A 41,353-nucleotide genomic window follows, 5' to 3' on the forward strand; every position below is an offset into this window, starting at 1 on the left:
GACGCACGCGGCGTCACCGCAGTAGCCATCAACGCGCACGGAGATTTTTCAGGCGCCATGCCGACCAGCCTCGCCGCAGCGCTCGAGCAGCGCTTTCCCCTCCACGAGCAGATCGGCCGCTTCACCCTGCGGTGGCGCGAATGAACGTCGCGGCGAGAATCATGGAACACACGGCGGCCTACCGCCTCTGGCAAGCGCCCTTCGCCGAGTCGAAGCTGGCGCCCGTCTTTCGCCACACCGATCGCCAATCCATTCGCCGAGTGCTCGACGTGGGCTGCGGTCCCGGCACCAACACCCGCCACTTCTCGCACTGCGACTACCTTGGCATCGATGTGAACCCGGACTATATCGCGTACGCGCGCGAACGACACGCACGCCGCTTCGTGGTCGCCGATGCGACCACGTACACCGTGCCCGCCGGCGAACGCTTCGACTTCGTGCTCGTCAACAGCTTCCTGCACCACGTCGACACGGCCAGCGCCCGCCGCATCCTCGAGCACCTGCGCACCCTGCTCACCAGCGATGGCTATCTCCACGTGCTGGACCTGGTGCTGCCGGCGCACGCTTCAGTTGGGCGAATGCTCGCCCGCTGGGATCGCGGCGACTATCCGCGGCCGCTCGAGGAATGGCGCGATCTCCTTGGGCTATGGTTCGAGACGGTAGTCTTCGAGCCGTATCCACTCGGCGCCGCCGGCCTAACGCTCTGGAACATGCTCTACTTCAAGGGCCGGGCACGGACATGATCGCGCCGCCGCTCCGCGTGTCCGTCGCCATTCCCGTGTACAACGAAGAGGATGGCATCGCCGAATTGCTGCGTCGCGTCGGCGATGCACTCCGCGCCGTACCCGGCGGACCGCACGAAATCGTGATCGTGAACGACGGCAGCCGCGACGACACCTTGGCGAGACTCGCCCAACACGCCATGACCGATGACCGAGTGGTCATCGTGTCGCTGTCACGCAACTTCGGCCACCAAGCCGCCCTCACCGCGGCGCTCGATCATGTGACGGGGGATGTCGCCATCGTCATGGACGGAGATCTCCAGGACCCGCCGGAGTTGATCCCCGCCCTGCTCGCACTCCACGCAACCGGACACGATGTCGTGTACGCGCGTCGCAGCAGCCGCAAGGAACCGTGGTGGCTGCGCGCCTCGTACTTTCTGTTCTATCGACTGCTCGATCGATTGTCCACGGTGCGCGTCCCGCTCGACGCGGGCGATTTTGGCCTGCTGTCGCGCCGTGTGGTCGACGAGCTCCGGCGGATGCCCGAGCACCACCGCTTTCTGCGCGGCATGCGGACCTGGGTCGGGTTCCGGCAGACGTCGATCGCCGTCGACCGCGGCGAGCGCCATGCCGGCGCGAGCAAGTACACGGTTCGCAAGCTGCTCACGCTCGCCTTCGACGGAATCTTCGCGTTCTCGGTCGTCCCGATTCGCGCGGCCGCGCTGTTAGGCGCGCTCGTCATCTCGTTGACCGGCGTGTTCGGCGCGTACTCGGTGTGGGCCAAGCTCTTCATGCACCAGAGCCCGCGCGGATTCACCGCGCTGACGCTGCTCATCAGCTTTCTCTCCGGCGTGCAATTGTTTTTCCTGGGCGTGATCGGCGAATACGTCGGGCGCGTGTACGAGCAGAGCAAGGGACGCCCGATTTACATCGTCGATCAGATCATCGGCCGCGAGACGGCCATCGACGCCAGCCGTCGATCGCGTGTCGCCGCCGCACGCCGGCAGCGAGCCTAACGCGTGCAATCGGAGTACGCCGCCGTGTACCGGGAGCTCTACGACCACCACTGGTGGTGGCGCGCCCGCGAGGACCGCATCGTCTCGGTGCTTCGCCGCCTCGGCTTGTCGGGCAAGAACGCCGCGATTCTCGATGTGGGCTGCGGCGACGGCTTGTTCTTCGACCGGCTGCGCGAGTTCGGCGTCGCCGAAGGCGTCGAACCCGACGCATCGCTCCTCCAGCCGGACGGTCCCCACCGCAGCAGCATCTACGCGCGCGCATTCGATGACACCTTCCAGCCGGCCGGCGAACGCCGCCGGTACGACGTCATCCTCATGCTCGACGTGCTCGAGCACATGCCGAACGCTGAAGCGGCGCTCCGGCACGCGCTGTCGTTGCTCGCGCCGGACGGCGTCATCGTCGCGACGGTCCCTGCGTTTCAAGCGCTATGGACCGGCCACGACGTCATCAACCAGCACGTGATGCGGTATGACCGGGCGGCATTCCGCCGCCTCGCCGACGCCGCCGGCATGCGCATCGACATGGCGCGATACCTGTTCCATTGGGTCGCGCCCCTCAAGCTCGCGACGCATCTGGCGGAGCGGTGCGATCCGCGCAACGACGGCGTGCGTCAGCCGCGCCCACCGCGCGTTCCACCGCGGCCGGTGAACCGCACGCTCTATTGGTTCACGCGCCTCGAGCAGCAGCTGTTCGACCGCGTCCCGCTGCCATTCGGGAGCTCCCTGCTGGTGATCGGCGGCCCGTTAGGCGGGGCGGTCGCCGATCAGCGCGCGACGCCCCCCGTGCCACACCGCGATCGACGCTCCGAGTAGCCCTCGCCTTGAGACGCGATGACGGCGATCTACCTCACCGAGCAAACACCGAACTACTATATTATGATCGTATAGTATGATCGTATCACGGACCCGCCGGTCGTCGTCGGCCAGCCGGCGGGGAGTGGTGGATTTCTCGGTTCGTCATAACGTTATCCCATGCCCGAGCCCCCCCACCTCACCACCGCCCTCAGCGACCGCTACGTCATCCAGCGTGAGTTGGGATCCGGCGGCATGGCCGTGGTCTACCTGGCGCACGACCGCAAGCTCGACCGCGACGTCGCCCTCAAAGTCCTCCGCCCGGAGTTAGGCGCGGTCCTCGGCGCCGAACGATTCCTAACGGAGATCAAGATCTCGGCGCAGCTCGACCACCCGCACATCCTCACGCTCATCGACTCGGGCGACGCCGACGGCATGCTCTACTACGTGCTGCCGTACGTCCGCGGGGAAACGCTGCGCCACAAGCTGAATCGCGAACGCCAGTTGGGCATCGAGGAAGCGTTCGCCATCACCAAACAGGTCGCGAGCGCGCTCGATTACGCGCACCGCCGCGACCTCGTCCACCGCGACATCAAGCCCGAGAACATCCTGCTGCAGGAAGGCGAAGCGATGCTCACCGACTTCGGCATCGCGCTCGCCGTCAAGGAAGCCGGCGGCAATCGCCTCACGCAGACCGGCCTCTCGCTCGGCACCCCGCAGTACATGAGCCCCGAGCAAGCCACCGGCGATCGCACCGTCGACGGACGCAGCGACATCTATTCGCTCGCCTCCGTGCTCTACGAAATGCTCGTCGGCGAACCGCCGGTGACCGGCTCCAATGCCCAGGTCATGATCGCCAAGCTCATGACCGAGAAGCCCACGCACGTCCGCGTGCTGCGCGACACGGTCCCGCAAGCCGTGGATGACGCGATCTCCAAGGCCCTGGCCAAGACGGCCGCCGACCGGTTCGCAACCGCCGGCGACTTCGTTCGCGCGCTCGAAGCCGGCTTGAAACCCGCCGCGGCGACAGTCGCGCTCCCGGCCGCTGCCCGACCGCGGCGCACCGGCGTCGCGTTAGGCATCGCGGCCGCCGCGGTCGCTGCCGTCGTCATCGGCGCGCTCGCCATCCGCGGGCGCTCCACGCCGATCGCCGGCAGCCAGGCCTCGCTCAGCAGCAAAACGCAGCTCACCGTCTCGGGCGGCATCTACTATCCGGCCATTTCCCCGGATGGCAAGCAGCTCGCGTTCATCGCGCGCCACTGCACCGGCGCCGACTGCACGTATTCCGTCGTCGTGCAGGACGTCGGCGGCACCACCACGCGCTCGATCCTCGACGGCGCCACCGCCGTATACGACCTTCGCTGGAGCCCGGATCGCCGCAATCTCATGATGAACGGCACGATTGGAGGGCGTTTCGGATCGTATCTGCTCTCCGCGCTTGGCGGACCACCCAAGTTTCTTACGTTAGGACCCGCCGCGTTCTACGCCGATGGCGATTCGCTGCTCATCGGCTCCGGCAATTCGCAGGACTCCGTCTATTGGGTCGGCGTCGCGGGCCTCGACGGCGTCGCCCGCGACAGCGTGCGCGTGCGCGGGAACGGCCAGTACCTCGCCAGTCTCTCCGCCATCCCGGGAACGCGCTGGATTCTCGCGCTCATCGTCCAGGCACCGCACGGTCTCTGGCAGATCATCGGCCGCGACGGCAAGGTGGCGGACCACGTCGTGAACCAATGCACGTGCGGCGGCATCGGTACGGTAGACGCCGTGTGGCTCGACCGCGCCGGAGACGCCGAAGGAGAATCGGTCGTCCGCATCGCGATCGACCCCAAGACCGGCCGCCTCTCCGCCAAGCAGGACACGATGGTCACCGGCATGTTCACCAACGTGTCCGTTACAGCTGACGGCGCCAGGATGGTGATGGACCAGGGCACGCTGGACTTCAGCGTCTGGACCGCCACGCTCCCGCACCTCATCGCCGGACAGCTCGGCCCGACCCCGATCGCGCGCGCCTCGAGCAGCGTCCTGGCCGCCATCTCGCCTAACGGTCAGCGCCTGCTCGTACAGCGCGTCGTGCCCACCAGCGGCGAGCACACGGAAGCGCGCTTCAGCATCCGCACCTACGATGGAGGCGTCGAGTCGCCGCTCAGGACGAGCGGCACGATCCGCGATGCATCGTGGGTCGACTCGACGTCGGTGTCCACCATCCAGACCGGAGCGCAAGGCAGGGTGCACCTGGGCCTGGTCGACGTCACGAGCGGCGCTGAACGCGACCCGTTAGACCTGAGCGACTCATCGATCGCCGACGCGACGCCGATCCCCGGCGGTTGGGCCTACATCCCGGTGGCGGGCGATGGCCTGGTGCTGCACACGGGCGGCACGCAGCGCACGGTGCCGCTCCCGGGCTGGTTCAGCCGCTTCATGCAGGTCATCGCCGATCCCGCGCACGGACGGCTCTTTGTCACGGGCTTCAACCGCACCACAAACGACACGGTCGGCGTAGCCGCCCTCGACGTATCGACCGGAGCGGTTACCAAGTGGGGTGAGGTGTTCGGCGAATTCGGATGGATTTCGCTGCTCGATGGCGGCGCCGTTCTGCTGGCCGTGCACCGCACCGGGGATCGGCTCGACCTGCACAAGCTCACCGGCCCCGGCGCGATGCAATCGTTAGGCAGTCCGGCAGTGCCGCTGTTGTGGGCCAGCGTATCGGCCGATCTCAAGCGCGCCACAGCGATCCAGCGCGACTACAACGCCGACGCCTGGATGTACACCGTGGTCAAGCGCTGAAACCAACCGCTGCCCCTGCGGCTCACTCCACCAGAATGGGCACTCTGACCATGAGCTGCCCCGACCTGGTTCGAACTTCCAGCAGGAGGTGCCCCGGCTCGACCGGACGGTAGTCGAAGTCGTAGGTCTCGCCTATGCCGACGATCTGTCGCGCGCGCCGGACGCGCTGCGCCACACCAGGCAGATCGAACCCGTCCTTGGCGACCTCGCGCCACTCGGCCACCATGGTATCGCGCGCCAGGTTGAACGCGCTGTCGGGACGCGTCGTGAGCGAAAAAACGGGCGCCACGTTGAATGTCGACAGGTTGATCAGCCGCACTCGTGCCGGCCGACCGACGTGCAGGATGACCGTGTCCGGGTTCACTTGCCCGTTGATCTCGAGCGGGAATCCCTCGTCGTTGATTGCGCCCTTGAGGAAGAAGGCGTGGTCATCGGCCGATGGCGCTGTGCCGGAATCGCGCACGACCAACGTTCCCTCGAGGCCGGCAACCTGCTCGCGCAGCTCATCGAAGTGCGCGTGATACATGAACGTTCCGGAACGCGGCGGCGTGAACTGCACGGTGAACGAATCGCCCGGCGCGATGCTCGGCGCGAGATGATTGCCGGCGCCGCTGAAGCCCGGCACTCCATCCACGTAGCTGTCCTCCACTTCGATGCCGTGCCAGTGGACACTGGTGGGCTGCGCGAGGTGGTTCACGATCGTGATCGACACCGGCTCATTGCGCGTGAGATCCAGCTCGGGACTCATCTGCGGCCTTCCTTCGACCCGACGACCCTGTTCCTCGAGCACGAAGTGCATCGTCGGCAACGTGTCCTGCCCGCCGCCTGCTACCAGGACCTGACCGGCTTCCGCAATGAGTCGCAGCCGGCGAAGCGGCGCCGGCGCGGCAGCAACATGAGCGCCGGGTCGATCGGCGACCACCACGCCCAATGCCATACCCGACATGTCTCGCATCCGCGCCGTTCCGCGGTTCTGCCGAACTTGAGGCGGATCGAGAAAGGGGTCGCTCTCCAGGTGAAACGCGATGTGGCAGTGGAAGAACCAGTTCCCCGGCCGATCCGGTGACCAGGTCATGGACATGGAGGAAAGGGGCGGCAGGATTTGGGTCACGACCAACTCGCCTGGCCCCGGCCGTGGGAAACGCGCCGACAGTCCTCCCGTGAGCGTGTCGACGCGAAAATAGAAGCCGTGCATGTGCATGGCATGCAGCTGCTCCGACGCGTTGATCACGCGCCAATGCAGGCTGTCGCCGGCGGTAGCGCGGATCCGTTCTGTGTTAGGCCACGTGAGGCCGTTGATCGTGTAGGTGAACCGGCCGCCGACGCCGCGTCGCAGCGCCGCCAGCTCGGACGGCGAAGGGGTGTGGCCGAGGGAGTTGACGCCGTCCACCCACTGCGTGTCGGGCAGCGCCATGATCACGAGCACGCGATCGCGCACCGGAGCGCCTACGCCAGCGGTGTCGATCACGATGGCGCCCGCCAGCGCCCCGGTCACCTCGGCCAGTCGACTCGCGTAATCGGGAGCGGTGGCGCGGTACACGTAGTTGCCGGCCACCGAGGCAGTGGTCGTGAACTGCCTATCCGCGCCCGCAGGCACGACCACGGAATCCATCACATCGGGTTCCGAGCTGCCGTGGATCGCCGCCGGCACGATGAAGGTGAGTGGCGCCGACAGCGTGTTGCGCAGCGACAGACGGAGCTCCGTGCCCTGCGGCGCTCGAATCAGCGGCCCGGGCACCAGCGGGGCCTTACCGGCCTCCGAGAACGCGGCGAGCGGCAGCGGGACCTGATGCGAACCGACTGCGATCCACTGGGTCTGCTTGGCTTCGAGGGCGACAGTGAGGACGCCACGCTCCAGGCGGCCGGCTCGGTCGACGTTGCGATTTGGCTCTGCGGTCGGTAGCGCACGCCGGGGCAGTGAGCCCAAGACGGTTGTCACGATACCCGCGATCGCGACGAAGCGGCTAACGCTCATGAAGACACCTCAATTATGGGTGCGCACACGAGTTCCATCACGCGTTCGACATTCCGAGGCGAGCGCCCGTGGACCGGTGCTGGTAATGGCGGGGTGACGTGGTCCTGCACGGCCACTACGCTGGGAAACACTCGTAACTCAGCCGTTTGCATGCCGTCACTCGTCGGGTGACGGCCGCCGAGCGAGAAGAACTCGCGCGCGCGAACGAAGCGCCGCGGCACCGCGATCGGGGCGCATCAGAGAGTTTTTGCCTACTAAGTAGGCAAAAACTCTCTGATGATCGACGCGCGGATCCTGTCGCGCCCGTTCGATGGCGGTCGCGCCCGTTGCGCCCGCGACCCGTCGGCGCCCCGCGCCATCACGCCGCGTCGCAACGGCTATCTTTAGCGCCCATGAACGTCGACGACCGTTGGAAAGGCGGACCGCCCGGCGCGAGCGCCGATGCGCTCGACCAACTGGTCTACCTCTCCAACCTCATCGGTCTCGAAACCCGGCTCGTGCAGCCGGGCGGCGGCAACACATCCATCAAGATCGGGGATGAGTTGTTCGTCAAAGGAAGCGGCACCGACCTGCGCACGATCGGCCGGTCGGGATTCACACGCCTGTCGCTGCCGGCACTGGCGTCGCTCGGAACCGTCGAGTCGATGCGCGACGACGAGATGATGCGGTTGATGGCGCGGTGCATGACGGATCCCGGCGGCCCGACTCCGAGCGTCGAGACTCCGTTGCACTCGCTCATGCCCAACCGGGTGATCGCGCACACGCACGACGTCGCGACGATGAGCCTCACCGACATCGACGACGCCACGGCGGCGCGGCTGGTACGCGACGTGTTAGGCGGCGAAATCACCTATGTGCCGTACGTGCGCCCCGGCTTCCCGTTGGCCAAAGCGGTGGCGCGCATGGCCGGCCGCCTGCCGCCGGGCACGATCGGGCTTGCACTGGCGCATCACGGCCTGATGGTGTGGGCAGACGATGCGCGCGAGTGTTACGCACGCTTGCTCCGCACCGTAAACCGCATCGAGGACTTCCTGGCCGCGAAGCGGCGCGCGCGGCCGGCGCCCCCGGTGATCGCGGATCGCATACCGCCGGCCGATGTGCGTCGTCGTTGTGCCGAAGGGCTGCTGCCGGTCCTTCGCGGCCACCTCGGCGCGGCGAGCCGGGTCATTCTGCACTACGACGACGGCGACGACGTCCTGCACGCGATCGCCGACACACGCATGCAGGAGCTGACGCGCCGCGGGATGGCCACGCCCGAGCACATCCTGCGCGCCGGCCGGCTCCCCCTCTGGTTGAGCATCGACCCGTCGATTGCGCCGGAGGAGTTGGCCACAGCCGCACGCGCGCAGCTGTCGAGCCAGCACGCGGAGTACGAGGCGAATCACGCCCGACATGCGGCGCCGGGCGAGCGCCCCCTCGACGATTGGGCCAAGGTGCTGCTCGTGCCCGGACTCGGAATGATCACCGCGTCGCGGGACAAGCGCGGCGCGATCACGGCGAACACGTGCTATCGCGCTGTGCTCGAGACGATCGCGAACGCCGCAGCAATCGACGCGTTCAATTTCATCGCCGAGTCAGAGGTGTTCGAGTTCGAGCACTGGCCGCTCGAGCGCCGCAAGATCGACGAGCAGGATGCGCGCGAACGCGCCACCCTGCTCTTGCCGCGCCACGTGGCCGTGATCGTCGGCGGCGCGAGCGGAATCGGCAAAGCCGCCGCGCACCGCTTCGCGAACGAAGGCGCGCACGTCGTCGTGGCCGACCTCGATGGGCCGGCCGCCGAAGCGGTCGCGTCGGACATATGCCTAACGCACAAGGGCCGCGCCATCGCCGTCACGCTCGACGTGCGCGACGACGCGAGTCTTGGCGCGCTCGTGCAGCAGACCGTGTTGGCGTTCGGCGGCATCGATTCGTTGTTCTACACCGCCGGCCAGGCGCCGCGATTCGCCCGCGTGACGGCGCTGCGGCGCGACGAGCTCCAGCGGCAGGTGGACGTGCACTACATGGGTGCCGTGCTCGCCATGGGCGCCGCTGCCACGGTAATGCAACGGCAGCGGCTCGGTGGGTCGATCGTCGCGTCGGTGTCCAAGGCGGCGGTCGCGCCCGGCCGCGATGCCGCCGCGTACGGGGGAAGCAAGGCCGCGCTGCTCCAGGCGATGCGCGTCGCCGCCGTCGAGTTAGGCGGCGACGGCATTCGCGTCAACGCCATCAACGCCGATCAGGTGGAGACGCCGCTCTTCCTGCGCTTCGTCCAGGAACGCGCCGCGATGCGGGGCGTGACGCCGGAGCAGCAATTGGAGACGTATCGCAGCCGGAATGCCATGGGCGTGTCGCTCATTCCGGCCGAGTCGGTGGCCGGCGTCGCCGCGCTGCTGGCGAGCGAGCGCTTCCGCTACACCACGGGCGACATCATCACGATCGACGGCGGCCTGTCCGACGCGTTTCCGCGATAGACAGCGTGCGCGAACGGCCGGGAGCACGCCGACGGATTGACTCGCGGCGGATGGCCAACGCCTGAGTAACGGCCGGGCAACGGATGTCGGCCAGAATCGAAGTTCGTCGATCGAACCGATTCCCGCGATCCGAGGAGCACCACCCATGACATTCTCCCGCCCCTGCATCGTGCCCATCGCCGTTGTTCTGATGTTAGGCCTGTCGATCGCCGGCTGCTCCGGCGCGCCGCGCGCCGATACCGCGAGCGCCGCCACGGCGACCAGCGACACAACCGACTCGATTGGCGGCACGAAGGTTCGGTGCAATCAGCTGACGAAGGCGCAGGTCCAGCCGCTTTTGGCGAACACGATCACCGACGTCAAGGTGACCGCGGCCGGCACCGACGCCGAGGGACAGCAGTGCGTGTTTTCCGCCCCGGACGGCACCGGCGCGATCGACGTGCTGGTGTTGAGCGGAACCGACGCACAACAGGCCTACGCGGGCGCGATCAAAGCCGAGACGCACGGTCCGGTGCCCGTGCCGGGCGTCGGCGACAAGGCGAGCCGCGATACCGGCGACGGCCAGATCGACTCGATGAAGGGCGATCTCTACTGCGCTGTGTCACTCGGCTCCAGCGGCGACATGCCGGGCATCGGCAAGCTCGAGCAGGCGGCGGGAGGCACGACCCACATCGCCGAAAGCGCGTACGCGGCAATGGCCGTGGCGCTGGGGACGCTCTGCAACCGCATCTACGGCAGCGGCAATACGACGCCCGACCTGACCATGCTAACGGGAGCGGCCTCGCGCGCCCATTAGACCTCCGCACGCGTTAGGCGCGGTGCCGTCATGACCGACAACCATACTTTGATGGAATACGAAGCGTCCCGCTGCGGTGGGCGTTAGCCTATGGCCTGCACGTACCAACGCCGGGCCAATGGCGCGCGACCAGGCTTCTCTCTCCATGAGGTTGGACTCGTTCATGACCCGGTTCTCCGTGGCGCGATCCGCTGGCATGGTCGCGTGTCTGGCCTGCCCCGGCCTGACCGCGGCAGCGCAGTCGACCACGCCGGTCGCCGTCATCCACTTCGATCCATATCCGTTAGGCGACCACCTGACGACGGTACACGGCTCGATCCGAGGCCACGCCGGGACGTTTCTCTTCGATACGGGCGAAGGCGTGACGCTGATCAGCACGAAGTTGGCGCAGGCGATCGGCTGCACGCCGTGGGGCCAGGTCACCGCCATTCGCATGCGAGGCGATCGGATCGATGCGCCGCATTGCGACCATATTCCGTTCGACATCGACGGCCAACATCTCAGTGCACCGAGCGTGATGGTGTTCGACATCATGAAGTTCTTCCCGCCTGACGCGCCGAGCCTCGACGGATCGATCGGTCTGGACCTCTTCGCGGGTCGCGCGGTCACCTTCGAGCTGGCGCGGAATGAACTGATCGTCGAAAGCCCGCAGAGCCTCGCATCGCGTGTCGGCCACGCGACCCCGGTGCCGCTCCGGATCGTTCGCGACGTCCAGGGCCTCGCACTCACCGCCGACATCGGCGTGGACACGCCCGATGGCACGGCGTGGATGGAGCTCGACTCGGGAAGCGGCGGCATCATCGTGTCGAAAGTCATCGCGCCGCTCTTGAAGCTCGATCCGGACTCCACCGCGGGTCAGGCGGTGAAACTCACGATCGGCGACACAGTCGCAGTCGAAGGACGCGCACGCGTGATGGATCGGATGATCATGGATGGCAACATCGGCGTATCATTCCTGACGAAGTGGAACGTCACGCTGGACCTGGCGGATGGCCGCGCGTGGATCGCGCCAGTGGAGACATCCCCGTCTCGTTAGGCATCAGCGGCGCGCCGCATCGAGCTTGTCGAGCACCTGGCGCGCGAGGCGGCTCTGGATGACGAGCGGCGCATCAGCGTCACGTGCCACATCGGCCCGCAGCTGTTCCAGAGCGAACGCGCCCGTCAGATCCTCGCCGGCGAGGCGCAGCGTTAGGACAGGGCTCTCGAGCGCCGCGCGGGCCGCCGCCAGTACGCGCGCCGAGTCGCCGGCGGGCACCGAGTCTCTCATCGCCGCGAGGTCGCCGAGCGCGCTCGAGCGGATGTCCTCTCGTACGCCGGGTTGCGACGCATCGAGCAACACGGACGCCGCGCGTGGATCCTGCGTTGCGGCCAGCGCCGCGAGCACGGCCTTGAACACATGGACCTCGGGTCCCGATCGCACCTCCGCCGCGAGCACCGCTTCGGCGTTCGGGTTCCGCGATCGGCCGATGCCGCGAGCAGCCGCGGCCGCGACGGCATAGCTGGAATCTCCGTGCATCGCGTTCGCGAGCGCCGCGTAGACATCGCTGTCGCCGCTCGAGCGGCCCAAGCCCGACGCGGCGGCGGCGCGCACGCGGCTGTCGGGCTGCGTCCGCAGGGCGTCGACGAGGGCAGCCCGCGCGTCCCTCGATCCGATGCGGCCGAGCGACGCCGCGGCCGCGGCACGGACCCCGTAGAAGGCATCGGTGCCGAGCACCTGCGCCAGCGCGCGAACGCGCCCGCCTAACGCAGAATCTCCCATGGCGCCGAGCTGCTCGGCTGCGCCTAACCGGCTCATCATGTGCCGGTCGCGCTCCGCTTTGGCCGCGAGCGCCGCGACCGGCTGCGGAAAGTCCAGCGTCTTGTCGATGAAGCCGTCGGGATCGAAGTCCACCCAGGCGGGCGCGAACGCGAGCGGAATCTCGAAGTCCTGCGACGCCAGCGAATCTTCCACCTGCACCGTCCGGGACTCCGCGCCCGCGCCGTGGAAGGCGAGCTCGACCGGCATCCGGAACAGCGGCGTCAGCGAATCGACGCGCTGCACCTGTTCCACGTGGACCAGCTCGACGCGTCGCGTCGAATCGTGCCGCGCCGACACCCGGTAGCTCGGCGTGCCCGCCATGAAGACCCACTGGTGAAAGAACCAGCCTAACTCCAGCCCCGTGGATTCCCGCAACGCATCGATGAGCGTGCTCGTCGTCGCCGTATGCGTGTGGTGGAGCGCCAGGTAGTGGTGGAGGGCGCGAAAGAACGGCTCGCGCTGCGACGCCGGGTGGCTGGCCGCCGAAGACCCATCGACGACGTAGCGCAGCATGTCGAGCACGGCGGCGCCCTTCTCGTGCGTGATCGCGTCGAACATGTCTAACGGATCGTCGTAGTGGCGGTCGACGATCGGGCGGAGATAGTCGCGGCGGTCCTGCGCCCGGGCCAGCTCTTCGTCCTGCAGCATCTCGTAGCGGAAGGCATCGTTGCCCTCGTGGTGCTGCGTGTACAGCGCTTCCATGTACGTCGCGAATCCCTCGTTGAGCCAGATGTCGGCCCAGTCGCGGCCCTGTACGTCGTCGCCGAACCATTCCTGCCCCAGCTCGTGCGCCACGAGCGCGGTGCTGGGGTAGTCGGCGTCCGCGCGCGCGTCGTGCAGCGTGTTGTCGGTGAGCGTCGTCGCGCTCACGTTCTCCTGTCCGCCGAACAGATAGTCGTGGACCGTGGTTTGCGCGTACTGTTCGTACGGATACGGCACACCCGTCGCCCGGCCGAAGAACGCGATCATGTCGGGCGTTAGGCGGAAGGACCGGCGGATGGTGGCCGTGTCGACGGTCCGCGGCGCGTAGTACGCCACCGGCGTCGCTCCAGCGTGGTCGGAGATCTTGCGCCACGGCCCAACGGCGAGCGAGATCAGATACGAGCTGTGCGGTACGCGCTCGACCCAGTCGTACGTGGTCGTGTGCGCGCCATGCGTCACCCGCACCAGGCGGCCGTTGGACACCACGACCTGTCCCGCGGGGACGGTGGTGATGGTCTCGCTGGTCGCCATGTCGTTCGGGTAGTCCCAGCACGGGAACCAGTAGTGGTTGAGCTCGGGCTCGCCCTGCGAGAACACCTCGTGCGGCGCGTTCGGGTACGCGTCGGTGGGGTTCACGAAAAAAAGGCCGGTGCGCGGTGCGCCGTGGTAGATGACGCGCACGCGCAGCGTCGCGCCGGCATCGTACGCATGGTCGAGCGTGATCCAGAGGCGCGACGGGTCCGTCGTGAACGCCAGCGGCGCGTCGGCCGCGGCCGCCCGCTCGAGGCGCACGGAATCTATCGTTAGGCCGGAGCTGTTGAAATAGAACGTGCGGAACGCGTCGCCGAATGGGCGGAGTGTGACCACTTCGTCGCCGAACACGACGCCGTGCGGCTCGTCGAAACGCAGCGCCAGCCGGTAGTCGAGCACGTGGTAGGTGCGGCTGGGCGCCCAGTGCCACACCGCCGGATTGCCGAATGGCGGCGGCGCATGCTGGGCCGGCGCCGAGGCGGTCAGGCAGCCGGCCGTGAGCCACAGGCCGATGCTGCACGTGCGTACCACGGGTGTCATCGATGCAGGCAGTCGCTCATGTGAGGTCGAGGAGTCGGCCAGACGTGGCCGTTAGGCGGGGCGCAGCACGAACCGCGCCTCGCTCATCGTGGCCGAGCCAGTTTTGATTTCCATGCTCTCGTTCTCCGATGGAGTCAGACGCTAGTGCGCGACACTCGACAACGCTTCGTCGGCGGTCAAACCGTGGCCGCCGCACGGCATCCGGCTCCGCCCGGAACGAGGATGGCAGGCGTCTTGTAGGATGTCAACAACGCTGCCGGGCACGCGTGCGCTGCCGCGTGCGCGCATCATGGAGTTGCTGCCTGCCAAGTAGGCAAAAACTCCATGATGCGCCGAACACAGCGGTGAGCTACGCAGCCAGCGCGGCCGTCGACACGGCCCGCGGCGCGCGGAGCTTGCGCAGAATCAGGAGATGCATGAGGAAGTACGCCGGCACCAACAACGTCGGAATCAGCACCCACGGCAGCGTCGTCACCTGCTCGGCCGACCCGCTGAATACGCGGAACGGTGCCCCGGGCTGCGAGGTGACGCCTAACGCAACCGCGGTGATCAGGTCGAGCATGCCGAGCGCGTTCCACAGCCAGATCCAGATCGGACGCACGGATCCCGACGCGGCCATCGCGGCCAGCGGCAACGCGATCACTCCGACCGCGACGTCGCCCCAGCCCGCTGACGGCGCGAACGGGGCCGGTAGCCGGCCCACGCCGTAGAGGATGAGAAAGAAGACGCCCAACACGCGCCCGATGTTCGCGGCGATGAGTACGGGCATCGGAATCCGGAGTACGCGCTCCCGGAACCGCGGCACGCGGAAGTACGCGATCAGTCCGGCTGCCAGCGCCGCGAACAGCGCGATGCCCACGGCGGGAACGGGACCGGTGGCACCCGGTCCAAACCCTCCAACGGCGCCGATGGCCACGAGCGCGGCCAACCAGAGCCCGACGCCGACGAACGCCGCGATGCGCGCCCGCAACGTGAGCGATGTCGCGCCGACGAAGAGGCCGGCCAGGATGGCGACGAGTGCAACTTCGGCGATAGTGCCAATGAGATCGAGCATGGAAGCCTCCAGTTAAGTGTATATGCACCTATTTGACGCGCGCCGCACAGGCAGCGGGCGCAGGTCGCGTTAGGCCGTCGGAGCCGTGATCCGTGTCCTGTTCGCGATGGGGTTCTTCTTGTCGATCAGCCGCTGAGCCCGCTGCCAGGCCGGATACGCCTCGTGCAGCTTCCGGCGGCCGGCGGCACTGAGCTTCACGCGGTGTTCGCGGCCGTCCTCCGACCGTGCCGAGACGATCCAGCCCTTTCGCCGCATGAGGGCCGCGCTACGCGTGAACGTCGTCCGATCGAGGCCCAGTGAATCGGCGAGCATGGCCAAGGGCGCCCCCGGGCCGACCTCGAGCGCCACGAGCACGGAGAACTGCGTCGCCCGCAGTCCGTACGGGCGCAGCTGCTCGTCGTACAGACGCGAAATCGCGCGCGCCTGCCGCCGCGCGTCCAGGCAGTGGCAGTCGGTCGCGCAGACAGCGAAATCGATTCTACGGGTCATGGCTCGAAATCCTGTGTATATGCACGCATCTAACGGTGCAACCGGGGTGGCGCCGGCGTTGTTCCCGCGGTCGAGCCCGTCACGCCACGCTGAAATACACCGCCCCGCCGAGAATCAGGACACCGCCCGCGATCGCCAGGCTGCCCAATACATCGTGCAGCACGATCACGCCTAAAATAGCGCCGACGAGCGGCTCCAGATTGACGAATATGCCCGCGCGCGACGCCGGCACGCGTTTGAGACCCCAGTTCCAGAGCAGCGTCGTGGCGGCGGTCACCAACAATCCCTGCGCCACGACCGCCAGCCACGCGCGACGCGAATAATGCACAGGCGGGATACCATGGATGGCGACGACCGCTACTGCCAGCATTGCCGTGCCGATCCAATACACGACTACCGTCACCATTACTGCTGCATGGTGTCGCATGAGCCGCTTCGAAATCAGGATCCATCCGATGGCGGCAACCATCGACGCGACCACCAGCAGGTCGCCCAGCGCGCTCGCCTGCGTCGCGCCCGAGCGCGTCGTACTCGAAAACGCAATCAAGGCCGCGCCGACACTCGACGCCAGGAGCGCGAACCACCCTTGCCTTCGCAACCGCTCGCCCGAGAAGATCGCGGCCGCGACCGCGAGCAGCATCGGCAACGACGCGACCATGAGCGAGGCGTGCGACACGCTGGTGAGCGCCAGCCCCTCGAACTGGACGAGATACTGGATCGGTACGCCCAACACCGCGGCGCCTAACACCCACCCCCACTCGGTCCGGTCGAAGCGCGATCGAAAGAAGAAAGCGCACGGCACCAACACGGCGCAGCCGACCACGAAGCGAAACAGGACCATGTCGGCGACGGGCATCTCGGTCAAGGCGATTTTGCCGAGCAGGAAGCCCGTGCCCCAAACGGAGCCGGCCGTGGCCAACGCAATCGTCGGCAGGAAGCGGTGCGCCCGCATGTCGTTAGCCATTGGCGCGCGTCGGACCCCTCCCGGATCCCACCGCCCGCCCGAACAACGGATGCGCTATTCTTGATTCATCCGAACCCTTGCCTGACGGGCGCATGACATCGCTGACGCTGCGTGTGAAAGTGAAACCGAGGTCCAACACCACGTCGCTCACCCAGTCGCCGGATGGAACGTGGGTGGCGCGCCTCAGGTCGCCCCCGGTGGATGGGAAGGCCAACGACGAACTCATTGCGTTGGTCGCCGAGCAGTTTCGGTGCCGTAAGGCGGACGTCCGCATCGCCGCCGGCGCGACCGCTCGCATGAAACGGCTCACGATCGACCTGTCCTGAACTCGGTGCGATGTCGCGCTCGCACCGGCAGGCCGCATCCCGCGCGACGCGCGGTCACGCCGGCGACGACGCCAACTGTCCGAGCAAGCTGTGCGCCGCAGTCAGATACTCGTCGATGTCGAACCGCGGATCGATGATCGATTGGATCGCGCACCCCTTGATGAAGCTCACCGCGAGGCCCGCGAGTCCCGCGGGCTGGACGCTCCCGAACCGCCCGGGCTCGGCCCGGAGGATCTCGTCGGCCATTGGCCGGAACGCCTCGCGATAGCGGCCGAGCTCGGCGCGCATCTTCCGCCGGATCTCGGGATGGCGCGTGCCTAACAACCAGTACTCGAAGAAGAGCCGGATGCGCCTGGGCTCGCTGGACAGGCGATGCATCTCGCGCTCGAGAAGCGCCAGGAGCCGCTCGAGCGGGCTCGGAAGGGCGGCGATGTCGTCGGTCACGTGCAGCACCGTGGTCGTGGACAGAAGCCAGTCCAGGAGTGCGACGAGGAGGTGCTCCCTGGTCTTGAAGTGGAACAGCACCAGGCCCGCGCTCAGATGCGCGCGCTCCGCCACCAGGCGGGTGGTCAGCCCGTCGAGTCCGCGGCGAGCCGCCACGTCGAACGCCGCGGCGATGATCTGCGCACGTCGTTCCTCTTCGGGCGCCTTGGTTCCCGGCATGTCGCTGCTCCTCTGCAAGACCGTGATCGTTCCACGCGATCCCGACGGCTCGACCGCTCGCCCCATATTGACTCCCCGTTCAATGATTCGTCAATATCATTAAACAGCCGCTCAATGCAGGCCGCGCGACCGCGCGGCCGCGTGCGCGGCATTCTTCGTTTGCCCCCCGAGGTATCGGCGTGCTGCTGCCCAAAAGTGTGACGACCCTCAAGACGTACACGAGGGAGCAGTTTCTGGCCGACACCGCCGCCGGCGTCATCGTCGGCATCGTCGCGCTGCCGCTCGCGATCGCCTTCGCCATCGCCAGCGGCGTCACACCCGACCGCGGCCTCTACACCGCCATCGTCGCCGGCTTCCTCATCTCCGCGTTAGGCGGGAGCCGGGTGCAGATCGGCGGGCCGACGGGCGCGTTCATCGTCATCGTGTACGGGATCGTGCAGCAGTACGGCGTCGACGGACTCCTGGTCGCCACGATGATCGCGGGCGTGCTGTTGATTGCGTTGGGCGTGGCCAAGTTAGGAGGCGCGATCAAGTTCATCCCCTTCCCGGTCACGATCGGCTTCACGAGCGGCATCGCCCTCATCATCTTCTCGAGCCAGGTCAAGGACTTCCTCGGCCTCCGCATGGGCGCCGTCCCGGCGGACTTCTTTCCCAAGTGGAGCGCGTTCCTCCATCACCTGGCGAGCGCCAACCCGTGGGCCGTCGGGTTGTCGATGGGCTCGATGCTGATCATGGTGTTCTGGCCGCGCGTGAGTCGCCGCATCCCGGGGCCATTCGTGGCGCTCATCGTCACCACCGTCGCCGCGCACGTGCTGCGCATGCCTGTCGACACCATCGGCAGCCGCTTCGGCGCGCTCGACATCGGCCTGCCCCACCCCGTGCTCCCCCACATCGCGTGGACCACGATGCGGGGTCTCGTGCAGCCGGCGGTCGCGATCGCGCTGCTGGCAGCGATCGAGTCGCTGCTCTCCGCCGTCGTCGCCGACGGCATGATCGGCGGACGGCATCGCTCCAACATGGAGCTGGTGGCGCAGGGCATCGCGAACATTGCCTCGCCGATCTTTGGCGGCATTCCGGCGACGGGCGCGATCGCGCGCACGGCGACCAACGTGAAGAACGGCGGCCGGACGCCCGTCGCCGGGATGGTGCATGCCGTGACGCTGCTGCTCATCACGGTGGCCTTCGGCCGGTGGGCCGAGTTGATTCCGTTAGCCACGCTCGCGGCGATTCTCGTCGTCGTTGCCTACCACATGAGCGAGTGGCGCACCTTCAAAGCCGAGCTCCGCGCGCCCAAGAGCGACGTGGTCGTGATGCTGCTCACCTTTGGCCTAACGGTGGCCGTCGACCTGACGGTCGCGATCGAGGTCGGCATCGTCACCGCGGTGTTCCTGTTCATGCGGCGCATGTCCGAGGTGACCAACGTGGGCGCGGTGACGCGCGAGTTCGGCGAGCCGCGGGAGGAGGATGAGACCGACGCCGACCGGGCGCGCCGTCGCCGGCTGCCCCCCGGTGTCGAGATCTACGAGATCAACGGGCCATTTTTCTTCGGCGCCGCCGAAAAATTCAAGGACACGCTCGCCGCCGTGGCGCGCAATCCCAAGGTGCTCATCATCCGGCTGCGCAACGTGCCGGCGATCGATTCGACGGGACTCAACGCATTCAAGGATCTGGTGCGCCGCACGCGGCACGAGGGCACGCTCGTCCTGCTCTCCGATGTGCATGCCCAACCGATGGTCGCACTCGGCCGCTCAGCGCTGCTCGACGAGTTAGGCGAGGAGAACGTATTCGGCGACATCGACGCGGCGCTCGATCGCGCGGCGGCGTACGTCACGGATTAGTCCGCGCCGCGGAGCATCATGACGCCATAACGTTGCGTGGCTGGCCACGATTCACGTTTCCCGAAGGCTCGCTAGGGTTCGCGATTCGGGGCTCGCGCCGTCGCGCTTTCGCACGACGATTCCGTGCCGACGATGCATGATTCCCGGCCACAACCGGCGGCGGGTTCCGAATCAGCATAACCAACTGGGAGCAGACGGGGGACGGCTCGGTCCAACTGTCGGTGGACGACGCACTCGACGCGGCCCTGGATTGCGCCGCCGCCTACGTCGCCGCGCGGGCCGGCCGGTCATCTTGAGTGCTTGCGAATCCGCGCCAAACGCGGGACAATTATCGGGCCGCGTCCTGGGCGCCATCCGATACAGGCGTCGCCCAAGCACGTCACAACGGGCGCCATGAATTCCACTTAGGAGTTGCCGCACATGCGCTCAATCACGCTTCTGGCCCTCGCCGCTGCCGCCGTCACATTCCCTTTCCTCGGCGTGCGCGCGCAGAATGCCTGCGGCCTGGTCACTGTCGCTCAGGTCAGCGCGGTCGCGGGAGGATCGATGCATCAAGCGCCGGGCCTCGTTAGCACTACCGGCTGTGCGTGGGGCGGCGACGCCGAGACGCCCAAGCGCAGCGTGTCCATCTCGATTCGGCCCTCGTCCGAGTACAACACCGTCAAGTCCCGACTCGGCTCCATGCTCGTCGCGGTCTCCAGCCTGGGCGACAGTGCGTTCTTCTTCCCCACCAAACACAACAACGTCATGCTGTATGTTCTCAAGGGAACGCACGTATACGTCGTGACGGTCAGCGTCGCCAATAATACGCTCGAGCAGAATGAGTCCGCCGAAAAGACGCTCGCCGGAGAGATCCTCACCCATCTCTGATTCACATCGACGACACGCCGTTCAGCTGGCGGACGTCCTGGGCTTGTGAGCAGCCCGCACACCGGACCCGGCCACAACAGGGCGTGGCGCGAGCATCATGGAGTTTCTGCCTACTTTGTAGGCAAAAACTCCATGATGGTACGCTGAGACCACCCCGGCCCACGCTGGATGGCTGCCGCCGACAGCGAAGCGCCTGCGACGCGGAGTGATGCCGATAAGGGCGTATGTCTTCTGGATTTCTCTGGACGGAGCCGATCCGCTGCCGCATGTTACCCGCGTGCCCAGATCGTTCCTCGTCGCGCTCATTCTGTTAGGCGCCGCAGGCGGCGCGGGCGCTCAATCCCCGCGAACCGGGGCGATGCGCACCGCGAGCCCCGCGCCGGTGTTGGACCAAGCCCAACGCAGGGCAATCGACGCGATCTTCAAGCCATACGACAAGCCGGCCGTCCCGGGCTGCGCGCTCGGCGTCTTCCGCGATGGGCGCATGGCGTACGCGCGCGGCTACGGTTGGGCCGACCTCGAGCGCCGCGTACCCATCACGCCTGCCACGCTGTTCGATATCGGCTCCACGTCAAAGCAGTTCGCCGCCGCCAGCGTCGCGCTGCTGGCGGAAGAGCACAAACTGCGTTTCGACGACGAAGTCCGTAAATACATCCCCGAGCTCCCGGACTACGGCGCGCCGCTCACTATCGACAACCTGATGCGGCACACCAGCGGACTGCGTGACTACGCCGGGTTGCTCGTGCTCGCCGGCCACAGCCTGGAGGAAGTCACCACCGATTCCCAGGCGCTCCACCTGATCGTGCACCAACGCCACCTCAATTTCCCCAGCGGAACACGATTCTCGTACTCCAACACCGGATACTTCCTGCTCTCGGTAATCGTGCAGCGCGTCAGCGGCATGTCCCTCTCCGACTTCGCGCGCACGCACATTTTTCTGCCGCTCGGCATGACGCACACCGTGTATCGCAACCACTTCGACATGCTGATCCCGAACCGCGCGTTAGGCTACGCGCCAGCCCCGACCGGCGGCGGATTCCGGATCAGTATGTCCAACTGGGAGCAGACGGGAGACGGCTCGGTCCAACTGTCGGTGGACGACGCACTCAAGTGGGACGAGAACTTCTATCATCCGCGCCTCGGCGGCCAGACCATGGTGGACGAGCTCCAGCAGCGCGGGACGTTGTCGAACGGCGATTCGATCGGCTACGGCCGCGGATTGTTCCTCGACACGTATCGCGGACTTCGCCGCGTGCAGCATGGCGGCGATTGGATCGGCTATCACGCCGCATACGCGCGGTTCCCGGCGCAGCACACGTCGGTCATCGTGCTCTGCAACTCCGACGGCATCTCGCCGGAGCCGTTGGGCGATCGCGTCGCCGACGTCGTGCTGGCGAAAGCGTTCTCGTCGTCAAAGCCTAACGCAACGGTCGCCGTACGCCCTCGAGCAACGCAGAGTGGCGGGAACCCATCGGTGACGCTGGCCGGCGGCTATTTCGCGTCAGCCACCGGCGAAGTGTACCGGATCGTGACCCATGACAGTGGCATGGTTGTCGAGTTCGCCGGTCAGTCGTTCCGGCTGCACCGGCAGGGCCCGCTCGAGTACCGCGTCGCCGCGTTCCCGATTTCCATCACGTTCGTCGCCGACAGCGGCAACGCCGCGACCGCGCTCTGGCTGCGCACTGGACCGAGCGACAGCCTCGAGGCCCAACGATTTGTTCCCGCCACACCGGATGCGGCCGAGCTCGCGAGTTACGCGGGTCGGTACTACAGCCCGGAGCTCGGAGTCACCTGGCCCATCACGTTCGATCACGGCGCACTTACGTTAGGCACGACATCCTCTGAGCTGATGGACATTTCCGGCAAGCTTGTGCCGGCGATGCAGGGAACGTTCACGGCGGGAAGTGGAACGCTCCAGTTTGTGCGCGATGCGTCCGGGCGCGTAACCGGGATGACCTTGAGTGCGAGTCGCATGCGCGGCATCGAATTCGACCGGCTCCCCGACTAGGGAACGCCGCTCCAGGTCCCGATTGACCGCTGTTCGCGACCCATTGGAAAGATGAGAATTCACAGTCCGGTCAAACCCTCCTGACGTTCGCGGTGTCCAGCATCCCTAGCTCAACCTCGTCGCGCTAGCCCCTGTCAAACGACCATGAGTGATTTGCTGCAGCTGCTCCGCACAGCGCATCGCCGTCTGGCCCAGAGCCCCGCGTTGGCAACTCACGAGCCCGAACCGGGCTGTGTTCGCGGCTCCAAGTCCTGATTGCCGGTGTTCAGGGCTCCTGGACGTCGTCGCTGAATGTGCAACTTGACGTTCGACAGTCGTCTCTGATGCACAGCACGTGGCGCCGACCGCCACTTGGGAGCCGCCTCACTGGCACCGATTTGGAGACCCTATGAAGACCCGTCTGATCGCGATCCTCCTGCTCGCACTCGTCTCGAGCCGGGTCGCCGCTGCGCAAACCAGCCACGCCGCACCCGCCACGACCACGGCGCAGGTGCCCGTGACGAAAGTCGTGCTCTTCTCGTCCGGCGTCGGCTATTTCGAGCATGCCGGCACGGTGCACGGCACCAGCGCGACCGAGCTTCGCTTCAAGACGAGCCAGATCAACGACATCCTCAAGTCGCTCGTGCTCCAGGACGAGGACGGCGGGCGCGTGGGCGCGATCACGTATCCATCGCAGGATCCGTTAGCCAAGACGCTCAAGAGCTTTCAGGTCGACATCACACAGAATCCGAGCCTCGCCGACCTGCTCAATCAGCTGCGCGGCGCGCGCGTCACCATCCAACGGCAGGCCGAAACGCTCTCCGGCACGATCCTCGGCGTCGAGACACGCGTCAAGGGTGGGGACAAGAGCGATTCCTTCGAGGTGCCAGTGCTCAATCTCCTAACCGGCGCCACGATTCACGCGGTCGAGCTGCCCTCGATCACCAACCTGACGTTGGACGATCTGCAACTCGAGGAGGAGCTGACGCGTGCGCTCGGCGCCTTGGTGCAGGCGCGCGATCAAGACCAGAAGCCCGTGACGATCAACTTCACCGGCACGGGCGAGCGGCGCGTTCGCATCGGGTATGTGGTCGAAACGCCGGTCTGGAAGACCAGCTACCGCTTGCTCCTCGACGACCACGGAAAGTTAGGCAAGCTGCAAGGATGGGCCATCGTCGAGAATCAGACGGAGAGCGACTGGAACCACGTCGCGCTCTCGCTCGTGAGCGGCCGGCCGATCTCGTTCACGATGGATCTCTATCAGCCGCTGTACGCAAGTCGGCCTAACGTGGTTCCGGAGATGTACACCGGGTTGCGCCCGCAGCTGTACGAGGGCGCGACCGCGACCGACAGCGCTCGCGTGCAAATGGGGGGCGCTGCCGGAGGTGCCGGGCTCCAGCGCCGGATCGGCTACGACCAATACGGTCGGCCGTCGAAGCTGGCGCTCAGCGAGCTCGTGGTCACCCCGGCCAGCGGTGGCTCGCGCGACACGCCCATCGACGCCGCCGCATCGGTCGCGGCAGTCGCGTCGGCCGCGCGGCTCGGCGCACTGTTCCAGTACACGGTGCCGGATGTCACGCTCGCACGACAGAAATCCGCCATGCTCCCGATCATCACCGACAGCATCGAGGCCGAGCCCGTCTCGATCTACAACGCGTCCGTGCTGCGGTCGAATCCCTTGAACGGCGTGCTGCTCAAGAACACCACGGGCAAGCACCTGCTGCAAGGTCCGGTCACGGTGCTCGACAAGGGCGTCTACGCCGGCGATGCGCGCATCGACAACGTGCCGCCGGGCCAGGAACGGCTGCTGAGCTACGGCATCGACCTCGACATGGTGGTCGACGACACGAAGAACACGCAGAACACCACACTCCTAACGGCGAAGATCGACAAGGGCGTGCTCACCCTGAGCCGCAAGCTCGTCGCGTCGCAGGAGTACGCGGCCGACAACAAGACCAACAAGGACAAGACCCTCATCATCGAGCGGCCGATCCGCTCCGGCTGGAAGCTCGTCGACACGCCGAAGCCGTTCGAGACGACGCCGGACCTGTACCGCTTCAAGGGGACCGCCGTCGCCAACAAGGTGACCGTTCTCACGGTGAACGAAGAGGTCGTGACTAACGAAACGGTCATGCTCGCGTCGACGGGCCTGGACCAACTGCTATTCTACAGCCGCACGGGGACCGGAGCCGGCGACATGCCGGCAGACGTGCGCGCCGCGCTCGCCAAGGCGATTCAGCTCGAGCAATCCATCGCCGCTGTCGAGGCCGACATCAACGCGCACACCCAGCGGGTGGGCGAGATCACCGCCGAGCAGAACAGGATTCGCGAGAACATGAAGACGGTGGCGCAGTCGACCCAGTATTACAGTCGGCTGCTCGAGAAGCTCAACGAGCAGGAGACATCCATCGAGGGCCTGCAGAAGGAGCGGGATGCGCTCACGGCGAAGCGGGACTCGTTGCGTAAGGAATTGGATGACTATCTCAACGGGCTGACGGTGGATTGAGCCATGCGCGAGGTGAACGCCTTCGCGGTCAGTGGTAGCAGGACTTCTTCTCCGCCGCGAACGACGGATATCGGTTCCCCGTCTCCGTTAGCATTCGATCGTCGAACGCAGATCCGAGAGCGCGCATGGCATCGTCCGGCAGTCGAGCCATGACGGCCGCGTCCACCAGACACCGGCAATAAATCTCCATCGCTGTCGCTTCGCCGGAGGCGGCCGCACCCGCCGTGTGCTCGCTGCATCCCTTCTTCATCGCCCGGGGCGGTGTGATCGCTCTCGGCGCGCGCGGATCGAATCCGATCTGCTTCTGTGCATCGGCCCTCAGCTGCGCATAGAAACCGGCGTCATCCTCGACATCCGGCGGCAGTTTGCGCCGCTGCTCCGCAAGCAGCGCGATGTTGTCGTACAGGTGCTTCATCTGCGGGCTCATGCAGTCATTCGGATCGATTTCGAAGTCGTCCGGTATCTCATCCTGCTGAAAGATCACGAATGTCTTGGCATCCTCGTGCGCGATTTCCATCATGTGGGGCCGCGTGCGCTTGAACAGATTGACGACATCGTGAAACATCTTCGGCGCGTCACCGGCGAACGCCGATTTGAACATGTCTTTCTGGCCGTTGTATTCGTTGTAGTATCCGAACTCGAGGAGTGCGAGCGGATCGGGCACGCTCGGGCAGATTGAATTGAACGACTGCCCCAGCGACAGCACGTAGCTGCGCGTGAGCGGATCGTCCGCGAGCTGACTGAAGGTGCCGAGATAGAGCGAGCTCAGGATGCGCGGCGCGTAGTACTCCTTGAAGGTGATCGGCATCTGCTTCCAGGCGTAGGCGAAGTTGGTCTTGCCTGCGCCGCCGAGTGCGCGAATCGCGAACCGCTTCGCCGCGGCGAGCGCCGCGTCCTGTTTCGCCCCGCTGATCTTGACCGCGACTTCGGTGGTGCCCCCGCGAAACGCGTAGAGCGCGCCTAACCGATTGCCGGCCCACACCCAGATGGCGGCATCGCCCGGTCCGCCCAACTCTCTGATCGTGAGCGGCAGGAGCGAGCTGTCTCTCATCACCGCGAGCCGGCGCGTGTTGACGGCTTCGGGATCGGGCTGGTCGACCCACACGCCAATGGTGACGAGCCGTATCGCCGACGGCGTCTCACCGTAGCCCTGCTCGTAATACTTGCAGAGCGTCCCCTGCGGACTCCGCGAAGGGCCGATCAGCTGACCGCCGACGATTGCCTCGGCTTCCGCCTTGGTGATGACGTTGCACGGGTTCCGGATCTGCGCATTGAGCGACACCGCGCAGAGCAGCGCAGAGCACAGGGCGCACAGCACACGCGTGCGCACGACGTGACCAGAGCACCTCATGCAGCCACCTCCTCGTCCTGATCCGGTGAACAACGACTCGGTTAGGCGTTCCGCACTGTGCGAACAGACGTCCGAATATAGCAGAGGCCGTCAGGGCGCGACATGGGCGTCGTGCGACGTCAGACCATGGCTCGGCGTGCTGGTTTAGTCCGAGTCGACCACGTGAGGTAAACGCGGGAGGCCGCTCCCGGGAATAGAGGGTGCGGCCAGGCGCCATCCGCCGAACGAGCCGCCAAACCCAACCCGGAACTGTCACGTGCCCGAGCCTCGCCGAGCGTTAGTTGCGCCCCTGCTCCGCCGCCGCGCGGCGCGCTGGGTCGATGCCCTGCGCGCAGCCCTGAGCGCCTTACGCGCATCTCCAGGATTCAGCATTGCCGCCCTGGCCACGCTCGCCATCGGAATCGGCCCGACCACGGCCATCTTCAGCGTCGTCGATGGCGTGCTCCTCAAGCCCTTGCCGTTCTCACAGCCGGACCGCGTGGTCGCGCTGTTCCAGAACAACCGCAAGAGCGGCAACGACCACGACGATGTTGCTCCCGCCAACTTCACCGACTGGCAAGCGCGGACGACGTCGTTCGCGGCAATGGCCGCCGCCGAGCCGTTCGCGCTCAGGTACACCGGTCCTGATGGCGTCGAGCAAATCTATGACTGGAACGTCACGCGAGACTTCTTCTCCGTCCTCGACGCGCGACCGGCACTCGGGCGCCTCTTCGTGGCCGGCGATTTCGCGCCGGGGCCGCCCCACGCCCTCGTCCTAACGTACGCCTCCTGGCAAAACCGCTTCGGCGGCGATCCCGACATCATCGGCAAGCAGTTGCGCATCGGCAGCGGCTCGGCAACAGTGGTCGGCGTGCTGCCGCGGAACTTCGATTACCTCGAGAGCGCGAAGATGGAGGTCTATGCGCCAACGATGTTCAGTTCGTCGGAGAAACAGATCCGCAACACAGCCTGGATCCACGTCGTGGGCCGGCTCAAACCCGGCGCATCGCTCGATGCGGCGCGCGCCGATGCGTCGCGCATCGCCGCCGAGCTCTCCCGGGAATATGCGGCGACTAACGCAAACACCGGCGTCACGGTCGAGCGGCTCGATCAGGCCATCGTCGGCGATGCGCGGCGCGCCGTACTGCTGCTCTTGGGAGCGGTGTCGTTGGTGCTGCTCATCGCCTGCGTCAACGTCGCAAGCCTCGTCCTCACGCGTACGGCGCGCCGCAGTAAGGAGCTCGCGATCCGAAGCGCGCTCGGCGCATCGCGGGGTCGCCTGGCAAGCGAGATGCTCATCGAGCACGTGCTCGTCGCGCTTGGAGGCGGTGCCCTCGGAGCCGGTGTGGCCGCGTGGAGTGTCGCCATCATTCGCCGCGTGAGTCCGGTGTCCGTCCCCCGCGTGGCCGACATGCGAATGGACGCGCGTGCGCTCGCCTTCACACTCGCCGTGGTCGCCCTGGCCACCGTCGTGTTCGGCCTGCTGCCGGCGCTGCGCGGCGCCCAACCGAATGCGGTAACCGAGCTGCGCTCGGGCGACCGATCGGCCGGCAGCGCGTCGCGCCGCAGACCGCGCCAGTTGCTCGTGGTCGCCGAGATCACGTTCGCCGTGATTCTGTTAGTCGGATCCGGTCTGCTCATGCGAAGCTTCGTGTCTGTCGTTCACGCCGACCGTGGCTACGAGTCGGACCACGTGCTCGCTGCCACCGTATTCATCTACCAGTGGGAGCCGACGCCGGCCTCGCAGGTGAACTTCATGTCGCAGCTCGTCGCGCGCGCCGGTACGATTCCGGGTGTGGTGGCCGCAGGCGCGACCTCGTCGCTGCCGTTAGACATCGCCATTGGCGCGGACCGGGGAACGTTCACCATCGATGGCCAGCCGGTTCCCGTGGGCAGCGAGCCATCGGCGCACATGACGGCCATCACGCCCGGCACATTGCAAACGCTCCGCATTCCGGTGCATCGTGGACGAACGTTCTCGTCCCGGGACGACTCGGCGAGCGCACCGGTGGTGATCATCAATGATGCCATGGCCCGCCGATACTGGCCCGGTGCGGATCCGATTGGCCGCCGCATTCGATTCGCATTCTACAGCAAGCCGCTCGAGCGGGAGGTGGTAGGCGTGGTCGCGGACAGCAAGCAGACGGCACTCGACAGGCCCGGCGAACCGATCATCTACATGCCGCTCGCACAGGCGCCGACCGGCGCCATGGCGGTCGTGCTGCGAACCGCGAGCCAGGACCCGCGCTCGGTGTTGGGCGCGTTCAAGCGGACGGTTGCGCAGTTGAATCCCGCCCTGCCGCTGGCCGGCATCGAGACGCTCGACGAGCTGGCCGACGCGTCGGTGCGATTTCGCCGATTCACGCTCTCCCTCTTCGCCGCGTTCGCCGCCTGCGCGCTGCTGTTAGGCTTGGTCGGCACCTACGCGGTCGTCGGCCAGGGGGTCGCGGAACGCCGCCGGGAGCTCGGCGTCCGGCTTGCGTTAGGCGCACAAGCGGGCGACGTCATCCGGCTCGTGATGCGGGATGGCCTCGGGCCGGCCGCCGCCGGGGTAGCGTTAGGCCTGACCGGCGGCGCGGCCGCGACGGGGTTATTGCGTCGGATGCTGGTCGGCGTGCAGCCATTCGACGCCGCGACCTTCGCGGGTGTCGCGGCCCTCATGCTCGCCGCGGCCACCGTGGCCTGCTTCCTTCCGGCCCGGCGCGCAACCATGGCGTCGCCGGTCGATACACTGCGCGCGCCGAGTGGCTGACGAACAGGACGACGCTACACTGCTGGCGGCGATCGCCGCCGGCGACGAAACCGCCTGCCGGTCGCTCGTTGAGCGGTACCTGCGGAGCGCGACGCTGTTCGCCGCCCAGCTCACCGGCGACCGTGATGATGCGGAGGATGTCGTGCAGTCCGCGTTCCTTGTCGCCATCGAGCGGGCGGCAACCCTGGATCCTGGGCGTCCGTTTGCGCCCTGGTTGTTCGGCGTGGTGAGGCGGCTGGCGCTGAAGGTGCACACCCGCCGAACGCGGCGCCGAGCACTGTGGGATCGCTGGATGGCTCACAATGCCGCGAGTCGCGACGCGAGCGATGCGGGAATCGAAGCGGCGAGCGATCTCGCGGTGGTGCGCCGGCACCTCGCCGCGCTGCCCGAGATGCAGCGCGCATGTTTCGAGCTGGTCGTGCTGCGGGACGTGGCCATCGACCATGTGGCTGCGATGTACGAGATCAGCCCGTCGACAGTGCGACAGCACGTCTTTCGCGCGCGGCGGGCCCTGCGGCTGTCACTCGAGCCGCTCTTCGGAGCGCGCACGAAACGGTGGACCGGCGACGAGCCCACAGACGAATCGACCGAATGCTGCTCATCCTGAGGGAGGCCATCATGCCCAACGTGTTCGATACCTCGTCGATTCGGGACGACGCCGAATACTGGCGCTCGCTTTCGGCGCGCGTGATGCGCGCCGTTAGGCGGCGGCGGTCTGGTGCGGCGTGGGTGGGAAGCCGGCCGCGCGGGTGGATGCTGACTGCGTACGCCGCCGCTGCCGCCGTCGTCATCGCCGCGCTGCTGTTGGCCGGGCGCCCGCGGCGCGCCGACGCACCCGCCCAACTCGGCCTCGTGCTCGCGCCTAACGGAGCGCTCGGCGAAGCATTGTCGCGCGCGCCCGTACCACCCCCGCTCGCCGAATTGGAATGGGCGCCTTCTTCTCGCGCTGCGGAGGAACGATGATCTCGACATCCGTACGGGGATGGCTGCTGCTCGTCACCTTTTTCGCGGCGGGCCTCGTGGCAGGATACGCCATCGGCCGCCCCCACGGTGGTCGCCCGTCTCGCGCGGACAATCCGATGGAGCCGCACGTGTTCGTCGAGCGCTTGAGCAGCGATCTCCATCTCGACGCGCCGCAGCGGGACTCGATCACGGAGATTCTCACGCGGCGTCAACGCGTGATCGATTCCGCATGGCGCGCGCTCGCGCCAAGTGTTCGTGCGACGATCGACTCCGCGCAGCGGGAAATCATCGCCGTGTTGCGGCCGGATCAGCGAACAAAGTACATGGAACTGTTCCGCGCAGCGCACGGCAGCATGAGCGGCCCGTGAGTGCGCGCACCAGCACTCTGCCCGTCCGGCCGGTCCATTCAGGAACCGCCATGCTTGCCAGCTGCTGCCGCCACGAAATCGTGTGCTTCACGCGCCAGCTCGGCCCACGACAGCTTCGAGCCCGTCACGACAAACCATTCCTTCATGATCCGTCCGTGACCGGGGTCGAACCGCTTCCCGTGTCCGGCCTGCACGAGTTCATCCACCCGCGGCTTCGGCAACTTGACGACCAGTGTGTCCTGCGCCGACATTGCGAAGATCTTTCCGTTAGCACGCAACCCGTTCGACCCGAATTTGCGCGGTGACCCTGACGCGGCATTCGCCACGAACTCGGCCACTGATTGCCGATACCGCGCATCCGCGGCAAGCGCGTCGCACAGTCGCGCGAACCGCGGATCCTGGCGTCGGTTGGCGATGCTGCGTGATCGCTTCGTCGGGACCTTCCTTTTGCGAGGTTGCATGTCTCCTCCCATAGCGTATTGGATCGCGCCGGCAGCGGGTCGGACGTAGTGCAGTATACACGTCGTCTCCACTGTTTCCTCCTATTGACGAGGCTGTTTGCGTTCTGCCGGGTCGCGTGCCTGGCGGGAGTATGGTTAGGCGTCGCTCCTGCGATTGCGGCGCAAGCTTCGCAGGCGGCCCGTCCGCCGGTGCTGGCAGTCCGTCGCCTCGAGGAAGCTGGTACGCACTTCAGGCTCGTCCCGGATGGGCGGCGTACGCGCGACACCACCAGCTGGACCGTCGCACGCCACGTGGTCGATCGCTCGCACGGGCTCGCCGTGCAGGTGATGACATCGGTGAGTGGTGGTGACACGGCTGTCGACTCGGTTTTGTTCAACGTGCGCACACTGGTCCCGATGTGGGAACACGCCCACGGACGGCAATCGTGGGACGTGGCGTTCGACACCGCGCGGGTCACCGGACATGTGTCGAGCTTCGGCGCCGCCGACACACCGATCGACGTCAAAATCCCAGGCTTCGCCTACAGCTCGACCATGGACAACACCGTGGTGTGCGCCTTGCCCCTCAGAGCGGGTTATACGGTCGTACTGCCGTTCTGGGATGGCGGCCATCTGGAGATGGATACCGTTCGCGTGCCTGCGTTAGGCAACAATTCGACGGGGCCGTGGATTGTCCAGTTCGTCGAGCCGTTCGCGACGGAAACGCTGTGGATCGATCGTGCCTCACGCCGCCTCGTACGCCACATGTACGTCCATCCGAGAACAGGCTCTCGCGAACACGTCGACTGGTCCGGCCCATGAGTACGTCCTGTGCACCTGTAGCCGTACCTGCGCGACCGGGCAGGTCATGGCAAGTCCACGCGACGGTCGCCGCCTGGCCACGGGCGAGGTGTTCGGGATCGCGGCACAGGAGACCGGGCTCGTCTTCGAGTACGCCGGGCAGTCGTTCCCGCTCGAAGCCGAAACCCCGCTCGAGTACCGCGTCGCGGCGCTGCCCATTTCGATCACGTTCGTCTCCGGCAGCGTCCAGCATGATCTCGAGTGCGAACCGCGTACGCGGCATTGAATTCAACCGAATCCCCGACTAGCCAACTCGGAGACATCCGCTCGATCACCTTCGCGCGGCATGGCTAACGGCAGGATAACGGCGAGGCAACGGCTGCCGGCCAGAATCGAGTGCGGACACCCCGGGCCCTCTCGCCCGGGCCGACTCACTTCTCGCTGGAGCCCGCCGTCATGAACCGCACATCTCGAGTCACGCAACGCTGTCTCCTCCTCGCTGGCGCCGTGCTGCTCGCGTCACCCCAGATCCGCGCTCAAGCGTCCAATTGTGCGGCCGTGCGTGCGGCATCGCTCAAGATGGATGCCACGCCCTACCACCTGTACTTCGTCGACAGCGCAAACGCCGTGGAGGCCGAAAACGGCGGCAAACCGAAGACTGGCGAGTCGATCTCCGTTGGAGGAACGATGTACTTCCTCAGCCATGGAAAGTGGGTCAGGAGTCCGGTGAGTTTGGCCGAGATGAAGGCGGAACGCGATAAACACGATTGGACGAAGGACACGTGCACGCACCTGCGCGACGAAAGCGTGAACGGGGAGGCCGCATCGGTCTGGCGGACGCACGTCGTGACGGAGATGTCGGCGGTCGACACCGACATGTGGATCTCGAAGAGTCGCGGCCTGGTGCTCAAGGCGAACAGTGTCATGGACCTCGGCGCCGGGCAAAAGAACCACAGCAGCGCTCGCTATGACTATAGCGACGTCAAGGCGCCTGCCGGTGTCAGGTGAGCGGAATCGGCGGTCGCGTTAGGCGGTCGCAGCGCCGACGGGCATCACCGGAGGATGACCGGGCGTACCGGGACCCAGCGCGCCCGCGTCACGTGTGTGGCTTGCCCGCCGGCGGTGAATAGCATATACTGGCGCGCCTCTTAGTATACAAAACTGCCCGGCGTCACTCAGCTCCCCGAAGTCGACCGCGAGTGCACGCCCGGGCAGTCACACCGGCGCTCACTCCATGACTAACCCGCTCCGCACCGCCCGCAACGAGCTCGCGTCGCTCCTCGTGTGCGGCGTCGGCCTCGCCATCACTGGGGCTCTCGCACCAAGCCGGGCCCACGCTCAAACGTCCGCCGCGCCGCTCGCGCCGCAAAATGCGCTCGCTTCGCGAATCGACTCCATCGTCGACCGCCCTGAATACCGACACGCATTCTTCGGCATCGAGATCATGTCGCTCGATACGCACCAACCGATCTACCAACTGAACGCCGAGAAATTCTTCGTCCCGGGCTCGACCACCAAGCTCCTAACGGAAGGCACCGTTCTCGAGCTGCTCGGCGCCGACCACCGCTTCCACACCCGCGTCTATCGCACCGGGCCTGTCCAACGGGACGGGACGCTCGACGGGAATCTCGTGCTCGTCGCCGGCGGCGACCCCGATCTCTCGAATCGCGTGCAGCCCGATGGCAGTCTCGCGTTTGAGAACGAAGATCACTCCTATGGCGGCAGCCCCGATACGCGGGCCGTACCCGGCGATCCCCTGCAGGTGTTGCGCGAGCTCGCGCATCAAGTTAGGCAGCAGGGGATCAGCGCCGTGCGCGGCAGCGTGATCGTCGACGCGTCGCTCTTTCCCGAGGGCGATCGCGAGCTCGGCACGGGCGTCGTGATATCGCCCATCGTCGTCAACGACAACGTGGTGGACCTCACCGTGGCGCCGGGGACGACGCCGGGTGACTCGGTCGCGCTGCACGTCTCGCCGGCAACGCCGTACGTGCGGTTCGTGAACCGCGCGACGACGAGCGTCCCGGATTCGGCTCCCAGCATCAACTGGGCATCGGACAGCACCGCCCCCGACGGTTCGCACATCGTGGTCGTCACCGGCACCGTACCGGCCGGCAAACCGGGCGTCCTGTTCAGTTGGCCCGTGGACGAGCCGACGCGGTTCGCCGAGGTGTCGTTCGCTCAAGCGTTAGGCGCGGAGGGGGTGCGGGCGAACGCGATCGCGCCCGGTCGCCGTCTCGACCTCGCGAGCCTGGCGCGGGGATACGCCGATTCGATGGTGGTCGCCGAGCACGTGTCCCCGCCCCTCGCGCAGGAGGTGAAGGTGACGCTGAAGGTGAGCCAGAACCTGCACGCGAGCATGGGACCTTTTCTGTTAGGCGCGCTCGTGGCGCACGAAGGAACTGCGAAAGCCGGGTTCGCCCAGGAGCGCCGGTTTCTGACGCAGGCCGGGTTGGACCTCACCGGCGCGTCGCAGAGCGACGGCGCCGGGGGCTCGGCTCACTTCACGCCCGACTTCATGGTGCACTTCCTGGCATACATGTCGGCACGGAAGGATTTCCCCGTGTACTACGCGGCGCTGCCGGTGCTGGGCCGCGACGGCACGTTGTGGAACATTCAAGTGAATTCGCCGGCGGCGGGGCACGTGCATGCCAAGACCGGGACGTACGAACGGGACGATCTGCTCAACGACATGATGATGGTGGACGGGAAGGGATTGGCGGGATACATGACGACAGCGGACGGGCGTCACCTGGCGTTCGCCATCTACGCCAACAATGTTGCGGCGGGGACGGATCCCGACGCGATCACGCGCGGCGTGGGGCAAGCGTTAGGCGAGATTGCGGCAGCGGCATACGGCGTGGCGCCGTAAGGCGAAGCCGGGATTTCGTGGCGGCGCAGCTACCGCCTGCATGAATCGCATCGCGGGTCGAGTCTGGGCCACAACGCTTGCAGCGTGGTCTTGGGCTCGGTGGACACGAACAACGGGACGTCCTGCTCTTCCGGCACGGCGAGGGTGTCGACCAGGCGGCCGGCCGGGGTCACGTCGCCGTAGAACCCGCGCAATGCCGCCTCCGCGACGCCGATGGTGACGAGGACCGTGCCCGGTTTGGTGCCGGGCCCGAAGAACCAATACGTGCCGCACCCACAAAGAGCGTTAGGCAGGCCTAACGATGGGCCGTAGTAGTCGATCGCCCCTGCCTCGCCGTAGTTGGTGGCGCCGATGACCGCGTTCGCGCGCTCGGCCGGGGGCAGCGAGTCGTACACGTGCGCGACGGCGGCCACGCGCCGGCGCCAATGGAGCATGTCGGCGTAGTCCTGCGGCAAGCGCAGGACGCGATCGGTGTTCGTCGTCACGCCCCCGGTTGGCCCGTGCTCGGCGTAGCGCACCATCGTTTCCGGCGCGAGCACGGGCAGTCCGAACGGAAGCGCCAGTGCCCCGTATGCGGCGACGATGGCGAGCGCGGTCGCGCGCGCCGTCGTTCCGAGTCCGCTGCGCGCCCCCGTGGCGGTGTAGCGCTCGAGCCACGCCGCGCCGCCGCCGACCAGCGCCGGATACACCGGCAGCAGGTAGTACGACTTGCCGTGGAACCAGAGAATGATGCCTAACGCAACCAGGCACGACACGGCGACCACGCGCACCTGCGGCTCGCGCCAGTATGCCCACAGGCCCGCCAGCGCGAGCGCCGCCCCCAGGCCGAGCATCTGGACCTGGCTCACGAAAAAGCCCGCAACCGTGACGTGCACGAGTTGTTGCGCCGAGAGCTCGCGCTCGTAGAGCACCGCCGTCCAGCCCGTGTGCATCTGGCCGGCGATGCTCGGACTTCCCAGGGCAAACGCCAGCACCGCCGCGGCATACGGCCACGGTGTGGCCAGCCAGCGCCGCTCCGGCAAGGCGAGGACCGCGACCAGCACCCCGGCGCCGATGATCGCGATGCTGAACTTGACGAGCAGCCCGAGACCTGCCGCCGCGCCTAACGCGAGCCACCACCGGCCGTCACCCGTTCTCGCAAGGCGCAGGAGCGCGAACAACACCAGTGCCCACGCGAGTTGGTCGAACACCACCGGTTGGAAGAGCGTCCCGCTTCTCAGCAGCGCCGGACTCGCCACGATCGTGAGCGCGGCCAGCGCCTGCGCGTACGCGCGCCCGCCAAACTCGCATGCAAAGTACGCCGCGAAGACCACCAGGCCGGCGGACGCAAGGCCAGGCAGGATGCGCACCGGCACCAGCCCCAGTCCCGTCGTCGCGCGCATGAGTTGGGACAGGATTGCCATCGCCGGCGGGAAGTCCATCGACCAGAGATGGAGATGCGCGCCCATCGCGAAGTAGAGGAACTCGTCGCGCTGGAAACCGTAGGGCGTGATGAGCGCCGTCATCACGTGGAGCGCGAGATCGAGAACAACCGCGGCAGCGAGAACTCGCGCGGCGATGGCGGGACGGGAATCGGAGGTCATATCGGTCCACCGAAAATACCGTCCGCAAAGGCCGCATACCACCGGGTTCGTGCGCCAACTCGAACGTCCGGTGCGCAATTAGTGATGCAGAACGCTTCGAAAGATCGCGGCCAGCCGATCGAATGCCGTCGTACGCAACGATTGAATCGGCGGTTGATGCAAGAGGCGCAGCGTCCCATCGAGCTCGACGATCTCCGATCGCGCCCGGCCCGCGTCGCCGCGAGTGAAGCGAATCGTCGCCGTCGCGTCTGCCACGCGAATATTGCGAACCACGATTTCAGGCAGCCACGATGGAAGTACCGGATCCACGACGAGCGTTCGCAATGGCGACAGCGGCTGCAAGCCTAACAGAACATGGATGAGCAGCACATACGCCGTCTGATTCCATAGCTGCAGGGGGTTTGCGCGCGGGTAGGCCCCAGGCTGCGGGAATTCGGTGCGCGCATAGCCGCCCACGCACTCCGGGATGCGACCGTAATCGTAGAGCTGGCCCAGATCGAAGAGGCCGCCGGCTAACGAGACCGCGCGCTCATCGAAGCCGTAGCGCCTGAGTCCGAACGCGATCGTCGCGTTCTCGACGGGCCACACGCTGCCCAGGTGGTAGGCGAGCGGGCTGTACGAAGGATGCTCCGCCGAGAGCGTGCGAATCCCCCAGCCGCTGAACATGTCCGGCGCAAACAGGCGCTCGACGACGCGCGGCACGTACGCATCATCGATGATGCCGCACGCGAGGCAATGCCCAACGTTGGAGGTGATACTGCGCGCCAATCGCTTCTTGGCGTCGAACGCGAGCGCGAAGAAGCTCTCGTCTTCCATCCACCAACCGCGGTTGAATCGTTCTTTCAGGGCAAGCGACGAATCCCACAACGCGCGCGCGTCATCGTGTTGGCCCTGAACCCAACTGAGCACCGCCATGAATTGCTGCGCCGCGAACCAGTAGCCCTGCAATTCACACGTGCCGAGCGGCGACGGCACCGCCCTGCCGTCTTCGTATACGATGGCATTGCCGCTGTCCTTCCATCCCTGATTCTTGGTGCCGACGGTCGACCGAGTGTGATACTCGAGATAGCCGTCGCCGTCCATGTCGCCGTAGTCGCGAGCCCAATCGAGAATGCGGCGCGCGGTATCCCAGTGCCGCGCGACCACTGCCCTGTTCCCCGACCACGCGAACGCGTGGCCGAGCGCGATGATGTACATGAACGGGCTGGCGAAGTCCGCGTAGTATTCGCCGAACGGATTCAGGTTGAGGCGGGCGAGCGGACCGCGTCGCATCTGGAACGGGATGCGGCCCGGTTGGGCATCGGTCCAGTCATCGACGCGACTGGACTGGCGACGGCCGAGTTTCGCCAGCGCGGATTCGGTCATGGCGCCGGCGTCGAGCATGGCGGTCTGCCATCCCGCCGTTAACGCATCGCGGCCAAAGAGCGCCGGGTAGAACGGCAAGCCGGCTTGCGGCATCAACCACTCATCCTCGGCGCCCTCGAGCACGGCGAGTGACGTCACATCGGAAACGGCGTTTTGGATGATGCGCTCGAGCACTCCGTTGGACGGTATCTCGATGGTCGCGAGCGAGGAGCGCCACGCCTGGAGTCTGCGCGTACGGCGCGCATCGCGTTGGTCATCGTTGGGCGAAGTCTCATCGAGCGCCGTTATTTCGAGTCCCGTCTCGACTGCCGTGCGCGGCTCCAAGCGCACATGCGTGACGAGGCGATCGCGCGATGCGGTCCACGTTAGGCCGCCCGTCGCGACGACCCTCGTTGCCAGCGGCAATTGCGGATGGCCGTATCGCAGGCGAACGCCGTGCTCGAGCGGTTCTCGTTCGACCGGCGCCTCCTGGTGGCGTGAGCCGGAGAGCGCTTCCTGCAGGTCGGCGAAATCGGCAGCGAACGTCCACGCGATCTCGAGATCGGCCGCCAGCGCCGTCCGATTCGCGAGGGTGAGCGCGATGTCGAGCCCATCGAACCGCACGCGCTCGCGCACGCGAACGTCGATGCCGCGCTGGATCACGCCGTGCGAATCCCGCGACGTCGTGTCATCGGAGACATCGGTGCCGCCGCCGCCAAAGTGCGTGAGCTCCGGATACACGTACACGAAATCGAGCTCGTGTTGCGACCCGACAGCATCGGCGCAGAGCCACGGCGCGGCGCCGTTCACCTCGAGGCGCATCACCGACAGATGACGCGCTTCGTGAAAATAGAAACCAGTGAGGAAGTCCTGTTCAGAGCATTCGCCGCGAGCCGTCGTGATCAGCAACGACGGACCGTTCCAGGCATATCGTGCGTCGCCCAAGACGTGGCAGAGCGGAGTCGTCATCGTCCGATGGCGGATGGGCAGCCATACAGCGAGCGGCGTGCCGGGCTGCCGTGGCCAGGCGGAGAAACGGGCCGGCGGCGCGTCTTATGCACTGGACCGCCGGGGTCGCCGCCCGGCGGGACGCGCCGGGGAGGGGCCATTGTTAGGCATCCGCCGGCGCTCACAGGGAGGGACCAATGCCAAAGCTCGTTGGGCACTACATCCATCCGATGCTCATCGTGTTTCCGCTCGGACTCTTCGTGACCGCGCTCATCTTCGACATCATCCACTTCATCTGGGGCGCGCCGTCGCTGCCGATCGCGAGCTTCTGGATGATTGGCGCCGGCGTGATCGGCGGGTTGCTGGCCGCCGTGTTTGGGTTGGCGGATTGGCTGTCGGTGACACCCGGCACGCGTGCGCGCCGCGTGGGAATGTGGCACGGCCTGGGCAACGTGGTCGTCGTCGTACTGTTCGCCATCAGCTGGTTTCTTCGTCGCGGCGATCCGGCCTCGCCAACGGTCGCCGCGTTCGTCCTGGTGATCATCGGCGGGGCCCTGGGACTGGTTACGAGCTGGCTTGGCGGCGAGCTGGTCGAACGGTTAGGCGTGGGGATCGACAAGGGCGCAAACCCCAACGCGCCGACCTCGCTGGCCACGAAACGGGTCGACGGTGCGTGATCGCTTGCCGACCCCACGACGCCTGGCAACGCGCAGGCCGGCACTTCGTCGGCGAGCTCCGTGATCGTCGCGCCTCACCGGTGACGGAGCAAGCCGACGAGGGTCCAGCTGGACCTTCACGCAAGCAGGGGGCTGACGGAACCTGACGACCTGCCGTAACGTAGTGCGCAGAGTCGGCAGGCTCGTCCAGAAGGGAAAGTCCCATTCGCCTCCCCGCACGCACTAAATGCGCGTCATCGAGACCCAACAGCTGACGAAGCGCTTCGGTGCCACGCTGGCTGTGGACGACCTGAGCTTCTCGGTCGACTCCGGCCAGGTGTTCGGGTTTCTCGGGCCTAACGGCAGCGGGAAGACCACCACCATCGGCATGCTCCTCGGTATCATCACGCCGACCAGCGGCGCGTTTCGACTGCTCGGCGAGCAGGATGCGCGCGGGTTGCGGCGCGCGCGTCTCAACATCGGGGCGACCCTCGAGACAGCGAACTTCTATCCGTATCTGAGCGGCTGGGACAACCTGCGGCTGGTGGCGAACATCAAGGGTGCAAGTCATGCCCGGATCGAAGCGGCGCTCCATCACGTTGGGCTCTTCGATCGCCGCGCGGATCGCTTTCGCGGGTATTCCCTCGGGATGAAGCAGCGGCTGGCGATCGCGGCCACTCTGTTAGGCGACCCCGAGCTCATCATCCTCGACGAGCCGATGAACGGGCTCGATCCCGAAGGCATGCGCGAGATTCGCGACCTCATCGCGCAGCTCGCGTCCGAGGGGAAGACGATCTTTCTGTCGAGCCATCTGCTCAACGAGGTGGAACGGAGCTGCACACACGTCGCCATCCTCAAACGCGGCCGGATCATCCGGCAGGCGAGTGTGAGCGAGCTCATCGCGGGCGGCAGTGCTCTCTGCATCGGCACTGACGGAGATGTCGAGCAACTGCTGCGCTTGGCGCTCCAGTATCCCGGCGCGCACAGCGCGGAGCGCGACGGGAACGACGTGGTGGTGCGCCTCGCCGACGGCGACGCTGGATCGCTCAACCGCTTTCTCGCCGAACGGGGGTGCTACGTGTCGAAGCTCGTGCCGGTCGAGACGACGCTCGAGGACGCGTTCATGGATTTGACTGGAGCCGAGTCGGGAGATCCAGTGCAGCAGCAGCCGTGAACGCGTCGCCTAACGCATCGAGGGTGTGATGAGACTTGCCGTCCTGGTCCGATCCGAGAGCATCAAGACGTTTCGGCGCCCCGCGTTCGCCGTGACGGTCGCCGCGCTGGCGGCATTGCTGCTGCTGGTCTTCGGTGCCATGCATGTTCGCTCTGTCATCGGCAGCGGCGGTGGATCCCCCGGCCTGCCTAACGCCTGGGCGAACATTCTGGACCTCGCCGACCTGCCGGGCGTCTTCGCGGCGATCCTCATCATCCTGCTCGTGGCCAGCGAATTCTCGTGGCGCACCGCGCGGCAGAATGTGATCGACGGCCTCACGAAGGGCGAGTTCTTTGCCGCCAAGCTGTGCCTCGTGCCCGCCGTCGGGATCGGGCTCTATCTCGCGCTGGTCGCCATTGGTGTGATGTTCGCTCTGCCCGGGATGGGCGGCCACCACGTGAACGCACTCGTCCGGCCGATAGATGCGGTGCACATGGGTGGCGCGGCGCTCGAGTGCCTGGGCATGGCGACGATCGGGTTCTTCTGTGGGATGGTCATTCAGAGTCCGGGGCCGGCCACCGGGGTATTCTTTTTGTACGTCGTCGTCGACCAGCTCTTGGAAGCCGTACTCCAAGGCGCTGGCGGCGCAGCACGTACGGTGGGCGCATCGCTGCCGTGGGGGACGTTCACGCGGTTAGGCAAGCGCGCCCAGTACGATCCCGGCGCGCTTGCTCAGGCGGTAGGGCACGCGGAGTCAGCCAGACCTGCTCACGTGACCATGAGCAGCACCACGGAGGTGGTCGCGCTGGCAGCGCTGTACATCGTGGCAATCGTTAGTCTTTCCTATTTGATCTTTCGCAAGCGCGATCTGTAGTGCGTGCGTTGTCGCTCACAGCGCGCCATCGAGCTCCGCAAACTGGCTGATCCGCACAGAGCCATCTGGGAACTCGGCGACGATCACCAGCTGGCCACCCATCGCTACGACGAAGCGACGCAAGGTGCTCAAGTACATATCAGTGCGACTCGCGATGCGAGAAACCTCTGGCTGCGTGGTGCCGAGGCGTTCTGCTAGGGCCTGCTGTGAGAGCTCCGAGGCGCGGGGGCCGTGACCGCGTGGCGAGTCTCCAACCGAAAAGCCACAGGGAGAGATCTACGACAAACGCTCAAAAGGAAAGCAAAAATGATGCAGGTGATGGAGAAGATCGCTGCCACGCGAGGGAGGGTGCGTTGTTCGCGCGCGTGACCTACCCCAGATACGTGAACGATGATGTTTGGACGTCCATGGCTGCGATCTTCCCCATCCCTTACATCCTTTTCGTTTTCCTTTGAACCCTTTGTCGTGG

Annotated in this window: 34 protein-coding genes; 23 read left to right on the forward strand and 11 right to left on the reverse strand. The window is 66.5% G+C overall.

Features of this window, described 5'->3' with window-relative positions; genetic code table 11:
* Positions 1 to 161 precede the first annotated feature (161 nt).
* The 4 genes from VFW04_12070 to VFW04_12085 all read left to right on the forward strand — a co-directional run bounded on the left by VFW04_12070 (position 162) and on the right by VFW04_12085 (position 5,314).
* The gene (locus VFW04_12070) at positions 162 to 743 is read left to right on the forward strand and encodes a class I SAM-dependent methyltransferase (protein HEX5180060.1); all 582 of its coding nucleotides are present in this window, start codon (positions 162 to 164) and stop codon (positions 741 to 743) included.
* Complete coding sequence (locus VFW04_12075) at positions 740 to 1,738, forward strand: glycosyltransferase family 2 protein (GenBank protein HEX5180061.1); 999 nt, start codon at positions 740 to 742, stop codon at positions 1,736 to 1,738. Before VFW04_12070 ends, VFW04_12075 begins: the two co-directional genes overlap by 4 nt.
* 3 nt (positions 1,739 to 1,741) lie before the next feature.
* Positions 1,742 to 2,551: a class I SAM-dependent methyltransferase gene (locus VFW04_12080; GenBank protein ID HEX5180062.1), complete on the forward strand. Its 810-nt coding sequence runs from the start codon at positions 1,742 to 1,744 to the stop codon at positions 2,549 to 2,551.
* 159 nt (positions 2,552 to 2,710) lie between these two features.
* Positions 2,711 to 5,314, forward strand: coding sequence for a protein kinase (locus VFW04_12085; GenBank protein HEX5180063.1), 2,604 nt, complete (start codon positions 2,711 to 2,713; stop codon positions 5,312 to 5,314).
* 22 nt (positions 5,315 to 5,336) lie between these two features.
* On the opposite strand, the gene VFW04_12090 is transcribed toward VFW04_12085, so the two are convergent.
* On the reverse strand, positions 5,337 to 7,289 hold the full coding sequence (locus VFW04_12090; GenBank protein ID HEX5180064.1) for a multicopper oxidase domain-containing protein: 1,953 nt from the start codon (positions 7,287 to 7,289) through the stop codon (positions 5,337 to 5,339).
* A gap of 392 nt (positions 7,290 to 7,681) precedes the next feature.
* On the opposite strand from VFW04_12090, the gene VFW04_12095 reads away from it, so the two are divergent.
* The 3 genes from VFW04_12095 to VFW04_12105 all read left to right on the forward strand — a co-directional run bounded on the left by VFW04_12095 (position 7,682) and on the right by VFW04_12105 (position 11,571).
* Positions 7,682 to 9,739, forward strand: a complete 2,058-nt coding sequence (locus tag VFW04_12095) for an SDR family oxidoreductase (GenBank protein HEX5180065.1) — start codon at positions 7,682 to 7,684, stop codon at positions 9,737 to 9,739.
* 145 nt (positions 9,740 to 9,884) lie between these two features.
* Complete coding sequence (locus VFW04_12100) at positions 9,885 to 10,535, forward strand: hypothetical protein (GenBank protein ID HEX5180066.1); 651 nt, start codon at positions 9,885 to 9,887, stop codon at positions 10,533 to 10,535.
* Between the two features lie 163 nt (positions 10,536 to 10,698).
* Positions 10,699 to 11,571, forward strand: coding sequence for an aspartyl protease family protein (locus VFW04_12105; GenBank protein HEX5180067.1), 873 nt, complete (start codon positions 10,699 to 10,701; stop codon positions 11,569 to 11,571).
* Positions 11,572 to 11,574: 3 nt separating this feature from the next.
* On the opposite strand, the gene VFW04_12110 is transcribed toward VFW04_12105, so the two are convergent.
* The 4 genes from VFW04_12110 to VFW04_12125 form a co-directional block, all read right to left on the reverse strand.
* Positions 11,575 to 14,106, reverse strand: coding sequence for a M1 family metallopeptidase (locus tag VFW04_12110; protein HEX5180068.1), 2,532 nt, complete (start codon positions 14,104 to 14,106; stop codon positions 11,575 to 11,577).
* Positions 14,107 to 14,455: 349 nt separating this feature from the next.
* Positions 14,456 to 15,160 carry a hypothetical protein gene (locus VFW04_12115; protein HEX5180069.1) on the reverse strand — a complete coding sequence of 235 codons (705 nt, stop codon included), beginning with the start codon at positions 15,158 to 15,160 and terminating at the stop codon, positions 14,456 to 14,458.
* A 69-nt stretch (positions 15,161 to 15,229) separates the two neighbouring features.
* Positions 15,230 to 15,649 (reverse strand): MarR family winged helix-turn-helix transcriptional regulator, encoded by a 420-nt coding sequence (locus VFW04_12120; protein ID HEX5180070.1) that lies wholly within the window; start codon positions 15,647 to 15,649, stop codon positions 15,230 to 15,232.
* A 79-nt stretch (positions 15,650 to 15,728) separates the two neighbouring features.
* A complete protein-coding gene (locus VFW04_12125) occupies positions 15,729 to 16,613 on the reverse strand; it encodes a DMT family transporter (protein ID HEX5180071.1) in 885 nt (294 codons plus the stop codon).
* A gap of 92 nt (positions 16,614 to 16,705) precedes the next feature.
* Here VFW04_12125 and VFW04_12130 point away from each other — a divergent pair, with 92 nt between their 5' ends.
* Positions 16,706 to 16,939, forward strand: coding sequence for a DUF167 domain-containing protein (locus VFW04_12130; protein ID HEX5180072.1), 234 nt, complete (start codon positions 16,706 to 16,708; stop codon positions 16,937 to 16,939).
* Between the two features lie 54 nt (positions 16,940 to 16,993).
* On the opposite strand, the gene VFW04_12135 is transcribed toward VFW04_12130, so the two are convergent.
* On the reverse strand, positions 16,994 to 17,602 hold the full coding sequence (locus VFW04_12135; protein HEX5180073.1) for a TetR/AcrR family transcriptional regulator: 609 nt from the start codon (positions 17,600 to 17,602) through the stop codon (positions 16,994 to 16,996).
* 179 nt (positions 17,603 to 17,781) lie between these two features.
* On the opposite strand from VFW04_12135, the gene VFW04_12140 reads away from it, so the two are divergent.
* The 4 genes from VFW04_12140 to VFW04_12155 all read left to right on the forward strand — a co-directional run bounded on the left by VFW04_12140 (position 17,782) and on the right by VFW04_12155 (position 24,803).
* Positions 17,782 to 19,440, forward strand: a complete 1,659-nt coding sequence (locus VFW04_12140; protein ID HEX5180074.1) for a SulP family inorganic anion transporter — start codon at positions 17,782 to 17,784, stop codon at positions 19,438 to 19,440.
* Positions 19,441 to 19,860: 420 nt separating this feature from the next.
* Positions 19,861 to 20,310 carry a hypothetical protein gene (locus VFW04_12145; GenBank protein HEX5180075.1) on the forward strand — a complete coding sequence of 150 codons (450 nt, stop codon included), beginning with the start codon at positions 19,861 to 19,863 and terminating at the stop codon, positions 20,308 to 20,310.
* A 277-nt stretch (positions 20,311 to 20,587) separates the two neighbouring features.
* Positions 20,588 to 22,318 (forward strand): serine hydrolase, encoded by a 1,731-nt coding sequence (locus VFW04_12150; GenBank protein HEX5180076.1) that lies wholly within the window; start codon positions 20,588 to 20,590, stop codon positions 22,316 to 22,318.
* 388 nt (positions 22,319 to 22,706) lie between these two features.
* A complete protein-coding gene (locus tag VFW04_12155; GenBank protein ID HEX5180077.1) occupies positions 22,707 to 24,803 on the forward strand; it encodes a hypothetical protein in 2,097 nt (698 codons plus the stop codon).
* 28 nt (positions 24,804 to 24,831) lie between these two features.
* On the opposite strand, the gene VFW04_12160 is transcribed toward VFW04_12155, so the two are convergent.
* A complete protein-coding gene (locus tag VFW04_12160; protein ID HEX5180078.1) occupies positions 24,832 to 26,154 on the reverse strand; it encodes a hypothetical protein in 1,323 nt (440 codons plus the stop codon).
* Between the two features lie 256 nt (positions 26,155 to 26,410).
* Here VFW04_12160 and VFW04_12165 point away from each other — a divergent pair, with 256 nt between their 5' ends.
* Genes VFW04_12165 through VFW04_12180 form a run of 4 tightly spaced genes read left to right on the forward strand, consistent with a single transcriptional unit; the run spans position 26,411 to position 30,216 of the window.
* On the forward strand, positions 26,411 to 28,885 hold the full coding sequence (locus VFW04_12165; GenBank protein HEX5180079.1) for an ABC transporter permease: 2,475 nt from the start codon (positions 26,411 to 26,413) through the stop codon (positions 28,883 to 28,885).
* The gene (locus tag VFW04_12170; protein ID HEX5180080.1) at positions 28,878 to 29,492 is read left to right on the forward strand and encodes an RNA polymerase sigma factor; all 615 of its coding nucleotides are present in this window, start codon (positions 28,878 to 28,880) and stop codon (positions 29,490 to 29,492) included. Before VFW04_12165 ends, VFW04_12170 begins: the two co-directional genes overlap by 8 nt.
* A gap of 11 nt (positions 29,493 to 29,503) precedes the next feature.
* Entirely contained in the window at positions 29,504 to 29,848 is a 345-nt protein-coding gene (locus VFW04_12175; GenBank protein HEX5180081.1) for a hypothetical protein, read from the forward strand.
* Positions 29,845 to 30,216: a hypothetical protein gene (locus VFW04_12180; protein HEX5180082.1), complete on the forward strand. Its 372-nt coding sequence runs from the start codon at positions 29,845 to 29,847 to the stop codon at positions 30,214 to 30,216. Before VFW04_12175 ends, VFW04_12180 begins: the two co-directional genes overlap by 4 nt.
* 38 nt (positions 30,217 to 30,254) lie before the next feature.
* Here VFW04_12180 and VFW04_12185 read toward each other — a convergent pair whose 3' ends face one another.
* Positions 30,255 to 30,677, reverse strand: a complete 423-nt coding sequence (locus VFW04_12185; protein HEX5180083.1) for a hypothetical protein — start codon at positions 30,675 to 30,677, stop codon at positions 30,255 to 30,257.
* A gap of 189 nt (positions 30,678 to 30,866) precedes the next feature.
* Here VFW04_12185 and VFW04_12190 point away from each other — a divergent pair, with 189 nt between their 5' ends.
* The 4 genes from VFW04_12190 (at position 30,867) to dacB (ending at position 34,326) form a co-directional block, all read left to right on the forward strand.
* The gene (locus VFW04_12190) at positions 30,867 to 31,478 is read left to right on the forward strand and encodes a hypothetical protein (GenBank protein ID HEX5180084.1); all 612 of its coding nucleotides are present in this window, start codon (positions 30,867 to 30,869) and stop codon (positions 31,476 to 31,478) included.
* A 46-nt stretch (positions 31,479 to 31,524) separates the two neighbouring features.
* Positions 31,525 to 31,743, forward strand: a complete 219-nt coding sequence (locus tag VFW04_12195; protein ID HEX5180085.1) for a hypothetical protein — start codon at positions 31,525 to 31,527, stop codon at positions 31,741 to 31,743.
* 170 nt (positions 31,744 to 31,913) lie between these two features.
* Entirely contained in the window at positions 31,914 to 32,465 is a 552-nt protein-coding gene (locus VFW04_12200) for a hypothetical protein (protein HEX5180086.1), read from the forward strand.
* Positions 32,466 to 32,691: 226 nt separating this feature from the next.
* Positions 32,692 to 34,326, forward strand: a complete 1,635-nt coding sequence (gene dacB / locus VFW04_12205; GenBank protein ID HEX5180087.1) for a D-alanyl-D-alanine carboxypeptidase/D-alanyl-D-alanine-endopeptidase — start codon at positions 32,692 to 32,694, stop codon at positions 34,324 to 34,326.
* A gap of 29 nt (positions 34,327 to 34,355) precedes the next feature.
* Here the strand turns inward: dacB and VFW04_12210 are convergent, their stop codons facing one another.
* Positions 34,356 to 35,909, reverse strand: a complete 1,554-nt coding sequence (locus VFW04_12210; protein HEX5180088.1) for a glycosyltransferase family 39 protein — start codon at positions 35,907 to 35,909, stop codon at positions 34,356 to 34,358.
* 78 nt (positions 35,910 to 35,987) lie between these two features.
* Positions 35,988 to 38,222, reverse strand: a complete 2,235-nt coding sequence (locus VFW04_12215; protein ID HEX5180089.1) for a glycogen debranching N-terminal domain-containing protein — start codon at positions 38,220 to 38,222, stop codon at positions 35,988 to 35,990.
* A 176-nt stretch (positions 38,223 to 38,398) separates the two neighbouring features.
* On the opposite strand from VFW04_12215, the gene VFW04_12220 reads away from it, so the two are divergent.
* The 3 genes from VFW04_12220 (at position 38,399) to VFW04_12230 (ending at position 40,884) form a co-directional block, all read left to right on the forward strand.
* Positions 38,399 to 38,878, forward strand: a complete 480-nt coding sequence (locus VFW04_12220) for a DUF2231 domain-containing protein (GenBank protein HEX5180090.1) — start codon at positions 38,399 to 38,401, stop codon at positions 38,876 to 38,878.
* Between the two features lie 226 nt (positions 38,879 to 39,104).
* Positions 39,105 to 40,031 (forward strand): ABC transporter ATP-binding protein, encoded by a 927-nt coding sequence (locus VFW04_12225; protein ID HEX5180091.1) that lies wholly within the window; start codon positions 39,105 to 39,107, stop codon positions 40,029 to 40,031.
* A 28-nt stretch (positions 40,032 to 40,059) separates the two neighbouring features.
* Positions 40,060 to 40,884: a hypothetical protein gene (locus VFW04_12230; GenBank protein HEX5180092.1), complete on the forward strand. Its 825-nt coding sequence runs from the start codon at positions 40,060 to 40,062 to the stop codon at positions 40,882 to 40,884.
* Between the two features lie 15 nt (positions 40,885 to 40,899).
* On the opposite strand, the gene VFW04_12235 is transcribed toward VFW04_12230, so the two are convergent.
* Entirely contained in the window at positions 40,900 to 41,160 is a 261-nt protein-coding gene (locus tag VFW04_12235; GenBank protein ID HEX5180093.1) for an XRE family transcriptional regulator, read from the reverse strand.
* Between the last annotated feature and the right edge of the window lie 193 nt (positions 41,161 to 41,353).

Source organism: Gemmatimonadaceae bacterium, from assembly GCA_036273715.1.
Lineage (GTDB): Bacteria > Gemmatimonadota > Gemmatimonadetes > Gemmatimonadales > Gemmatimonadaceae > JADGGM01.

Coding starts and splice junctions, on each gene's coding strand:
- VFW04_12155 (HEX5180077.1), top strand. CDS start 22,707: ATGAAGACCCGTCTGATCGCGATCCTCCTGCTCGCACTCGTCTCGAGC.
- VFW04_12220 (HEX5180090.1), top strand. CDS start 38,399: ATGCCAAAGCTCGTTGGGCACTACATCCATCCGATGCTCATCGTGTTT.
- VFW04_12090 (HEX5180064.1), bottom strand. CDS start 7,289: ATGAGCGTTAGCCGCTTCGTCGCGATCGCGGGTATCGTGACAACCGTC.
- VFW04_12225 (HEX5180091.1), top strand. CDS start 39,105: ATGCGCGTCATCGAGACCCAACAGCTGACGAAGCGCTTCGGTGCCACG.
- VFW04_12135 (HEX5180073.1), bottom strand. CDS start 17,602: ATGCCGGGAACCAAGGCGCCCGAAGAGGAACGACGTGCGCAGATCATC.
- VFW04_12120 (HEX5180070.1), bottom strand. CDS start 15,649: ATGACCCGTAGAATCGATTTCGCTGTCTGCGCGACCGACTGCCACTGC.
- VFW04_12110 (HEX5180068.1), bottom strand. CDS start 14,106: ATGACACCCGTGGTACGCACGTGCAGCATCGGCCTGTGGCTCACGGCC.
- VFW04_12070 (HEX5180060.1), top strand. CDS start 162: ATGGAACACACGGCGGCCTACCGCCTCTGGCAAGCGCCCTTCGCCGAG.
- VFW04_12075 (HEX5180061.1), top strand. CDS start 740: ATGATCGCGCCGCCGCTCCGCGTGTCCGTCGCCATTCCCGTGTACAAC.
- dacB (HEX5180087.1), top strand. CDS start 32,692: ATGACTAACCCGCTCCGCACCGCCCGCAACGAGCTCGCGTCGCTCCTC.
- VFW04_12115 (HEX5180069.1), bottom strand. CDS start 15,160: ATGCTCGATCTCATTGGCACTATCGCCGAAGTTGCACTCGTCGCCATC.
- VFW04_12180 (HEX5180082.1), top strand. CDS start 29,845: ATGATCTCGACATCCGTACGGGGATGGCTGCTGCTCGTCACCTTTTTC.
- VFW04_12085 (HEX5180063.1), top strand. CDS start 2,711: ATGCCCGAGCCCCCCCACCTCACCACCGCCCTCAGCGACCGCTACGTC.
- VFW04_12095 (HEX5180065.1), top strand. CDS start 7,682: ATGAACGTCGACGACCGTTGGAAAGGCGGACCGCCCGGCGCGAGCGCC.
- VFW04_12210 (HEX5180088.1), bottom strand. CDS start 35,909: ATGACCTCCGATTCCCGTCCCGCCATCGCCGCGCGAGTTCTCGCTGCC.
- VFW04_12230 (HEX5180092.1), top strand. CDS start 40,060: ATGAGACTTGCCGTCCTGGTCCGATCCGAGAGCATCAAGACGTTTCGG.
- VFW04_12100 (HEX5180066.1), top strand. CDS start 9,885: ATGACATTCTCCCGCCCCTGCATCGTGCCCATCGCCGTTGTTCTGATG.
- VFW04_12195 (HEX5180085.1), top strand. CDS start 31,525: ATGGCAAGTCCACGCGACGGTCGCCGCCTGGCCACGGGCGAGGTGTTC.
- VFW04_12200 (HEX5180086.1), top strand. CDS start 31,914: ATGAACCGCACATCTCGAGTCACGCAACGCTGTCTCCTCCTCGCTGGC.
- VFW04_12145 (HEX5180075.1), top strand. CDS start 19,861: ATGCGCTCAATCACGCTTCTGGCCCTCGCCGCTGCCGCCGTCACATTC.
- VFW04_12125 (HEX5180071.1), bottom strand. CDS start 16,613: ATGGCTAACGACATGCGGGCGCACCGCTTCCTGCCGACGATTGCGTTG.
- VFW04_12215 (HEX5180089.1), bottom strand. CDS start 38,222: ATGACGACTCCGCTCTGCCACGTCTTGGGCGACGCACGATATGCCTGG.
- VFW04_12105 (HEX5180067.1), top strand. CDS start 10,699: ATGACCCGGTTCTCCGTGGCGCGATCCGCTGGCATGGTCGCGTGTCTG.
- VFW04_12175 (HEX5180081.1), top strand. CDS start 29,504: ATGCCCAACGTGTTCGATACCTCGTCGATTCGGGACGACGCCGAATAC.
- VFW04_12160 (HEX5180078.1), bottom strand. CDS start 26,154: ATGAGGTGCTCTGGTCACGTCGTGCGCACGCGTGTGCTGTGCGCCCTG.
- VFW04_12130 (HEX5180072.1), top strand. CDS start 16,706: ATGACATCGCTGACGCTGCGTGTGAAAGTGAAACCGAGGTCCAACACC.
- VFW04_12185 (HEX5180083.1), bottom strand. CDS start 30,677: ATGCAACCTCGCAAAAGGAAGGTCCCGACGAAGCGATCACGCAGCATC.